Origin of the sequence: Dactylosporangium sp. NPDC051485, assembly GCF_040682015.1 — a bacterium.
Lineage (GTDB): Bacteria > Actinomycetota > Actinomycetes > Mycobacteriales > Micromonosporaceae > Dactylosporangium.
Window position 1 is genome coordinate 1 of record NZ_JBFAZW010000063.1, and the last position, 57671, is coordinate 57671.

Sequence of the window (57671 nt, forward strand, 5' to 3'; positions counted from 1 at the left end):
GGTTTACACCCCTGCGGGCGACGATCAACCCGGATCTCGAACACGGCAACCCCTGATCAAGTCAGGTGTTGCAACGACCCCTTGAAACCGGGGACGGGGGGAATGTCCGTAAGGGCGGTTTTCCGGCTGGGTGCCCCGCACAAACGACGTATCGGAGCGAACCGGGCGCGAGGCTTCTGGCCGCAATATGCCGCTGGTACAACCGATATGCGAGGCAAACGAAGGCAAACATAAGGATTCGGGGGCCAACGTTGACGACGGTGACCGATGCGGTGGTCCTCCGCGTGCCGCCCGCCCTCGATCCGCCCTGGCCCTCGTCCACCCCCGACGACCCGCTTCCCTTCGAGTGGCCGAAGGGCGGGCCGCCGCCCGCGCTGGCCGTGCCGCCGCCCCGCCGTCCACCGCGGCCCGCGCCGCTGCCGCTGGCCCGCTCGACCGCGCACATGGCGGCCCAGCGGTTCGCGAGCCTGTGCGTGGAGATCCTCAACGGCTACCGGCCCCCGAGCCAGCTGCGGCCGATGACGCACCCGCAGCGGTTCACGGACGTGAGCGACCAGATCATGCGGCGTACCGTGCGCATCCGGATGTCGCCGGGGCAGGCCGCACGGCACGGGCGCCTGGTGCGGGCCCGGCGCATGCTGCTGTCCGAGCCGCTCGCCGGCGTGGCCGAGGCCGTCGTCGTGCTGGAGCAGGGCGAGACGGCCTGGGCGATGGCGATCCGCTTCGAGCGCTCCGACCGCCCGGGCTTCGGCGCGTTCGGCTGGGTGTGCACGCTGGTCCAGGTCGTCTGAGCGCCAAACGCTTCCGCCGCAAACGCCGCTAGCCCAGGGCAGGCCGCACGGCACGGACGCCTGGTGCCGGGCCCGGCCCAGATCCGGCCCCGGCCAGCGAAAACGAGAACGGGGCGCAACGCTTGTTGCCGCTCCAGCCGCCGAACGACGGGATCACGTCGCCGCCGCCCGCGTGCCGCCGCAGACGCCGCTGGCCCGGGTCCAACGGACCCGGGCCAGCGAAAAAACGGTCAGGGCTCAGGCGTCGGGGGCGCCGTGGCAGCGCTTGTACTTCTTGCCCGAACCGCAGGGGCAGGGCGCGTTGCGCGACGGCCCGTTGCCGCCCACGGCCTGGCCCGGCGAGGGCTTGCGGGCTCCCGAGTTCGGCGCCGGCGGGCCCGACCGCCGCCCGCTCGGGGAAGGCCGCTGACCGGCGGCCGAGCCGTTGGCGCCCAGCCCGAGGGCGGGAGCCTGCTCCTGCTCGATCACCACGCCGGACTCGCCGGCCGCGCCGTCGATGGTCGGGGCCGAGTACTGCAGCGCCCGCGGCGCCCGGTTGGCACCCAGACCCTTCGCGCGGATCTCGACCTGCGGCTCGGGCAGCGGCACCGAGGGGACGTCGCCGTCGATCTCGTCGTCCGCCAGCGCGGCCACCGGCTCCTCGACCTGGACCTCTTCGACCTGGACCTCAAGGTTGAACAGGAAGCCGACCGCCTCCTCCTTGATGCCCTCCTGCATCTGCTGGAACATGTCGAAGCCCTCGCGCTGGTACTCCACGACCGGGTCGCGCTGCGCGTAGGCCCGCAGGGTGATGCCCTCCTGCAGGTAGTCCATCTCGTACAGGTGCTCGCGCCACTTGCGGTCGATGACGTTGAGCAGCACCTGGCGCTCCAGCTCGCGGACGGGCTCGGAGCCGAGCTCCTCCTCGCGGCGGTCGTAGGCGGCGTGGGCGTCCTCGATGAGCTGCGTCCGCAGGAACTCCGGGTCCAGCTGGCCGCCGGCCTCCTCCTCGAGGTCCTCGATCGTGACGCCGACCGGGTAGAGCTGCTTGAGGTTGGTCCACAGCTGCTCGAGGTCCCAGTCCTCGGAGGTCTCGCCGAGCGAGGTGGCGCCGACCACGTAGGCCCCCACCACGTCGTCGATCATGTTGCGGACCTGGTCGCTGAGGTCCTCGCCGTCCAGCACGCGCTTGCGCTCGGCGTAGATGACCTTGCGCTGCTTGTTGAGCACCTCGTCGTACTTGAGGACGTTCTTGCGGATCTCCGCGTTCTGCGCCTCGATCTGGGTCTGCGCGCTCTTGATCTGGCGCGTGACCATCTTCGACTCGATCGGCACGTCCTCGGGGATGTTGAAGCGGTCCATCACGGCCTCGACCGCGCTGGCCCGGAAGCGGCGCATGAGCTCGTCCTGCAGCGACAGGTAGAAGCGGGACTCGCCCGGGTCGCCCTGCCGGCCGGAGCGGCCGCGCAGCTGGTTGTCGATGCGGCGCGACTCGTGCCGCTCGGTGCCGAGGACGTAGAGGCCGCCGGCCTCGGTGACCTCCTCGGACTCGTCGTCGGCCAGCTTCTCGAACTTGGGCAGGAGGTCCGCGAGGGCCTTCTCGTAGCCCTCCGGGTCCTCCTCCTCGGTGATCCCGCGCTGGCGCAGCTCGGCGCTGGCCAGGAACTCGGCGTTGCCGCCGAGCAGGATGTCGGTGCCGCGGCCGGCCATGTTGGTGGCGACCGTCACCGCGCCCTTGCGGCCGGCCTGCGCGACGATCTCCGCCTCCTTGGCGTGGAACTTCGCGTTGAGCACGGCGTGCGCGACGCCGCGGCGGCGCAGCAGCTGCGACAGCAGCTCCGACTTCTCGACCGAGACGGTGCCGACGAGGATCGGCTGGCCGAGGGCGTGGCGCTCGACGATGTCGTCGACGACGGCGTTGTACTTCGCCTTCTCGGTCTTGTAGATGACGTCGGGGTGGTCGACGCGGATCATGGAGCGGTGCGTCGGGATGGAGACCACGCCCACGTTGTACACCTTGTTGAACTCCGCCGCCTCGGTCTGCGCCGTGCCGGTCATGCCGGAGAGCTTGGCGTAGAGGCGGAAGAAGTTCTGCAGCGTGATCGAGGCGAGGGTCTGGTTCTCCTGCTTGATCTCGACGCCCTCTTTGGCCTCGATGGCCTGGTGCATGCCCTCGTTGTAGCGCCGGCCGTGCAGGATGCGGCCGGTGAACTCGTCGACGATGAGGACCTCGCCGTCGTTGACGACGTAGTCCTTGTCGAGCTTGTAGAGCTCCTTGGCCTTGATCGCGTTGTTGAGGTACCCCACCAGGGGCGTGTTCACCGACTCGTACAGGTTGTCGATGCCCAGCTGGTCCTCGACCTTGGCCACGCCGCGCTCGGTGACGGAGATCGTGCGCTTGGACTCGTCGACGTCGTAGTCGGCCTCGCCCTCCTTGCCCCGCTTCAGGCGGTTCACCACGCGGGCGAACTCCTGATACCACCGGGCGGACTGCTCGGCCGGGCCGGCGATGATCAGCGGGGTGCGGGCCTCGTCGATCAGGATCGAGTCGACCTCGTCGACGATCGCGAAGTTGTGGCCGCGCTGCACGAGCTCGTCCTTCGACCAGGCCATGTTGTCGCGCAGGTAGTCGAAGCCGAACTCGTTGTTGGTGCCGTAGGTGATGTCGCACTGGTAGGCGGCCCGGTGCGCGGCGGAGGGCTCGTTGGGGCCGACCACGCCGACGGTCAGGCCCAGGAAGCGGTGGACCCGGCCCATCCACTCGGCGTCGCGGCGCGCGAGGTAGTCGTTGGTGGTGATGACGTGCACGCCATTGCCGGCCAGCGCGTTGAGGTACGCCGGGAGCACGCAGGTGAGGGTCTTGCCCTCACCGGTCTTCATCTCGGCGATGTTGCCGTAGTGCAGGGCCGCGCCGCCCATGATCTGCACGTCGTAGTGCCGCTGGCCGAGCACCCGCGAAGCCGCCTCGCGGGCGACCGCGAAGGCCTCGGGCAGGATGTCGTCCAGCGTCTGACCGTCGGCGAGCCGCTCCTTGAACTGTTCGGTCATGCCGGCGAGCTCTTCGTCGGTCAGGTCGGCATACTCGTCCTCCAGCGAGTTGACGGCGTCGGCGACGGCCTTCAACTTGCGCACCATGCGGCCCTCGCCGGCGCGGAGGATCTTCTCGAAAATCGACACGGGTCAGCGCTCCCTCAAACGTCTGCGACCCATCGTAGGCGGCGTTTCGAGCAAACCGTCGCCCCCGCCCGCCTACTCTACGGACATTGGGTACCAAATCCGGGCAATTCTCCCGACGTACCGCAGAAATATCCGTCTCCAGACGGGGACCCATGCGGCAGGATCGGCGTTCATGGAGCCGATCGAACTCGCCACCGGCGACGGGCTCGTCCTGCGTGCGTGGCAGCCCGACGACGCCGAGGACGTGTTCCGCGCGTGCCAGGACCCGCTCATCCAGCGCTGGAGCATGGTACCCGCCCCCTACCTGCGCGAACACGCCGAGGACTACACCGGGCCGATGACCCGGGCGGCGTGGGCGGCCGAGACTGCGGCCCCGCTGGGGGTCTTCGACGCCCGCTCGGGTGAACTGCTCGCCTCGGCCGGGCTGGTCGTCCTCGACCTGCCCAACCGCAGCGCGGAGCTGGGCACCTGGGTGGCGCCGCGGGCGCGGGGCCGGCGGGTCGCCGAGCGGGCCGGCCGGGCGGTCGCGCACTGGGCGTTCGAGGTGCTCGGGCTGCGCCGGCTCGTCTGGCGGGCCGCGGTCGGCAACCACGCCTCGAAGCTGAGCGCCGAGCGCATCGGATTCACGTTCGACGGCGTGCTGCGGGCCGGGCTGCCCGGCCGGGACGGCGGCTTCGTCGACTGCTGGTACGGCGTGCTGCTCCCCGGCGAGGTCTGCGACACCCCACCGGCCTGGGTCGCCCCCGGCGGCCCAGGCGCGCGGCGGGCCTACGCGTTCAGCCACCCGCCGGCCCGCCTGCCGGCCGGCCCGTGCACGCTGCGGGCGCTGCGCGAGAGCGACCTCGACGACGTGGTGGCCACCTTCCGCGACCCCGAGACGGTGCAGTGGACCTCGATCCCGCTGGACTACCGGCCGGTCCAGGGCCTGGACTTCATCCGGGTCGGCTACCCAGCCATGTGGCGGCGCGGCACGGGCGCCGGCTTCGCGTTCGCCGACGGCGACGACCGCTTCGCCGGCACGGCCGACGTGCGGATCAACCCGCTCGACCCGGTCACCGGCGAGGTCGGGTACTCCGCCGCCCCCTGGGCCCGCGGCAAGGGCTACACCACCGAGGCGGTGCGCGCGGTGTGCGCGTTCGGCTTCGAGCGCCTGGCGCTGGGCCGTATCGTGTGGCGCGCCCACGTCGGCAACGACGCGTCCCGCCGGGTGGCGGAGAAGGTGGGGTTCGTGGTGGAGGGCGTGCAGCGCGAGAGCTGCCTGCAGCGCGGCCGGCGGCTGGACGGCTGGGCGGCGACCCTGCTGCCGGAGGACCTGACATGAGCGGTCCGCAGCGTTGCGGAGGGGCCGCGAACAATCGGCACAGGGTTGGCTCAGGCCGGCGCCGGAGCGCAGCGGAGGTGACGGCGTGAGCGTGGTTCTCCGCCCGCTGCGCGAGGGCGACGCCGACGCCGTCGTGGACGGCTGCAGCGACTTCCTGACCCAGCGGTACCTCACGTTCCTGCCGCAGCCGTACACCCGCACCGACGCGCTCGAGTTCATCGTCCTCAACGGCAACGACCGGGCGATCGCCGACGGCGGCACGGACGAGTTGCTCGGCGTCGTCGGCTGGACGCCGGGCCGCGACGGCAACGCCGAGGTCGGCTACTGGGTGCGCCCCGCCGCGCGCGGGCGGCGGACGGCCACCACGGCGCTGGAGCTGCTCAGCGCCGAGCTGTTCGAGACCGAGTTCCAGCGGCTGTACCTCCGCACAGCGCCCACCAACACGGCCAGCCAGCGGGTGGCGATCGCGGCGGGGTTCGCCCGCGAGGGCATCGCTCGCGGGGCGGCGCGGCTGCGCGACGGCACCCGCGACGACCTGGTGGTCTGGGCGCGGCTCGCCGGCGATCCGCCCGGGCCGAGCCCCCGGGCGCTGCCGGATCTTCCCGGCGGCGAGCTCACCGACGGCGTCGTGGCCCTCCGGCCGGTGCGGGCCGAGGATGCCGACGTGACGTACCAATTGCGGATCCTGCCGGAGGTGAGCGGCCGATCCGTCGTGGCGACGCCGCCGAGCCCCGCCGGCGTCGCGCGCCAATGCGCCGAGTCGCAGTCCAAATGGCTGGCCGGCCAGCGGGCCGAGATGACCATCCGGCGGGTCCCGGACGGCGCCTATCTCGGCGAGATCGCGGTGTACTACGCCGAGCCGGCGCTGCACGAGGCCATGATCGGGTACAGCCTGGCCCCGACGGCCCGCGGCCACGGGTACGCGGCCCGCGCGGCCCAGCTGGTCACCGACTGGGGCTTCGAGATCGGCATGGCCCGGATGATCGCCGGCACCGCGGTGGACAACGTCGCCTCGCAGCGCGTGCTGGAGGCGGCCGGCTACGCCCGCGAGGCGCTCCAGCTGCGCCGGCTGCCCGGTCCCGACGGCTCGCGGATCGACAACATCGCGTTCGCCAAGGTGCGCCCGTCGGCCACCTGAGCGTCACGTGACGTTGCACTGGGCCAACGAGCGTATGGCCCATGCGCCGTCGTGCAGTGATCTCCGGTATGGGCGTGGCCGCTGGCACCGCCGTTCTGCCCGCCGCCCTCGTCAGCCCCGCGGCCGCCGCCGCACACGACTCCGACCGCAACGGCCACCGCCGGGCCCACCCGCTGGTCATCGGCCACCGCGGGGCAAGCGGCCACCGGCCCGAGCACACGCTGGCCTCCTACACCCTGGCGGTCGAGCTCGGCGCCGACTTCATCGAGCCCGATCTGGTGCCGACCAAGGACGGCCAGCTCGTCGCGCGCCACGAGAACGAGATCGGCGCCACCACCGACGTCTCGACCAAACCGCAGTTCGCCTCGCGCAAGACCACCAAGACCATCGACGGCTTCTCCATCACCGGCTGGTTCACCGAGGACTTCACGCTGGCCGAGCTCAAGACGCTCCGCGCGGTCGAGCGCCTCCCCGCGGTGCGCCCGCACAACACGATCTACAACGGGCTGTTCCAGGTCCCGACGTTCCAGGAGGTCATCGACCTGGCCCGGGAGCTGGGCCGCAAGGTCGGTCGCACCATCGGGGTGTACCCGGAGACCAAGCACCCCACCTACTTCCGCGGCATCGGCCTGGAGCTCGAGCCGCTGGTCGCCCGGGTGCTCAAGCGCAACGGCCTGGCCGGGCGCACCGCGCCGGTGTTCCTGCAGTCGTTCGAGCCGAGCAGCATCAAGAAGCTGCGCGGCCTGGTCGACACCCCGTCCGTCGTGCTGCTGGACCAGGTCGGCCAGCCCTTCGACTTCAAGACCAGCGGCGACCCGCGCACCTGGGCCGACCTCGCCACCCCGGCCGGCCTGGACTACCTCAAGGCGTTCACGGACGGCGTCGGCGCCACCAAGAACCTCGTCGTCGCCCGCGACGCGGCCGGCAACCTGCTGCAGCCGACGGCGCTCATCGCCGACGCGCACGCCCGCGGGCTGAAGGTGCACGCCTGGACGTTCCGCAACGAGAACCAGTTCCTGCCGCTCGACCTGCGCGTCGGCGCCGACCCCAACGCGTGGGGCAACGTCCTGCGGGAGGTCGGGGTCTTCCTCGCGGCGGGCCTCGACGGCCTCTTCGCCGACTACGCGGACACGGCGGTGCTGGCCCGCGAGCTGTACCTCGCGTCCTGATTCGTCGCGTTGTCGTTGTTCGCTGCGCTGTTCCGGCCCGGTTGATGTGCTGTGGGTGGGCCCTGGCACCGGGCCCACCCACGCTCTTGCTGCACATGCTTTACGTGCTTTCCTGTTTTACGCGCCCAGGCTCATCACGCCGTAGTCGTAGGCCCGGCGCCGGTAGACCACGCTCGGGCGCCCGGACTCCTTGTCGTTGAACAGATAAAAATCGTGGCCGAGCAGTTCCATGTGGAACAGGGCGTCGTCCACCGTCATCGGCTCGCCGGGGTGCTCCTTCTCGCGCACGATGTGCCAGGGCTGGTTATCGGCTTCCTCGATGAGGTCGAATCCCTCACCGACGGTCGCGCTTCTTGGCGCCGTGGCGAGCGCCGAGGCGCCAAGGTCCTCGGGCGGCGTGAACGCGAGTGACGCGGTAGCCGCGGCCACTGAGACCGGCGCGTGCCGGCCCCGGTGGACCCGTCTGCGATCGGCAGCCCGGCTGAGCCGGCTGTCCAGCTTGCCGATCGCAACGTCCAAGGCGCTGTAGAAGTCGGCGGCGCAGGCCTCCGCACGGATCACCGGACCCCGCGAGTAACACGTGATCTCGACTCGCTGACAGTGATCGGATTGGCGCGGATTGCGCTCGTGAAACAGCTCGACGTCGACGCGGATGAGCTTGTGGTCGTATCGCTCGACCTTCTGCAGCTTGTCGGCGACATGCTGCCGGTAATGGTCGGGCACCTCGACGTTGCGGCCCTTGACGACGATGTCCACTCCTGACCTCCCCCACGGGTTCTTCCAAGGAAACGGGTTCGGGTTTCGGTATTCGAGACTCGGCCGGAACGCGCCTCCCCAGTGGCTGAGCCCACGCGACACACGACCGAAACGATGGGTGTCAGGTCCTCCCTTCGCGGCCGTCTCGCCTCGGGTCCGTACCACGGGCACCGGGGGCGAGTAGTGGTCGTCCCTCGACGTTAAACCGAGGACAGCCGCTAGTCACCCCTGGTTCAGAAGAACTTCAGTTCCCATGCGCGAAACCCTCCCGAGGGACTACCCAACGCTACGTTTGACGTAACTATCCGTACAAATCGGGGTATATCTCGTGTTGTACCCCTGACGGTCCGTAACGTCCTCCCCCGTTGGGGGGATACCACGTTTGAGATCGTCTGGAAGTTTGTACGGTGCCCACCCACCCTCGGCTCAAACGCCCCGGGCCGCCGACCTTCCTCACGGCCGGCACCGTCACGCCCTCAGCGCCGGCCACCGTCGAGGCCCCCCAGGGGGTCATCCCGGCCGCTCAGGGCAGGGGCCAGGAAAGCCCCACCACCCTCGGGCGATCGGGGGCGTCGTGCCCTCTCAGAGCCGCCCATCGCCACGGCTCAAGGCTGGGCATCGTCACGGGCTTCCGGGGGCCCGTCTCGCCTCCCAGCGCCTGGCCCCACCGCCCCAGGGTCGGGCCGCCGTCGCGCCCCCAGCGCAGGCACCACCGCGGCTCCTGGCCGGGCACCGTCGCCCCCGTCAGCGCCAGGCACTGCCGCGCCCCGGAGTCGGGCACCGCCGCACCCCAGCACAGGCACCACTGCGGCTCCGGGCCGGGCACCGTCACGCCCGTCAGCGCCAGGCACCACCGCGGCCCGAGCCAGGCACCGTCGCACCCGTCAGCTCCGGGCACCGCCGCGCCGCGAGGCCGCTCGGGTGCTGCGAGGGCGCGACCCCGGTCCTTCGTGGCGCTGGGTGGCGGCCAGCACGACGGCCCGGTCCACCGGGATGCCCGCCGAGGCCAAACGCTCACTCGCCGCCGCCAGCGTGGCGCCGGTGGTGACGATGTCGTCGACCAGCACGACCGCGGCCCCGGCCCGCCGTACCCGCTCCCCCAGGTCCGCCGCCCGCCCCCGATGCACCACGAACGCCTGCCGCGCGGCCACCGCCCGCTGCGCCGCCGAGAGCTCGGCCGAGTCCCCGCCCTTGGGCAGCGCCCGCAACGGCCGCGCGATCGCAACCTCCGCGACCGCCTGCCGCCGAAGCACCCGCGCCGCCGCCCGGGCGAGCCGGAGCATGTGGTCGCCGTGCCGCTTGCGCACCGCGGCCGCCGTCGCCGGCACCGCGACCAGTACCACCGGCCCGGCATGCCCGGCCAGCGCCCGCGGGACGACCCGGGCGAGCATGCCCCCGAGCGCCCCGGTCAACTCGTGCCGGTTCTCCTCCTTGTACTGCACGATCGCCCGCCCCAACGCCCCCGCGTACGCCGCCAGCGCGAACGTCGGCGGCATCCCGTCCGGCTCCGGGTCGGGCCGCGTACGCTCCGGCCGCACCCCCGCGAACGCCGCCTGACATCGCTCGCACAGCACCCGAGCCGCCGGCTCATCACACCCCGCACACGTCGCCGGCAACACCAGGTCGAGCAGCCCGTCCAGCAACCCCGCACCGACCCGTCGCACCCGCCCAGCGGCAACCCCCAACGTCATCGGCCGCGCCCCAGGCCGCCGCACAGCCCGCAGGCGCGCGGCTTGCGGATGGGACCCGGACGGACGCACGGCGGACGAACGCGACTCGGGCAAGCGCGCGGCAGGCAGCCGTGACCCCGGCGAACCCGCGCCAGGCAGGCGCGAACCCGCCCGATCCGCGCCAGGCAGGCGCGAACCCGCCCGATCCGCGCCAGGCAGGCGCGAACCTGGCGAACCCGCGGCAGGCAGCCGCGGCCCGGGTGGACGCACGGCCGACGAACGCGACTCGGGCGAGCGCGCGGCAGGCAGCCGGGGCTCGGACGGGCCCGGCTCGGACGGGCGGGCGGCGGGCGGCACGTTCAGTCCGGATAGAAGGGCGAGGTGGGGGTGGCGGGCCCGGCGCTCGGGGACTGGCCCGGGTCCGGGCCGACGACGTTCAGCGGGTCGATGGTGTCCCGGAAGACCTCACGGGCGACGTGGTTGACCTCGACCATCACCGAGATCGGCATGTTCCGCCACGACTGGGTGAGCGTGGACAGCGGGTTGCCGAGCCGGGCCACCACCGCGTTGATCTCCTGCTGCGACGCCTGCCGGTTGTCGCCGAGCGGAAGCGGCGTCTCGTCTGCGCCGTCCAGCGTGATGCCAACGACCGAGTACGGCGGCACCGGCGTGCCTTTGAAGGAGTTCGGCTGGGGCGCGCTCGGCTTGCCACCGACCACCAGCGTCGTCTCGGTCAGCCAGGCCACGCCCTGGGTGTCACCCAGCGTCGTGGTGATCGGCCGCAGCGGCCCCATGCTCAGCTTATTGTCGTTGGTCAACTGCAGGGAGGCGACCATGAGGTTGCCGCCGGCGATGAGCGCGATCCGGTGGCCCTCGGGCGCGACCGCGAAGGCGGTGATCGCCTGGGGCGTCGCCACGCCGCCCTGGAAGACCTTCTCCAGGGTCGTCGAGTTGACGTCGGTCCCGGCCCACAGCTGCTCGCCGTCGGAGACCAGCAGCCGCTGCGACGGGTAGTTGATCCACACCGGCCGGCTCAGGTGCGCCACCCGCTGGAGGTTCGTCTCGCGGTACACCGGCGGGCCGGCGACCGAACCGATCTCCCCGACGACGAGCGACTGCTCCGTCTTCGACACCTGCCGCACGAGCGCCGCCCGGTTGAGCTGCCGGTTGATCGCCGCGGACACCACCTGCGCGTTGGCGCCGCCGGGCGCGAACAGCGGCGTCTCGCCCGCCTGCGGTATGACGACGGCCCGCGCCGAGCCGTTCACCACGCAGAACTTCTCCGGCTTGTCCGCCGAGAGCGGCGTCGTGGCCTGCGTGTAGGCGACATTGTCGTCGGTGAAGCCCGCCTCGGAGTCAGCCGGGACGGTCTGGCCCTCGATCGTCAGCTGGACGCGCGGGTGCTCCCGCAGCGACCAGCGGATCTGCCTCGCCAGCCGGCTCCGGCTAAGGTCATCGACCCCGGCCGCCTTACCGCTGAGGTTGACCTTCACGGTCTGGCTAGCGCTGTCGACGACCGGGCTGTCCTTGCTCTCGACGTTGTCCGGCAGCCCCTTCACGACGCCCCCGAGCCACGGGCCGGCCCCCAGCTTGAGCCAGCGCATCACTTCGATGACCTGCTTGACGGCCGAGAAGGTCGTCGGCATGTACCGCATGTCCGGCACCAGCTTCGCCGACGATCCGTTGGCCTCCCAGAAGTAGATGGGCTGCCACTCGTACCAGTCCTTGAACCCGGACTCGGTCATGAGCAGCTCGGAGGGCGCCTCCCTGAGGCGGAAATCGCCGCTGACGGTGGACTCGACCACGAACCGCGCGGTGAACGGGTCCGGCTTCTGCTGGGCGTCGAACTCTCCCCGCCCGTTCAGCGTCCCGATGGGCGTGATCTTGGCCTCGACCACATACGCCCCGTTGACCACCTGCGTCTGCTCGAGATGCATGTCGCGGACGATGACGAGCCCGTCGGCCGGCGCCGTCCAGGACTGGGCCGCCGCCGGCGTCATGAACATTCTTAGCCTGTCCCGGGTCTCCCGGTTCTGTGACGAGTCGTCGTCGCTGTCGATGTTGCCCTGGACGGACGCCCGCAGGAACTGCTGGACCAGATCGATCGCGCTCGACGCCGGGGTCGGCACCGGTGGCCTGTTGTTGCCCGGCGCCGGTGGCGCCGCGCTGTGGGCAGGCCCGGAGTACTTCGGCTCCGTGCGCGACGGCAGCCCGCAACCCGCGAGCGCGAGCACCGCGGCGAGCCCCGCCATGGCGCCCGGCCCGATCAACCGGCGCCGGCCGGACCAACCGCCAGGAAACGGCGACCGCCGAGCTTGCGTCATGGCGTCTCGCCGATCAGGGCGGCCTCGTCGGCGCGGGCATCGTCCGGAACCAGCCGCAGCGGCGAGGACACCAGCCGGTCGCCGTTGCGGGCCGGGAGCGTCAGCCGGAACTGCGCACCCTTGCCCGGCGCGCCCCACGCCTCCAGCCAGCCGCCGTGCAGGCGGGCGTCCTCCAGGCTGATCGACAGGCCGAGTCCGGTGCCCCCAGTCTGCCGGGCGCGCGACGGGTCGGCGCGCCAGAACCGGTTGAACACCAGTTTCTCCTCCCCTGGCTTGAGGCCCACGCCGTGGTCGCGAACCGTGACGGCGACCGCCGAGCCGTCCGCGGCGAGCGTGACGACCACCGGCTTGGCCTCGCCGTGCTCGACGGCGTTGCCGACCAGGTTACGCAGCACCCGTTCGACCCGGCGCGGGTCAACCTCGGCGATGACCTCCTCGTCGGGCACGACGACCTTGAGCTCGACCTTGCATCGCTCGGCCAGCGACTCGAGCTGGCCGGTGACGCGGCGCACTATCGGAACCAGGTCGGTCGGCTCGGCGTCGAGCGCGGCGAACCCGGCGTCGAACCGGCTGATCTCCAGCAGGTCGGTCAGCAGCCCCTCGAACCGGTCGAGCTCGGCCTGCAGCAGCTCGGCGCTGCGCGCAGCGGCCGGCTCGAACTCGTCACGGGAGGAGAACAGCAGGTCGGCGGCCATCCGCACGGTGGTCAGCGGGGTGCGCAGTTCGTGCGAGACGTCGGAGGTGAAGCGCCGCTGCAGGCGGGACATCTCCTCCAGCCGCACGATCTGGCGCTGCAGGTTGGCGGCCATCTGGTTGAACGCGGCGGCGAGCCGCGCCAGATCGTCCTCCCCGCGCACCACCATGCGCTGGTCGAGCAGGCCGGCGGACAGCCGCTGGGCGGTGCGCGCCGCCACCCGCACCGGCGTCACCACCAGGCGGGTCATCATGGCCGCGATCAGGGCCAGCAGCGCGACGAGCGCGATGCCGGTGCCGGTGACCACGACGCCGGTGAACTGGATGAGTTCGTCCTCGGCCTGCAGAGGGACGATGTAGTACAGCTCCAGCGGCTCGCTGCCGAGAGCGACCGGGGTGCCCATCACGAGGTACTTCTTCGGCCCATCACCGATGTCCAGCGTCGCTATCTGCTGATAGGTGCCCGGCTTGAGCCCGGTGACGAGCGAGCGCATCCGGTTCACCTGCGGGCTGTCCATGATGTCGGCGTTCTTCAGCTTCGGCCAGGAGACATTCAGGTTCCCGGCGCGCCTGAGCATGACGACCTCGGCGGCCACGTTGCTGAGCTTGGCCTGCAGCGTGACCGCGATCTTGTTCGCGGCCGTGGGCAGGCTGGGGTCGTCGAGCTGGGTGAAGCCGGTCAGCTCCTGCGTCGCGTAGGCGGCGCCGGCGCCGACGTTGACCGTGGTCTGGTCGATCCGGTTCTGCAGCACGCCGTTGCTGATCAGCGAGGCAACCGTGTAGCTGAAGGCCAGCACCAGCGCGGCGGACAGCGACAGCGTGATGCCCACGACCCGGAACTGCAGCGAACGGCGCCACTGCCGCCGCAGCACCGCCCAGAGCCGGCGCACGCGCCGGCTCACGGCCTGCGGAACAATCCTCCGGAGCCGCAGGCGGCGGGCCCGGAGGATGAGCGGGTCGATACGCACCATGGCTCGGCCTAACCGGTCCCAGCCTTGTAGCCGACGCCGCGCACCGTGAGGATGATCTCGGGCTTCTCGGGGTCGGGCTCGATCTTGGCGCGCAGACGCTGCACGTGGACGTTGACCAGGCGGGTGTCGGCCGCATGGCGATAGCCCCACACCTGCTCCAGCAGCACCTCGCGGGTGAACACCTGGCGCGGCTTGCGGGCGAGCGCGACCAGCAGGTCGAACTCGAGCGGGGTCAGCTTGACCTCGTCGCCGTCGCGCATGACGGTGTGCGCCGGCACGTCGATGGTGATCTGGTTGCCGGGTGGCCCTATGGTCAGCAACTCCGGGGCCACGTCCTCGCCCCGGCGCAGCCGGGCCCGCATGCGGGCGACGAGCTCCTTGGGCTTGAAGGGCTTCATGACATAGTCGTCGGCCCCCGACTCCAGACCCAGGACCACGTCGACGGTGTCGCTCTTGGCGGTGAGCATCACGATGGGGACGCCCGACTCGGCCCGGATGGACCGGCACACGTCTATCCCGCTCATGCCGGGCAGCATCAGGTCGAGCAGGACGATGTCGGGGCGGGTGTCCCGGAAAGCAGCGAGAGCGCGCTCACCGTCGGCAACGAAGGAAGGAAGGAACCCCTCGCTGCGCAGGACGATGCCGAGCATCTCGGCGAGGGCGGGGTCGTCATCGACCACCAGGACACGGGCTCTCATGCGGTCCAATATTTCACCTCCCTCCCCCTCAGTGGGAACCCGACCGCGGATCTTGGATATTTCGCGCCCTGTCGTGTTCGTTCAACGACACTGCGTGACGGTCCGCGGCGGTGACCCCCCGAAGTCGCCCGAGCCGACTACGGTGTCCCGCGTGGAGACCCGCGCCGTGATTCCGATGCGCCCCCTGACCTTCGGGGAGCTGCTCGACGCCGCCGTCTCCCTGCTGCGCACGCAGGCCCCGCTGCTGCTCCGGGGCCGCGTTGGTGCTGGCCGTCGGCGAGCAGGCGCTCCTCTATCCCCTGCGCGGCTGGGCCGACATGAACCTGCCCTGGTTCGCGCCCCACCCGTCGAAGGCGGGCGAGTCCTGGCTGGCCTTCTGCTTCGGCATGAGCACCGAGGGCATGATCCTCACACTGCTCGGCGGCCTGGCCGGGGCGGCCGCCGGCCCCGGCCTGCTCGGCGTCGCGGCCCGCCCCCGCGACCTGCTCCGCCAGGTGCTGCGCCGCGCCCTGCCGCTGCTCGTCGTCGCCCTCGTGACCGCCGCGCTGATCCTCGTCACCTCGCTGGTCCTGATGCTCCCGTGGCCGCTGGTGTTCGGGCTGCTCGGCCTCGCCTCGCCGGCGCTGGTGGTGGACCGGACTGGCCCGTTCGCGGCGGTCGGCCGCTCGTTCCGGCTGGCCGGGCGCAACCTGCGCGGCGCCGGGATCCGCCTCGGGGGGTACTTCAGCTGGGCCCTCATTCGGATCGTCCTCGGCCTCGGCGGCTCGTATGCGCTGGAGCTCTGGCTCGACCACGGGCAGGCCGCCTACACGCTCGCCATGATCGCGATCTGGGCGGTGGTCGACGCCGTGGCCTATGCGTCGCTCGCGTGCATCGACGCGGTGCTGTACCTGGAGGTACGGATGCGGGTCGAGGGGCTCGACGTGGCCATCGGCCGGCTGCGGCGCCTGGGCCGCCCGGTCGACCTGGCGAGTTCGGTCATCCTCGGGGCGGCCGTCCGATGAGCAGACAGCACCTCGGCACTGCGCGACGGCCCGCCGCGAGCGGGACGGCGGCGGCGCGATGACCAGGTGGTGGGAGGGCGTGCTGCAGTGGATCGACGAGACGGTCGGCGTTGAGCTGGCCGGCGTCATCCTGGTCGGCGTCGCGATCGTGTTCGGCCTGCTGCACTACTTCTACCCCCGCTGGATTCCGAAGCGGTTCCCCCGGCTGCGGTTCGGCCGGCAGCGCGGGGACGAGAACGACGAGCAACTCGACGTCGACCTCGGCCCGGACGCCGAGGAGGAGCCCGACAGCGAGGCCGACGATCCGGAGGTCCCGGAGCTGCCGGCCCACGTGTTCGCGTCGCTGGCCGACCGGATGGCGGCGGAGGGGCGGTACGCGGAGGCGGTCCGGGAGCGGCTCCGGGCGATCGTGCGTGGGCTGGTCGAGCGCGATGTGCTGGAGCACCGGCCGGGCATGACCGTCACCGAGCTGGCCCGGGCGGCCGGGGTGGCGAAGCCGGAGATCGAGACGCCCATACGGGCCGCTACCGGCATTTTCTCGGATATTTGGTACGGGCAACGCCCCGCCACCGCCGAGCACGACGACCGCATGAAGGCGCTCGCCACGGAGGTCGGGCGATGACCGAACCGACGAACGAGCCGCTGACCAGCGCGACCGCGACCGGGCCGGAGACCGCCACACCCGCCGGAGCGGAAACCGCCGAGCCGGGCGGCGCTGGACCACGCCTCACCGCACCCGCCGAAGCAGCCACCACCGGAGCAGCCACCACTGAAGCGGGCATCGTCGGACCGAGCACCGCCAAAGCAGCCACCGCTGGAGCGGGTACCGACGGGCCGGGGACGGACGGGCCGGGCGACGGGGTGTCCGCCGGGCCGACGATCAGGGCCGCGACCGAGCCGGCGCGGCGGGCGACGGGCCGGGCGGTGGGCACCGGGGCGGGCAAGGCACGCGGCCCCCGGAGCCGGCGGTGGCTGCGGCTCGTCGTGCCGGTCGTGGCCGCGATCGTGCTGATTTTGCTCGGGATCGTGGTGTACCAGGTCGGGCAGCCCGGGCTCAGCGACGCCGACTACCTGTCGCCGGGCAGCCGGGCGGACATCGGGGCGGCCGAGCTGGCGGGGCGGGTGCGCGAGGCCGGGGTCACGATCATCCCGGAGCACTCGACCTCCGATGCGCTCGTCGCCGCGTACAACGGCAACGCCACACTGTTGATCACGACGCCGCAGTTGGTGCACCCGCTGTACCTGCGGATGTTGAAGGTGCTGCCGGCCTCGACGCGGGTCGTGATCGTCGAGCCGGACGCGGCGGCCGTGATCGACGGGCGGTTGCCGTTCGAGGCGCTGCATCGCAACTACACGGCGAAGGCGCCCGAGCCCGGGTGCGGGTACGGGCCGGCGGCGCAGGCCGGGGCGGCCGCGGTGGGGCGGTCCTCGTACGGCGAGGTCGACCCCACGCTGGGCCGCGAGACGCAGCGCTGCTACGGCGGGTCGCTGGTGGTGTACCAGCGCGAGTCCACCACCGTCACGGTCGTCGGGGCGGCGGATCCGTTCCGCAACGACCGGATCGGCGAACGCGGGAACGCGCGGCTGGCCACCGGGCTGCTGACCGGCGCGCCGCGGCTCATCTGGCTCGACCTGCACCACCGGGAGCCGCCGCCGATCGTGATCGACGACCCCGCGCTCAACGGGGCACCGGTCGCGCCGGCGTCGCTGCGGCCGGTCCAGCCGAGCGACCCGGACGAGCGGGACTTCCCGCGCGAACGCCGCACGCCGATCCCGCGGCCGCCCGTCGGCGGCGCGTCGATCCCGGCGGGCCAGGACAACGATGGCGGCTCGCCGCCGAACCCGCTCTGGGTCGCGTTTCCGAAGTGGGTGTACCCCACGACGGCCCTTCTCCTCGTCGGCGTGGTGCTGCTCACCGTGGCCGGGGCGCGCCGGCTCGGGGCGCCGGTGGTCGAGCCGCTGCCGGTGGTGGTGCGCTCCAGCGAGACCGCGACCGGACGGGGGCGGCTGTACCAGCGGGCGCGGGCCCGGCCCGAGGCGATACAGATCCTGCGCGAGGCGGCGCTGGGCCGGATGGCCCGGCTGTTGCGGCTCGATCCGGACGGGGACCGTACGGCGCTGGTCGAGACGGTCGCGGCGCGCAGCGGCTGGCCGGCGGCGGCCGTCGGGCACACGCTCTTCGGCCCGGCCCCGGCCAACGACGCGGATCTGGTCGCGGCCGCCGCGACCCTCGACCAGCTGGTCAGCGCCATCGCCACCGAGCAGGCGGCCGCCCCCGGCGAGGGATTGGTCAGCGCCGTCGCCACCCAGCAGGCGGCCAGCCCCGGCGCCGGGCTACCGGGGGCGAACAGCACAGCCAGTAACGATCAGGCCGTAACCGAAGGAGAGTCACGGTGACCGAAACCGCCACGCCGACGATGCATGGGGTGCCGGACGAGGGCGCCCAGGTGGCGCGGGCCGCGCTCGGGCGGCTCCGGGCCGAGGTGGCCAAGGTGGTCGTCGGGCAGGACGCCGTCGTCAGCGGGATGGTCATCGCGCTGCTGGCGCGCGGGCACGTGCTGCTCGAAGGGGTGCCGGGCGTGGCCAAGACGCTGCTCATCCGCACCATCGCGGCGGCTCTCGACCTTGACTCGAAGCGGGTGCAGTTCACGCCCGACCTCATGCCCGGCGATGTCACCGGGTCGCTGATCTTCGACAACCGCAGCGCGGAGTTCGAGTTCCGGGAGGGGCCGGTGTTCACGAACCTGCTGATCGCGGACGAGATCAACCGGACGCCGCCGAAGACGCAGGCCTCGTTGCTGGAGGTCATGGAGGAGCGGCAGGTCTCGGTCGAGGGGCGGGGGCGGGCGCTACCGGATCCGTTCCTGGTGGCGGCGACGCAGAACCCGATCGAGTACGAGGGGACGTATCCGCTGCCGGAGGCCCAGCTCGACCGGTTCCTGCTGAAGCTGACCGTGCCGCTGCCGACCCGGGACGAGGAGCTCGGCGTGCTGCGGGCGCACCATCAGGGATTCGACCCCCGGCGGCTGCGCGAGGCGGGGGTGCAGGCGGTGGCCTCGGCGGCCGACCTGGCGGCGGGGCGGGCGGCGGTACAGCGGGTCGCGGTCGCCGACGGCGTGCTCGCCTACATCGTGGACCTCTGCCGGGCGACCCGGGTCTCGCCGTCGCTGGAGCTGGGGGCGTCTCCGCGCGGCGCCACGGCGCTGCTGGGGGCCTCGAAGGCATGGGCCTGGCTGACCGGGCGGGAGTACGTCACGCCCGACGACGTCAAGGCGCTGGCCCGGCCGGCGCTGCGGCACCGAGTGCGGCTGCGGGCCGAGGCGGAGCTGGAGGGCGTCACGACCGACGCCGTGCTGGACTCGGTGCTGGCCACCGTCCCGACGCCGCGATGACCGGCAACCGGGGACCGCGATGATCACCACACGGGCGGCGGGGCTGGTCGGGGCCGGGGCGGTGCTGCTGGCGGTGGCCGGCCTCGTGCTCGGCGACCGGGTGTCGCCCGCCGCGCTGTGGATCGCGGCCGGGGTGATCCTGCTGCTGGTGGCCGCCGCGTGCGCCGTGGACTACGCGGCCGCGGCGTCGCCGAAGCGGCTGAAGATGAGTCGCACCGGGGACCAGTCGGTGTGGCTGGGCGAGACCGGGCAGGTCACGCTGCTGCTGCAGAACCGCTCCGACCGGGTGCTCACCGGGCGGGTGCGCGACTCCTGGGTGCCCTCGGCCGGGGGCACACCGGCGATGCAGGACGTGCGGATCGAGCCGGGGCGGGCGGTCGCGATCACGACCACGCTCACCCCGACGCGGCGCGGGGACCGGGCGGCGGTGCGGGTCATGGTGCGGTCGTTCGGGCCGTTCCGGCTGACGTATCGGCAGACGAGCCGGGCGGTGGCGGACCGCCTGACGCCGAAGTGGCGGCTTCGGGTGTACCCCAGGTTCAACTCCCGCCGCCTGCTGCCCGAGAAGCTGGCTCGGCTGCGGGTGCTGGACGGCTCGGTGGTGACCCGCGGGCGGGGGCAGGGCACGGAGTTCGACACGCTGCGGGAGTACGTGCTCGGCGACGACGTGCGCTCCATCGACTGGCGCGGTAGCGCGCGGCGCTCCGACGTCGTGGTGCGGACCTGGCGGCCCGAGCGCGACCGGCGGCTGGTGTGTGTGCTCGACACGGGGCGCACGTCGGCCGCCCGCATCGGCGACGAGCCGCGCCTCGACGCCGCCATGGACGCCGCGCTCCTGCTGGCCTCGGTGGCGGCCCGGGCGGACGACCGGGTGGACCTGCTCGCCGTCGACACGGCGGTGCGCGCCTCGGTGACCGACGTGGACAAGAAGACGCTGCTGTTCCGGCTGGTCACGGCGATGGCGCCGCTGGAGCCGGCGCTGGTCGAGACCGACTTCGGGCTGGTCGCCGGGGAGGTGCTGCGGCGGGAGCGCAAGCGGGCGCTGGTGGTGCTGTTCACGGCGCTCGAGCCGGGGGCGCTCGGGGAGGGCCTCCTGCCGGTGCTGCCGCAGCTGGCCGCCCGGCACAAGGTGATCGTGGCGGCCGCGCACGACCCCGAGCTGGCCCGGATGGCGCAGGTGGGTGCGGGGGCGGTGGCGGCGGATGTGTACGCCGCGGCGGCCGCCCAGCGGGCCCTGAGCGAGCGCGACCGGGTTGCCGCCGCGCTGCGCCACCACGGCGTGGAGGTGGTCGACGCCCCGGCCGACGAGTTGGCGTCCCGCCTGACCGACCACTACTTGGCGTTGAAGCACACCGGGCGGCTGTGAACCCGCGCGGGTCACTGCGCGCTGGAGCACACTGGGCGGCTGTGAGCGCGTGCGGGGGTCAAGCGGTCGGGAGGGCGTCCGGGACCTCGCCGGGGGCGGTGGTGGTGTGGCCCTCCTGCTGGGCGCGGCGGCCGAGCACGAAGACGTACGCCAGGAAGGCGGCCCACACCAGGAAGCCGATGAAGTCCTTGACGAGGTAGGGCAGCGGGGACGGCGTCAGGAACCCCTCCAGCACCCCGCTGACCAGCAGCACCGCCACGAGCCCGAGGGCGACCAGCATGCCCTCCAGCGCCGTCTCGGCGAGGGCCCGGCCGCGGGTGCGCAGCGGGCCGGGGGCGACCCAGGCCCAGCCAATGCGCAGGCCTACGCCGGCCCCGATGTACACGGCGGTGAGCTCGAGCAGGCCGTGCGGGATGATCAGGCCGAAGAACACGTCGGAGCGGCCGTAGGCGATCATCACGCCGCCGATGAGGCCGACGTTGAGGGCGTTCTCGAAGAGGACGTAGAGGACCGGGAGGAAGGCCACGCCGGAGGCCAGGCACACGCCGGTGATCAGGGCGTTGTGGGTCCACACGCGCAGGAACGAGTTCTGCGGCAGGTACTCGCTGTAGTAGCCGGCGAAGTCCTGGTTGACCAGCTTGCCGATGTCGGCGTCGCTGATGAAGTACCCCGCGACCTGTGGGTCCGACACGACGTACGCCATCAGGCCGAACGTCAGCGCCGTGAACGCCGTCGCGACGCCGCACCACCACGGCCAGGCCCGGTAGACGGCCAGCGGGAACGTGTGGGTGAAGAAGCGGCCGACCCCGGCCATGGAGAACGCCGGCGAGCCGGTGAGCGCGTTGCGACCGGCCAGCACGAGGCGGGACAGCCGCGCGACCAGGATCGGGTCGGGCGAGCGGCTGCGGATCAGCGACAGGTGCGTGGCCGCGCGCTGGTAGAGGGCCACGAGCTCGTCGGCCTCGGCCGCGGAGAGCTTGCGGCGCCGGGACAGCTCGTCGAGCCGCCGCCACTCGGCGCCGTGCTCGGCGACGTACGCGTCCAGGTCCACGCATGGCAGCGTAGACGGAGCGGGCACGCCCGGGGGTGCCCCGCTGATGCACACTGTCTGCCATGAACGACACGGCGGCCGTGCCCGGCGAGCGCGTGATCAGCGGCGAGGCCGTCGAGCTCGAGGTGCGGGTCGCCCGGGCCGGGTCGCGGGTGCTGGCCCTGGCGCTGGACCTGCTGTGCCAGGCCGTCCTGCTGGTCGCGCTGATCTTCGCCACCGCGCTGGCCGTCTACCTGGTCGCCCAGGCCGGCCTGTTCGACCTGGGCCTGGGCCAGGCGTTCATCGTCATCGACACGGTGATCGTGCTGATCGGCTACCCGGTGTTCTGGGAGACGCTGCTGCGCGGCCGTACTCCGGGCAAGCTCGCGATGGGCCTGCGCGTGGTGCGCGACGACGGCGGCCCGATCCGCTTCCGCCAGGCGCTGACCCGCGCGCTGGTGGGCCTGGCGGTCGAGTGGCCGGGCCTGCTGTTCCCGGTGGCGTCCTGGGCGGTCGGCCTGGGCGTGCTCATGCTCAACCCGAGCGGCAAGCGGATCGGCGACCTGGTGGCCGGCACGATCGTGATCCACGAGCGCACGCCCGCAGCCTGGGGGTGGGTGCCGGCCATGCCGCCGCCGCTGGCCGGCTGGGCCGCGCTGCTCGACCTGACCGGGCTGGACGACAGCCTGGCGCTGGCCGTGCGGCACTTCCTGGCCCGCAACCGGCAGATCACCGAGCCGGCCCGCACGGCGCTGGGCCAGGCGCTGGCCCGCGAGGTGGCCGCCTGCACCACCCCGCCGCCCCCGCCGGGCGTCCCGGGCTGGGCGTACCTGGCCGCGGTGCTGGCCGAGCGGCACCGCCGGGCCAGTCACCGCCTGGCGAGGGCCCGCGCGGCCTCGGCGAGCGTCTGGCCGGGCCTGACCGCAACGCTGAGCCGCCGCGGCTGACCCGCGGCGTGGGGAGGGGCGGCCTGGGCGAGAAACCTGTTAGGAGCCTTGCCGCCGGCCCCACTCCTGGATGTTGTACGTCGGACCCCACACCGACGGGTTGTCGCGGATGTTGGCGTACTCCTGATAGGTGAACGTCAACGTGGGCCGCCGCATCAGCGGGAGGACATAGGCGTCCTTGGTCAGCAGGTCGTCGGCCTGGTTGAGCAGATCGGCGGCGTGCTTGGGGTCGATGTCGATGGCGGCCTGGTGGACCAGCCGATCCAGCTCCGCGTTGGAGTACCCGCCGTAGTTGCCCGGGGCGCCGGTCGCCCAGCGCCGCTCCGGTGCCGCCTGGAAGAGCGGCCCGTTCACCCAGTCGAACAGCACCAGGTCGAAGTCGGCGGCCGTGAGGGTCTGGCCCAGGCCCTCGCTCGTCTCGGCCCGGGCGTCCAGGCCGATCTCCTTGAGCCCGGCGGCGACCTGCTCGGCGATCGCGGCCCGCACCGTGTTGCCCTTGTCGTAGCGCAGCCGGAGGGCCGGCACGACCTCGCCGGCCTTGGTCACCAGGTGGCCATTCTCGATCTTGTAGCCGGCGTCGGTGAGGAGCTTCTTGGCCTTGCCGGCGTCGCCAGAGCCCTGGCCGGTGCCGGTGACCACGTCCTTGTAGCCGGCGTCGCCGGGCATGAGGTTGTGGCTGCCCAGCGGCTTGAGGTCCTTGTTGTAGGCGCCGTACGTCTTATCGATGATCGTCTTGACGTTCACCGCGGTGAAGAGCGCGCGGCGCAGGACCGGGTCGGCGAGGTACTTGTTCTTCGTGTTGAGCGTCAGCTGCTCCCACGTGAAGCTCTCGCCGATCTCGTAGATCACCCCCGGCGTGCCGGCGACCCCGGTGACGAGGGCCTGGCTCGGCTCGAGGGCCATGCCGGTCAGTTCCTTGCTGCGCAGCGCGGGCAGGACGGCCGCCGGGTCCAGCACGAACTTGAAGGTGATCTGGTCCAGCGAGGGCTTCGTCCTGCCGTACCACTTGTCGTTCTTCTTGAGCACCAGCGTCTGGTCCTTCGCGAACGACTCGATCTGGTACGGCCCGCCGGACCAGGTCGGCACGGTGTGGGCGAACCAGTCGGCGGCGCCGGCCACGCCTTCGGGCTTGGCCAGGTCGTAGCCCTGCTTGGTGGCCAGGTGCGACGGGTACAGCCCGTCGTTGGAGAAGTCGCCCTTCCAGTCGCCGAAGGTCTTGCCGTCGGTGAAGGTCATGGTGACCGTCTTGCCGCCGTCGGAGCCCACGATGCTCTTGATCAGGTCGTAGCCGGCGGCGCTGGCCGGGACGCAGGTGGTGCAGTGCGCGGGGTTCCCGGAGTTCTGCTTCCAGGTGAGGATGAAGTCGTCGGCGGTGATCGGCACGCCGTCGCTCCAGACCGCGTCCGGACGGATCTTGTAGACGATCGTCTCGGGGGTCTGGTTCGTGATGTCGGCGGAGCTCACGAGGTCGGCGTTGAGCTGCAGGCGGCCCTGCGGGTCGACCTTGAACACCTGGGGCAGCAGCCCGGACAGCGCCTGCCTGGTCGCCGGGGTGTTCCCGTCTTTCGTGTTCACGTTCCAGTTGGTGACGGGCTCGTCCAGGCCGTACGTGTACGCGCCGCCCAGCTTGATGTCGCCACCGTTGCACGTGGTCGGGTTCTTCTGGCAGTCGGCGAACCCGATGGTGGCCGTGGGCGACGGCTTGGCCCCGTTGTCCCCGGTGCACGCGCCGAGCAGCAGCCCGGCCGCCCCGAGGACGGTGATCGAAGCCCGCATCTGCCTTCCAGTTACAAACGCCACCCGGCAACCATAGGGGGCCCGCCTAGGCGAAGAGGGCACGACCCCAGGAGTCCTCGGTGCCGGAGATGCCCGCCGGGCAGGCGAACAAGCCGCTGGATACGTGGCGGATGTACTCGTTGAGCGCGTCCTGGCGCGAGAGGCGGGTCTGGATCGGCACGAACTGCTTGCGGGGGTCGCGCTGGTAGGCGATGAAGAACAGCCCGGCGTCGAGGCGGCCGAGGCCGTCGGAGCCGTCGACGAAGTTGTACCCGCGGCGCAGCAGCCGGGCACCGTCGTTCACCTCGGGGTGGGCCAGCCGCACGTGGGAGTTGGCGGGGATGAGCGGCCGGCCGTCGGACCCGTTGGTCGAGAAGACCGGCTCGTCGAACTCCTTGGCGCCGGACAGCGGCGCGCCCTCGCCCTTGTTGCGCCCGATGATCGCCTCCTGCTCGCCCAGCGAGGTGCGGTCCCAGGTCTCGATCACCATCCGGATCTTGCGGGTGACCATGTAGGAGCCGCCAGCCATCCAGTCCGCGCCGTCGCCGGCCCGCGCCCAGAGGTGCTCGTCGAGCAGCGCGGTGTCCTCGGCCTTGAGGTTGGCGGTGCCGTCCTTGAAGCCGAAGAGGTTGCGCGCGGTCTGCTGGTTGCGCGAGGTCGAGGAGGTGCGCCCGAAGCCCAGCTGCGACCAGCGCACGCTGACCACGCCGAAGCCGATCCGGGCCAGGTTGCGCACCGCGTGCACGGCCACTTGCGGGTCGTGCGCGCAGGCCTGCACGCAGATGTCGCCGCCGGAGATCTCGGGCTTGAGCGCGTCCTTGGCGAACTTCGGCAGGTCGGCCAGGGCGTCGGGGCGCCTGCTCGCGATGCCGAAGCGGTCCTTGCCCTCCGCGGTGCGGAAGAGGGAGGGCCCGAAGCCGATGGTGAGGGTGAGGCCGGACGGCGGCAGGCCGAGCGCCTCGCCGGTGTCGTCGGGCGCGGCCTCGGCGACGCCGTTGACCGCGCCGATGGAGCCGGCGTCCTTCCCGGCCGTCATCCGGGCCGCCGCCGCGGTCCATTTCTGCAGCAGCGCGACCAGCTCGTCGCGCTTGTCGGTGATGACGTCGAAGGCGACGAAGTGCAGCCGGTCCTGGGCGGGCGTGACGATCCCGGCCTGGTGCGCGCCGTAGAAGGGCACGGCCGCGCCAGGGTCGGACGCCCGGGCGGGTTCGGCGCGATCGAAGAGCTGCGAGCCCACGACGCCCGCGGCCGCGGCCCCGACGGCACCCGCACCCGCGAGCCCGATCATCTTCCGGCGGTCCATGCCAAACCCCTTCAAGTCAAACCCCTTCAAAGATCCGACTTCGGTACGCCACGTCCGCGCGCCCGGCGGACCGGGCGCGCCTGGCGGCGACTTACTTGCTGCCGACGAGCGGCGCGACCTTGCTGATCGGCTCGGCGAGCGCGTTGATCGCGTTGGCCAGCGACTTGAGCTGGGCCTCGGACAGCTCGTTGTGCAGCTTCCAGCCGTCGCCGTTGCGGTACTTGTCCAGCTCGGCCTGGGCGGCGGCGAACTTCTCGTCGAGGGTCTTGGCCAGGGCGGCGTCCTTCTCCTCGATCACCGGCCGCAGCGCGGCGATCGCGGCCCGGGAGCCCTCCAGGTTGGCCTGGAAGTCCCACAGGTCGGTGTGCGAGAAGATGTCCTCCTCACCGGTGATCTTGCCGGTGGCCACCTCGTCGAGCAGCTCCTTGGCCCCGTTGGCGAGCTCCAGCGGGGACAGCTGGACGTTCTGCGCCTTGTCCACGATGGTCTTCACGTCGGCCAGCAGCTTGTCGGCGATCGGGCCGGACTTGCTGATGTCCTTGGTGACCCACAGGTCCTTCTCGATCTTGTGGAAGCCGGTCCACTCCTGGCCCGCCTCGAGGTCGGCCTCGCGGGCGTCGATCGCCGGGTCGAGGTCGCCGAAGCTCTCGGCCACGGGCTCGATGCGCTCCCAGTAGGTGCGGGCGATCGGGTAGAGCTGCTTGGCCTTCTCCACGTCGCCGGCCTTGACCGCGTTGACGAACTCGGTGGTCTTGTCGATCAGGGCGCTGGCGTTGTTCTTGACGTACGTCTGGTAGTCCTTCGTCGCCTGCGCGAGCTTGGCGTCGTCGGTGAGCGGCTTGCTCTCGCCGGTGGCCTTGAACGTGCCGCGGATGCCGTTGCCGACCATGCCCGGCTTGCAGGCGGTCTCGTAGGTGCCGGCCGGCAGCTCGACGATGAGTTCCCGGGTCAGGCCCGGCGCCACGTTCTCAACCTCGCCGACGATCCGGTCGCCGGTGGCGAAGATGTAGAACTCGGTGACCTTGCCGCCCTTGTTGCTGACGGCGAAGGTGACCGGACCCGCGTTCGTCTCGGTGCGCTCCACCTTGCACTCGGTGTCGGTCGCGGTGACGGCGATCTTGCCGTTGCCGCCGGCCCCCGAGCCGGCCTTGTCGCCGGACTTGTCGTCGCCGCAGGCGGCCAGGCCCAGCGCGAGAGCCGGGACCGCGCCGAAGACGAGCAGGCGTGTATTGCGCATGGTGCTCCTACGAAATGGGGGAGGAATGAGGCGGCGTCAGGCGTTGGCCGGCTTGGTTCCGGCGGGCTGGGCGGCCGGAACCGGGGCGGGCGCGCCCGGCTTGCGAAGCAGCGGCAGCAGGAAGAGGACCAGGACCGGCACGCCGTACGCGACCCAGGCGATGGTCTCCAGGACGGACGGCTGGGGCGTGAAGTTGAACATGCCGCGCAGCAGCTCCGCGTACCAGGAGGTGGGCGGCAGCGCACCGGACACGTCGAACGCGTGGTTGTTCAGGCCCGGCAGGACGTTGGCCTCCTGCAGGTCGTGCACCCCGTACTTGAAGATGCCGGCGGCGACGAGCACGAGCAGCGCACCGGTCCACGTGAAGAACTTGGTCAGGTTGATCCGGATGGCGCTGGCGTAGAGCAGGTAGCCCAGCACGATCGAGGTGGCCAGGCCGAGCGTGATGCCGATCAGCGGCTGCATGGTGTCGGCGCCCTGCGCGGCGGCGAAGAAGAGGATCGAGGTCTCCAGGCCCTCGCGGGCAACGGCCAGGAAGGCCATGGCGGCCACCGCGAAGCTGCCGACCTGGATCGCGTCCTCGAGCTTGCCGCGCAGCTCCTTGGCCATCTGGCGGGCCATGCGGCGCATCCAGAAGATCATGAACGTGACGAACACGACGGCGACCAGCGAGGCGATCGCGTCGAGCAGCTCCTGGCGCGGCCCGGAGAGGTACGTCGTGCCGGCCTGCAGCACCGCGGCCACGCCGATCGACAGCAGCGCGGCGGCCGCGACCCCGGCCCACACGAACTTCAGCAGGTGCCTACGGTCGCTCTTGACCAGGAACGCAACGAGAATCGAGACCACGAGCGTGATCTCGAGTCCTTCGCGAAGGCCGATCAGGTAGATAGCGGTCATGCCGTGCTCCGCAGGTTAGCCGTACCTTACTTAGGTCAGCTTTACCTTAGACCTCACCGCTACACCCTTCAAGCACCGCAGAGTCGAGTGAAAATCCTCATGGTCCCGTCAGAGGGGTGAACGGCGAGGGGCCCCGCCGGTGCACTCCGGCGGGGCCCCTCGCATCGGTACAGCTCAGTAGCGGTAGTGGTCCGCCTTGAACGGCCCCTCGACCGGCACGCCCAGGTACTCGGCCTGCTTCTTGGTCAGCTCGGTGAGCCTGACCCCGAGGGCGTCCAGGTGCAGCCGGGCGACCTTCTCGTCGAGGTGCTTGGGCAGCGTGTAGACCCCGATCGGGTACTGCTCGGTCTTGGTGAACAGCTCGATCTGCGCGATCGACTGGTTGGCGAAGCTGTTGGACATCACGAACGACGGGTGACCGGTCGCGTTGCCCAGGTTCAGCAGGCGCCCCTCGGACAGCACGATGATCGAGTGGCCGTCGTCGAACTTCCACTCGTCGACCTGCGGCTTGATGTTGATCCGGGTGACGTCGGAGCGGCGGGCCAGGCCGGCCATGTCGATCTCGTTGTCGAAGTGCCCGATGTTGCCGACGATCGCCTGGTGCTTCATCCGCGCCATGTGCTCGGCGGTGATCACGTCGAGGCAGCCGGTCGCGGTGACGAAGATGTCGGCGGTCTCGACGACGTCGTCGATTGTGGCGACCTGGTAGCCGTCCATCGCCGCCTGCAGCGCGCAGATCGGGTCGACCTCGGTCACGATGACCCGGGCGCCCTGGCCGCGCAGCGACTCGGCGCAGCCCTTGCCCACGTCGCCGTAGCCGAACACGACCGCCACCTTGCCGCCGATGAGCACGTCGGTGGCCCGGTTGATGCCGTCGATGAGCGAGTGCCGGCAGCCGTACTTGTTGTCGAACTTCGACTTCGTCACCGAGTCGTTGACGTTGATCGCCGGGAAGAGCAGCGTGCCGGCCTGCTGCATCTCGTACAGCCGGTGCACGCCGGTGGTGGTCTCCTCGGTGACGCCCTTGATGCCGGCCGCCACGCGGGTCCAGCGGCGGTTGTCCTCGCCCAGCGAGCGCTGCAGCACCGCGAGGATGACCGCGTACTCCTCGGAGTCGGCGGTGTCGGGCGATGGCACCGCGCCGGCCCCCTCGAACTCGGCGCCCTTGTGCACCAGCAGCGTGGCGTCGCCGCCATCGTCGAGGATCATGTTGGGGCCCTGCCCGTCGGGCCAGAGCAGCACCTGCTCGGTGCACCACCAGTACTCCTCGAGGGTCTCCCCCTTCCAGGCGTACACCGGGACACCGGCCGGCTTCTCGGGCGTCCCCTCGGGCCCGACCGCGATGGCCGCGGCCGCGTGGTCCTGGGTCGAGAAGATGTTGCAGCTGGCCCACCGCACCTGCGCCCCGAGCGCGACGAGCGTCTCGATCAGCACGGCCGTCTGGATCGTCATGTGCAGCGAGCCGGTGATCCGCGCGCCCTTCAGCGGCTGCGTGGCGGCGAACTCACGCCGGATGGCCATCAGGCCCGGCATCTCGTGCTCGGCGAGCTGGATCTCCTTGCGCCCGAACGCGGCGAGGGACAGATCGGCCACCTTGAAGTCACCGTCGGCGACGGTCCGCGGCGGCAGCGTGCTGGTCAATGCGGTCTCCTGGGTCTGCATAGGCGAACGGCGACCCTTCACGGTACGCGTCGGCGCCGCGACGCTTCAAACGCCTCGTCGGCGGGTCGGACCGCCTAGTTCCGGACAGCGCGCGGGGCGGTGAGAGTGATCTCACCGCCCCGCGCTTCCCCCCGGTTTGGTTCCCCCGCATGGGGCTCGGACTCGGTCACGAACCCTGCGTAGCTAGAAGACTACCCTCAGCAACCTAGATGTCAAGCAAATCCACTGAATCCGGACACCGTCGTGGTGATACGCGCGCCGCGGGCCGTTGTCGGCCCTACGGGGTGGCGGCCTGGAAAACCTCGCCGTCGCCGCTCACCGACAGCTCCCCCCGCACGGCCGGCGCGAAGGCGGCCTGGCCCTGCGTCAGCGTCACGGGCACCACGCCGTCGTCGACCCGCACCGAGCCGCGCGTGCACAGCACGATCCGCGGGCCCCCGCCCGGCAGGCGAACCGCCTGGGTGTCCGCCGACAGCACCGCGTGGTGGAGCGTGAAGTCCGGGATCGGGATCGGATACGCGAACAGGCCCGGCGACGCGGCGGCCGGCCGGGTGATCGGGTCGTCCAGCACCTCGAAGCGCAGGACGTGCAGGAGTTCCTCCACGTCCACGTGCTTCGGGGTCAGGCCGCCGCGCAGGACGTTGTCCGAGGCGGCCATGATCTCCACGCCCACGCCGCGCAGGTAGGCGTGCAGGTTGCCGGCCGGCATCCAGACCGCCTCGGTGGGGCGGAGGCGGACCCGGTTGAGCAGCGTGGCGACGATGACGCCGGTGTCGCCCGGGTACTGCTCGGCGAGCGTCACCATCAGGGCGTAGGCGTCGCGCTCGGCGGCTCGGGGGCGGGCGGCGGCGACCACCTCGGCCACCAGGTCGGCGTCCGGGGTGGACAGCAGGCCGCGGACGGCGTCGTGCAGCGCGGTGGCCACGTCCGGCTGGGACAGGGCGTCGATCGTGGGCTTGAGGCGCTCGACGCCGAGGGCGGTCAGGTCGGCGGCGGCGGCCGACGGGGCGCGGAAGCCGCACAGGGCGTCGAAGTCAGTCAGGGCGACCAGCATCTCCGGCTTGTGCCAGGCGTCGACGTACGACGGGTGGCCGGCGGCGTGCGCGGCCCTCGCCCGGTCCAGCGTCGGGTGGGCCTGCAGGGAGAGCGGCTGGGCGGCGGCCAGGACCTTCAGCAGGAACGGCAGGCGGGTGCCGAAGCGCTCCACGTTTGCGGCGCCGAGCAGGGTCACGGGGTCGGCGGCGATCGCGTCGGCCAGGGACGCGCCGCTCACCCCCAGGCGGGACGGGCCGGTCGGGTGGGCGCCCATCCACAGCTCGGCCTCGGGGTCCGGAGTCGGTGCGGGGCGGCCCTGCAGCGTGGCGATCGCGGTGTGCGACCCCCAGGCGTAGTTGCGAATCGGGCTCTCCAGCATTTCCACGGTGGTGCGCCTCCGGGTCGAAACGATCAAGAAGTAAGAGGGCCGGCCCGAAGGCCGGCCCCGGAAATCAATGCGCCTCGGTGGTCAAGGCCGAATCGGCCGCGGCCCTGTTCGCGCGATAGATGTCGGGTTCCAGATAGATCACCCGGGCGATGGGCACCGCGGCCCGGATGCGGGCCTCGGCGGCGTCGATGCCGCGGGCGATCTCGTCGGCGGTCTCATTGTGCCGTACCGCGATCTTGGCCGCGACCAGCAGCTCGTCGGGGCCGAGGTGCACGGTGCGCATGTGGATCACGCGCTCGACCTCGGGGCCGGCGACGATGGCCTGCTCGATGGCATCGACCTGCTCCGGGCGGGCGGACTCGCCGACGAGCAGGCTCTTCATCTCCACGGCCAGGATGCCGGCCACACTGATCAGCAGGGCGCCGATCGCGGCCGTGCCGATGCCGTCCCAGATGCCGTTGCCGGTGATCAGGGTCAGGCCGACGCCGAAGAGCGCGAACACGAGGCCGACCAGGGCGGCGGCGTCCTCGAGCAGGATGACCGGCAGCTCCGGCTCCTTGGCCCGGCGGATGAACTGGACCCACGTCGCCTTGCCCTTGATCTTGCGGGTCTCGCTGATCGCGGTACGGAAGGAAAGCCCCTCCATCACGATCGCGGCCACCAGCACCACCACCGGCACCCACTGCCACGACGTGATCGGCTCCGGGTGCGCGATCTTGTGCCAGGCCTCGTAGATGGCGAAGACGCCGCCGACGAAGAACAGCACGACGGCGACGATGAACGCGTAGATGTAGCGCTCGCGCCCGTAGCCGAAGGGGTGCCGGTCGGTGGGCCGCTTCTCCGCCTGCCGGCCGCCGAGCAGCAGCAGGCCCTGGTTGCCGGAGTCGGCGACCGAGTGGATCGCCTCGGCGAGCATCGACGACGAGCCGGTCAGGATGAACGCGACGAACTTGGTGACGGCGATGCCGAGGTTGGCGGCAAGGGCCGCCAAGATCGCCTTGGTGCCACCTTCGGTGCTCACGGGTTAGCCAGCTCCTTCATCTCGCTCACGGCCGGAACGGCCATCGGGTCGAAGCCGTGGGCGAGACCAAGGTAGATCGAGGCGAAGTCCGGCACGGCGACGAGCGAGGCCAATCGTTCCAGAGGAGATCCACCCTCGGCGGTGATCAGGCTCACTCTCACGCCCCGCCGCTCGGCCAGCTCCTGCACGGCCTCGGCGCGGCGCTCCTCCACCGCGATCGGCTCGCCGTCGGTCTCCTCCTCGTCGGAGGCGAGACCGCCGTCGCGCAGCAGCACCAGGCGCAGCCGGGTCGCCGGGCTGTCGATCTCCCCCGGGTCGGCGAAGATGTCGCGGTCGGCCTCGGCCAGGCCGCCGTACACCCCGTCGAGCAGGCCGACCCGGCCGCGGCCGGCCTCGCCGAGCGCGCCGACCACTGCGGGGTAGCGGGCGTTGGCCGACAGCGTGTCGCCGAAACGCCGGGCGGCGACGGTGGCCAGCGGCGAGGAGCCCCAGACGATCGGCACCGAGTGGGCGAGGTCGAGGGCGAGGCTCTTGCCTGGGTTGACGAACGACTCGAGCGCGGTGCGGCACCGCTCGGCGTCGGCGTCGAGCCGGGAGGCGGTCTCGGCGAAGTCGGCCTCGTTGACCTTGACCAGGCCGAGCTGGCGGCCGGCCAGCAGGACCGGCACGGCCAGGCCCCACAGGCTGGCCCGGGCCGGCGCGCGGCGCGGCACGGGGATGAACGGCGCGCGGAAGCGGTCGGCCAGCGCGTGCAACTGGGTGTCGGGCGCGCCGATAGCGACCAGCCGGGCCCCGCGGCGGCCGGCGGCCTCGGCGGCGGCCAGCGCCTCCGGGGAGCGGCCGGACGCGGAGACGGCGATGACCACGTCGGCCGCGCCGACCCAGCCGGGGATGCCGGCGCTGCGGTGGGCCAGGACCGGCACCGGGCAGCGCGGCCCGGCCACGGTCTCCAGGATGTCGCCGGTGCGCGCGGCGGTGCCGACGCCGGCGATGACGACGGCCCGGGGCCGCCCCTCGTCGCCCAGCGAGCTCAGGTCGGTCTCGGCGGCCAGCGCCGCCGACTCCCGCACCTGGGCGCCGGCGGACGCGGTGGCCCGCAGCATGCCGCCCGGGTCGTTCTTCTCCAGCGCCTCGGCGTTGTCCAGCAGCGCGTGGTCGACCTCGCGGTGCCCGCGGACGCCCGCGGTGCCCTCAAGCGGGTTCACTCGGCCCCCTCCTCGTCCGTGGCGTCCTTACCCGGAACAGGCTGACGCGCCTCGTCGAGCAGCAGCACCGGGATGCCGTCGCGGATCTCGAAGATGCGCCGGCATTCGGTGCAGGTGAGCGTCTGCTCCTGCTCGTCGAGGGTGAGCTCGGCGTGGTGCTCGTCGGGGCAGCGCAGGATCGAAAGCAGGGCGGGGTCCACGGACACGCGTTCCAACTCCTTCTCAGCGGCCGACCGTCAGCGGCGGATCACGGCCAGCATCTCATCGCGCAGGGCGGCCATCCGCTCCGCGGTCGGCGCCTCAACGTTAAGCCGCAGCAGCGGCTCGGTGTTGGACGGGCGGACGTTGGCCCAGCTGCCGTCGTGGAAGCTCAGCGTGATGCCGTCCAGCCGGTCGACCTCGGCGTCGAATGCCTGCTCGATCTCTGCCATCTTCGCCGCTTGATCGGCCACCGTCGAGTTGATCTCACCGGAGGCGGCGTACCGCTCGTAGTCCTTGGCCAGCGTCGACAGCGGCGCGGCCTGCCCGCCGAGCAGGGCCAGCGTGTGCAGGGCGGCCAGCATGCCGGTGTCGGCGCCCCAGAAGTCGCGGAAGTAGTAGTGCGCCGAGTGCTCGCCGCCGAAGACCGCGCCGGTGCGGGCCATCTCGGCCTTGATGAACGAGTGCCCGACCCGGGTGCGCACCGGCACCCCGCCGTGCTCCTCGACGATCTCGGGCACCACCCGGGAGGTGATGAGGTTGTGGATGATCGTGGCGCCGGGCTCCTTGGCCAGCTCCCGGACCGCGACCATGGCGGTGATCACCGACGGGGAGACGGCCTCGCCGCGCTCGTCGACGACGAAGCAGCGGTCGGCGTCGCCGTCGAAGGCCAGCCCGAGGTCGGCGCCAGTCTCGCGGACGCGGGCCTGCAGGTCGACGAGGTTCTTCGGCTCCAGCGGGTTGGCCTCGTGGTTAGGGAAGGTGCCGTCGAGCTCGAAGTACATCGGGATGATCGTCAGCGGCAGCCCGGAGCCGAGCACGGCCGGCACGGTGTAGCCGCCCATGCCGTTGCCGGCGTCGACGACCACGGTCAGCGGCCGGATGGCGGAGAGGTCGACCAGCTTCAGCAGGTGGGTCGCGTAGCGCTCCAGGAGGCTGTACCGCTCCAGCCCGCCCTTGAGCTCGGCCTCGCTCACCCGCGGCGCCCCGGCGTCGAGCATCCGCTGGGCGCGCTCGCGGATCTCGGTCAGCCCGGTGTCCTGCCCGACCGGCTTGGCGCCCTGCTTGCAGAGCTTGATCCCGTTGTACTGCGCCGGATTGTGACTCGCCGTGAACATCGCCCCGGGCAGGTCGAGCGCGCCCGAGGCGTAGTAGAGCAGGTCGGTCGAGCCGAGGCCGGCGTCGATGATGTCGGCCCCCTCGGCGCGCGCACCGGCGGCGAAGGCGCTCGCCAGCGCCGGCCCGGAGGCCCGCATGTCGTGCGCGATCACGATCTTGTCGGCGAACTCGCCGCGGGCGCGCAGCGTCTGCACGAAGGCCCGCCCGAGCGCTTCGGCTACCGGCTCGTCGAGCTGGTCGGGCACGGTGCCCCGCACGTCGTACGCCTTGACGATCCGGCTCAGGTCGATCACAGTTCGCACCCCTGTCGTGGTCGCTGTTCCTACGACGGAAGCCTAGTGTGGTCGCGTTCCGTGCACGTGTCAGTCCGCAGTTGCCGATGTGAGTTCGCGTCAAGCGTGTGGTACAGGATGAGGCATGGCCGAGGAAGGTAACTCCCTGCGGGCGATCGTCGCGGCTCTGGCTGCCAACCTCGGCATCGCGCTCAGCAAGTTCGTGGCGTTCGTGTTCACCGGCTCGTCGGCGCTGCTCGCGGAGGCCGTGCACTCCGTGGCCGACACCGCCAACCAGGTGCTGCTGCTCGTCGGCGGGCGCCAGGCCCGGCAACGGGCCAGCCAGCTGCACCCGTTCGGCTACGCCCGCTTCCGGTACTTCTACGGCTTCCTCGTCACCCTCGTGATCTTCCTGGTCGGCGGCGTGTTCGCGCTCTACGAGGGCTACGAGAAGCTGCGCGACCCGAGCCCGGTCGAGTCCCCGGCCTGGGCCTTCGCGGTGCTCGGCGTCTCGGTCGCGCTGGAGTCGTTCTCGCTGCGCACCGCCGTGCACGAGGCCGAGCCCTCCCGCCGCGGCGCGCCCTGGCTGCGCTTCATCCGCACCACCCGCTCCCCCGAGCTGCCGGTCGTGCTGGCCGAGGACTTCGGCGCGTTGACCGGCCTGAGCTTCGCCCTGATCGGGATCACCCTCGCCGTCATCACCGGCGACGGGCGATGGGACGCCGCCGGCACGCTCGCGATCGGGGCGCTGCTGGTGGTCATCTCGATCACGCTGTCGCAGCGGATGCGCAGCCTGCTGATCGGCGAGTCGGCCGACAACGGCACGCTGATGCTGATCGAGGCGGCCATCGAGCGGGAGCCGCTGATCGAGCGGATGATCCACCTGCGCACCATGCACCTCGGCCCCGACCAGCTGCTGATCGCGGCCAAGGTGGCGGTGCGGGGCAACGAGACGATGGCCCACGTGGCGGCCGCCATCAACCGGGCCGAGGCGCAGGTGCGGGAGGCGGTGACGTACGAGTGCTTCATCTTCTTGGAGCCCGACGTCTTCGACCAGGGCCTCTTCGACTCGGCCGAGCAGCCGCCGGGCTCCTCGTCGAGGGAGCCGCGCCCAGCGTGGGAGTGACTACAGCTGGAGCCCGGTCAGCACCATGACCCGCTCCTCGGTGTAGTCGGCCATGGCGCTGGCCAGCCCTTCGCGGCCCACGCCGCTGGCCTTCCCGCCGCCGTAGGGCATCTGGTCGGCCCGGAAGCTCGGCACGTCGCCCACGATCACGCCGCCCACATCGAGGACGCGGTGCGCCTCGAAGGCCCGGTCGAGGCGGCGGGTGAAGACGCCGGCCTGCAGCCCGTACTGCGACGCGTTGACGGCGGCGAACCCGTCCTCGTCGCTGGCGACCCGGGCCAGCACGAGCACCGGCCCGAAGACCTCCTCGGCGACGACCTTCGACTCCTCCGGCGCGCCGGCGAGGACGGTCGGGGCGTAGGAGGCGCCGTCGCGCGCGCCCCCGGTGAGCAGCTTGGCCCCGGCCGCCACCGCCTCGCCCACCCATGCCTCGACCCGCTTGGCGGCGTCCTCGCTGATGAGCGGGCCGACGTCGGTGGCCTCGTCGCCGGGGTCGCCGGTGCGCTGGGTCTCCACGGCGGCCACGAGCCGGTCGGCCAGGGCGTCGTAGTGGCGCTCGTGGACGTACACCCGCTGGACCGCGATGCAGCTCTGCCCGGCCTGGTAGTTGGCGAACGTGGCGATGCGCGACGCGGCCCAGTCCAGGTCGTCCCAGTCCTCGCAGACCACCACGGCGGCGTTGCCGCCGAGCTCCAGGGTGACGTGCTTGCGCGGCACGGCGTCGCGGATCTGCCAGCCGACCGGGCCCGAGCCGGTGAACGACACCACCGGCAGCCGCGGGTCGGCGACCAGGGCGGGCGCGCGGTCGTTCGGGATGGGCACGATCGACCACATCCCGGCCGGCAGCTCGGTCTCGGCGAGGATCTCGCCCAGCAGCAAAGCGCTGAGCGGGGTGGCCGGGGCCGGCTTGAGCACGATCGGGGCGCCGACCGCGATGGCCGGGGCGACCTTGTGCGCGACCAGGTTGAGCGGGAAGTTGAACGGCGCGATGCCCAGCACCGGCCCCCGCGGCACCCGCTTGATCAGCCCGATGCGGCCGGTCGCGGCCGGGTCGGTGTCCAGGCGCTGCACGGTGCCGGAGAAGCGGCGGGCCTCCTCGGCGGCCCAGCGGAAGGTGGACACCGCCCTGGAGACCTCGCCGCGGGCCCACTTCAGCGGCTTGCCGTTCTCCGCGGTGATGAGCCGGGCCACCTCGTCGGCCCGCTCCTTGAGCCGGGCGCTGACGTGGTCGAGGGCGGCGGCCCGGGTGCTCGCCGGCAGCGCCGCGGCCTCGGCGGCGACGGCGGCGGCCGCCGCGACCGCCTCCTCTACCTGCTCCGGAGTGGCATTGGACGTCGCACCGACCGGACGCCCATCGTAGGGGTGGCGGATCTCGACGGCGTCGTCGCTGGAGGCCGGGCGCCCGGCGATGTAGAACGGGGTCACGATTCCACACTAACCCCCACGGAAACAGTTGCTCGAGGGCTTGTGCGCCACGGATTCGATGGAAAAATGTCCCTGCCGGCCCCAAGGGAGTGGACATGACCAAACAGCTGCAGAACTTCATCGACGGCGCCTACACCGACCCCACCGACGGCCGTTACTCCGACCTCGTCGACCCCTCGACCGGTGAGGTGTTCGCCGCGGCGCCGGTGTCGGGCGCGCAGGACGTTGACCGGGCCGTGCGGGCCGCGGCCAAGGCGTTCGAGACCTGGCGCGACGCCACGCCCGCGGAGCGGCAGAAGGCGCTGCTCAAGCTGGCCGACGCGATGGAAGACCGGGCCGCGGACATCATCGACGCCGAGGTGCGCAACACGGGCAAGCCGCGCGCGCTCACGGCGAGCGAGGAGCTGCCGCCGTCGGTGGACCAGATCCGGTTCTTCGCCGGCGCCGCCCGGGTGCTGGAGGGCAGGTCCGCCGGCGAGTACATGAAGGGGCACACCAGCTACGTGCGGCGCGAGCCGATCGGCGTCTGCGCGCAGGTCACGCCCTGGAACTACCCGCTCATGATGGCCATCTGGAAGATCGGCCCGGCCCTGGCCGCGGGCAACACCGTGGTGCTCAAGCCGTCCGACACCACGCCGCTGTCCACGCTGCTGCTCGCCGAGCTGGCCGCCGAGTTCCTCCCGCCGGGCGTGCTCAACGTGGTCACCGGCGACCGGGAGACCGGCCGCGCGCTGGTCGCCCACCCGACGCCGCAGTTCGTGTCCATCACCGGCTCGGTGCGGGCCGGCCGCGAGGTGGCCGGTGCGGCCGCGCCGTCGCTCAAGCGCACCCACCTGGAGCTCGGCGGCAAGGCGCCGGTCGTGGTGTTCGACGACGCCGACCTGGCCGCCGCGGCCGAGGCGATCGCCGTGGCCGGGTACTTCAACGCCGGCCAGGACTGCACCGCGGCCACCCGGGTGCTCGCCGGCCCCGGCATCTACGACGACTTCGTGGCCGCGCTGTCCGAGCAGGCCGCGGCGACGAAGACCGGCGCCCCGGACGACGAGGACATCCTCTACGGCCCGCTCAACAACGCCAACCAGCTGTCCCGGGTCGCCGGCTTCATCGACCGGCTGCCCGACCACGCGAAGCTCGACACCGGCGGCGCCCGGGTCGGCGAGCGCGGCTTCTTCTACGCCCCGACCGTGGTCTCCGGCCTGCGCCAGGACGACGAGATCATCCAGGACGAGGTCTTCGGGCCGGTCATCACCGTGCAGCGCTTCACCGACGAGGACGAGGCGGTGCGCTGGGCCAACGGCGTGGAGTACGGCCTGTCCTCCTCGGTCTGGACCCGCGACCACGGCCGCGCGATGCGGATGACCCGCCGGCTGGACTTCGGCTGCGTGTGGGTCAACGCGCACATCCCGATCGTCGCCGAGATGCCGCACGGCGGGTTTAAGCAGTCCGGATACGGCAAGGACCTCTCGATGTACGGCCTCGAGGACTACACCCGGATCAAGCACGTCATGCACAACATCGAGCTCTGATGTCGCACAGCGAGGATCTCCGCAAGCGGCGGACCGCCGCCGTCGCGCGGGGCGTGTCGAGCATGATCCAGTCGTACGTCGACCACGCCGCCGGCGGCACGCTGACCGACGTGGACGGCCGGGAGTGGGTCGACATGGCCGCCGGGATCGCGGTCACGAGCGTGGGCAACGCGAGCCCCAAGGTCGTGGCGGCGGTCCAGCGACAGGTCGAGCGGTTCACCCACACCTGCTTCATGATCGCGCCGTACGAGTCCTACGTCGCGGTCTGCGAGCAGCTCAACGCGCTCACCCCGGGCGCCTTCGAGAAGCGCTCGGCCCTGTTCAACTCCGGCGCCGAGGCGGTCGAGAACGCGGTGAAGATCGCCCGGCACGCCACCGGCCGCCGGGCCGTCGTCGTGTTCGACCACGCCTACCACGGCCGCACCAATCTCACGATGGCGCTGACGGCGAAGAACATGCCGTACAAGCAGGGCTTCGGCCCCTTCGCCGGCGAGATCTACCGGGTGCCGATGTCCTACCCGTTCCGCGACGGCCTGGGCGGACCGGACGCCGCGGCGCTGGCCATCAGCACGATCGAGAAGCAGGTCGGCGCCGACCAGGTGGCCGCGGTGCTGATCGAGCCGATCCAGGGCGAGGGCGGCTTCGTCGTCCCGGCCCCCGGCTTCCTCTCGTCCCTGGCCACCTGGTCGAAGGCGAACGGCGCCCTGTTCGTCGCCGACGAGATCCAGACCGGCTTCTGCCGCACCGGCGACTGGTTCGCCTCGCCGCACGAGTCGGTCGAGCCCGACATCATCACCACGGCGAAGGGCATCGCTGGCGGCCTGCCCCTGGCCGGGGTGACCGGCCGGGCCGACGTCATGGACGCGGTGCACCCGAGCGGGCTGGGCGGCACGTACGGCGGCAACCCGATCGCCTGCGCCGCCGCCCTGGCCACCATCGACACGATGCGCGAGCTGGACCTGAGCGCCGCGGCCCGGCGGATCGAGTCGGTGATGGTGCCGCGGCTGCGCGAGCTGCAGCAGTCGCACCCGTTCATCGGCGACGTGCGGGGCCGCGGCGCGATGCTGGCCATCGAGATCGTGGTGCCGGAGTCGGCCTCGCCGGGAACCGTGACGGCGGAGCGCGGCTACGGCCGGGGCGCCCCGCTGGGCGCGACCCCGGACCCGGCCAGGACGGCGGAGATCCAGCGGCGGGCCCACGAGGCGGGGCTGCTGCTACTCACCTGCGGGACCTACGGCAACGTGATCCGCTTCCTGCCCCCGCTCGTCATGGACGACCCGACCCTGCAGCGCGCCCTGACGCTGCTGGAGTCCGCGCTCTGAGCACCCGGGGCGCGCCCTGCCGGACCCGGCGCGCCCCGGCACGCGTCCTGTCGACGACCGAGCCGATGCGGCGGGTGTACTCGGCGCGCCCTGCCGGACATGGCGCGCCCCGGCACGCGGGTCGTCGGTCAGCGACGCGCAGGGTGGCACGCCGAGGAAGGTGACGGCGACGCGGGCCCGCACCAGGTCAAGCAGGGCGGCGGCCGCCGCGGGCGCGCCCAGGAGCTCGGCCGCGAGGTGGCGTCGGGGCCGAACATCGGGCCGTACCTGGTCATAGCTCCTGCATGCCCCAGGGCGAGCCGTACGCGGTGAGCAGATCGAGGAACGGGCGGGGCGGCAGGGCCTCCGGGCCGAGCACGCCGGCGCCCGACCAGGTGCCGGCGGCCAGCAGCTCCAGCGCCACCACGGGGTTGACGGCGGTCTGCCAGACAACGGCCTGGCTGCCGTACTCGCGCATGGTCCAGGCGTTGTCGACCACGTGGTAGAGGTACGTGGCCCGGGGACGGCCGTCGCGGCCCAGGCCGGTGACGAACGTGCCGGCGCAGGTGCGCCCGTGCATCCGGTCGCCGAGCGTGGCCGGGTCGGGCAGGACGGCGGCCACCACGTCGCGCGGAGAGACGTCGACGCCGCCGACGCGGAACTTCCTGGTGGAGTCCAGGCCCAGCTTGTGGATGGTCTTGAGGACCTCGATGAACTCGTTGCCCAGGCCGTACTTGAAGGTGACCCGCCGCGCGTCGATCCAGCGCGGGATGAGCAGGACCTCCTCGTGCTCCACGTTGACGCACTCGACCGGGCCGATGCCGGCCGGGAAGTCGAAGGTCTCGGGCTCGGAGAACGGCTGGGTGACGTACCAACCCCGGTTCTTCTCGTAGACGACCGGCGGGTTGAGGCACTCCTCGATGGTGGTCCAGATGGAGAAGGACGGCGCGAACTCGTAGCCCTCCACCACCAGGTCGGAGCCGTCGCGGACGCCGACGTCGTGCACCTCGGCGAACAGGGCGTCGGCGGCGTAGCGGGCGAAGACGTCGGACAGGCCGGGCTCCACCCCTATGCCGCACAGGGCCAGGCGGCCGGCCGCCCGCCAGCGGTCCTCGGCTTCGAACTGCTCGTCGCCGAGCTTCACGCCGGTCTTCTCGTAGGGCCGCTCGGGGTGCGGCTTGGACAGCGACATCGCCATGTCGAGGTAGTGCGCGCCGGCCGCGAAGGTGCCGTTGAAGACCGGCATGACGAAGCGCGGGTCGACGGCGTTGAGCACGTGCGTGATCCGCAGCTCGCGGCACAGCGTCTCGACCGCGCCCGCGTCGGACGCGTCGAGGGCGGCCGCCGCGAACCGGGGATCGTCCACTGAGGACACTGCGGCCTCGGCGCGGTCCGGATCATGATCGGCCACGACGCAATGGTCGAAGAACGAGCGGCGTACGGCGATGCGTACGGCGGCGGTGCCGACGCCACCGGCGCCGACAATGAGCAAACGCATGGGAATCAGGCCTTCCGGCGCAGGCGCGGCAACTGTCCGATGAGGACGATCAGGAACGAGATGGCGAACATCGCCGTGCCGATGACGTTGATTTGAGCCGGGATCCCGCGCTGCGACGCGCCCCAGACGAACATGGGGAACGTGACCACGGTACCGGAATTGAAGTTCGTCACGATGAAGTCGTCGAAGGAGAGCGAGAACGACAGCAGGGCGGCGGCCACGATGCCCGGCATCACCAGCGGGAGGGTCACCCGCATGAAGGTCTGCCGCTCGTCGGCGTAGAGGTCCATGGCCGCCTCCTGCAGCCGCGGGTCCAGCCCGGCCAGGCGCGCCTTCACCGTCACCACCACGAACGACAGGCAGAACATGACGTGCGCGATGACGACGGTCCAGAAGCCCAGCGGCACCCCGGAGGCGACGAACAGCGCCAGCAGGGAGGAGCCCATGACGATCTCGGGCGTGGCCATCGGCAGGAAGATGAGCGTGTTGGTGGCGCCCCGTCCGCGGAAGGACTGCCGGGCCAGGGCGAAGGACATGAGCGTGCCGAGGATCGTGGCGACCACGGTGGCGACCAGCGCGATGGTGATGCTGAGGAGGAACGCGTCCTGGATGCCGGCGACGCCGAACGGGTGCTTCCAGTTGTCCAGGGTGAACTTGTAGTTGTTCAGCGTGTAGGGGGCGTTGTGGCCGGCCTCGCGGAAGGACATCGCGGCGACGACGCCGATCGGCACGAAGAGGTACAGCAGGACGATGAGCCCGATCGCGAGGACCCAGTGATCGGCGGCGAACCGGCGCAGGCGGTGAACCATCAGAGCACCTCGTCCGTTCCGGCCCGCTTGACGTAGATGAAGACCAGCACGAGGATCGCCGCCATCAGGGTGAACGACAGCGCGGCCGCGGCGGGGTAGTCGCCGACCTTGAGGAACTTCGACTGGATGACGTTGCCGATCATGTACTGCCGGCTCGTGCCCAGCAGCTCGGCGTTGATGTAGTCGCCCGCCGCCGGGATGAACGTGAGCAGCGTGCCGGCCACCACGCCCGGCATCGACAGCGGCAGCACCACGCGGGTGAACCGCGCGACCGGCCGCGCGTAGAGGTCGCCGGCCGCCTCGATCAGCCGGGGGTCGAGCTTCTCCAGGCTGGCGTAGAGCGGCAGGACCATGAAGGGCAGGAAGTTGTACACCAGGCCGGCGATCACCGCGGGGGTGGTGGCCAGCAGGCGGCCGTCGGGCAGCGGGACGTGCAGCGCGTTGAGCACCGACACGACCGTGCCGTTGTCGGACAGGATGACCTTCCAGGCCAGGGTGCGGATCAGGAAGCTGGTGAAGAACGGCGCGATGACGCAGATGAGCAGGACGTTCTTCCAGCGACCGGCCTTCTGCGCGATGGCGTAGGCCAGCGGGTAGCCCAGCAGCAGCGAGAAGGCGGTGGTCAGGGCGGCGTAGCCGATGGAGCGGCCGAACTGGGGCAGGTAGGCCGACATGGCGTCGCTGTAGTTGCTGAACTGCCAGGTCATCGCGTAGCCGTCCTCCAGCGACCCCGACGGGTCGTAGAGGCTCGTGGCGAGCAGCTGCACGCACGGCACGGCGAAGAACAGGATCAGCCAGAGGCCGCCGGGGAGCAGCAGGAGGTACGGCAGCCACTTCTTCTTCGGCTTCTCGAGCTTGACCGGGCCCTGCGCCCCCGCCGCCCCCACATGCCCCAGCGCGCTCATGCCGCCACTTCCTCCGGCTCGGCGACCGGGGCGTGGGTCTCCCCCGCGGGCCGGGGCAGCAGGAAGGCGTGCTCGGGGCGCCAGTAGACGGTGACCTCGGCGGCCACCGAGAGCGGCGCGGCCACCCCGGAGTTGGGCACGAACACGGTCAGCTCCTCGCCCCAGGGCGCGCGGACCAGGTACTGCGTGCTGACCCCCATGTAGGAGGAGTCGGTCACGAGTCCGGTGACGCTCTGGTGGCCCGAGGGCACCTCCCCGGTGGCGAGGTGCAGCTTCTCCGGCCGCACGCCCAGCCAGACGGTGCCCTCGGCGGCGCGGGCTCGGGCGGCGGGCACGGTGTAGCGCGTGCCGTAGGCCTCGACGAGGAGGTCGTCGCCGCTGCGCCCGCGCACGTCGGCGGCGAGCAGGTTGGACTGGCCGAGGAAGTTGGCCACGAAGGCGGTGCCGGGGAAGTCGTACATCTCCACCGGCGCGCCGAGCTGCTCGATGCGCCCGGCGTTCATCACCGCGACCGTGTCGGCCATGGTCATGGCCTCCTCCTGGTCGTGCGTGACGTGCACGAAGGTGATGCCGACCTCGGTCTGGATGCGCTTGAGCTCGACCTGCATCTGCCGGCGCAGCTTGAGGTCGAGCGCGCCGAGCGGCTCGTCGAGCAGCAGCACCCGGGGCCGGTTGATCAGCGCGCGGGCCAGCGCGACCCGCTGCTGCTGGCCGCCGGAGAGCTGGGACGGCTTGCGCTTGCCGAAGCCGTCCATCTCGACCAGGTGGAGCATCTGCTCCACCTGGTCGGCGTACTGCTTCACGCCCCGCCGGCGCAGGCCGAACGCGACGTTGTCGGAGATGGACAGGTGCGGGAAGAGCGCGTAGCTCTGGAACACCGTGTTCACCGGCCGCTTGTACGGGCGCAGGTTGGTCACGTCCCGATCGCCGAGCAGCACCCGGCCGGCCGTCGGCTCCTCGAGGCCGGCGATCATCCGCAGGGTGGTCGTCTTGCCGCACCCGGACGCGCCGAGCAGGGCGAAGAACGACCCCCGCGGCACGGTGAGGGTCAGGTCGTCGACCGCGGTGAAGGCCCCGAACCGCTTCGTCACGCCGACCAGCTCCAGGTCGGCGCCGCTGACTCCCTCGTGGCCGGCTCCGTCGTGCTGCCCGGTCATGTATCAGGCCCCCCGCACCGACTCGAACTTGGCGGCGTACTTCTTGTCCTCTTCCTCGGTCAGCGCGCGGAACGCGTGCGCCTTGCCGAGGGTTGCGGCGTCCGGGAAGATCAGCGGGTTGTCGGCCAGGTCCGGGTCGATCTTCTGCATCGCCTCCTGGGCACCCTGCACCGGACAGATGTAGTTCACGGTCGCGGCCACCTGGGCGGCCACCGTGGGGTCGTAGAAGTAGTCGATGAGCTGCTCGGCGTTGGCCCGGTGGGTCGCCGGGGCCGGGATCAGCATGTTGTCGGACCAGAGGATGAGGCCCTCTTCCGGCGTGACGAACTTGACCTGCGAGCCCTCCTCGGCGGCGAGCTGGATGACGTCGCCGGACCACGCAATGCAGGCCGCGAGGTCGCCCTTGGCGAGGTCCTCCTTGTAGTCGTTGCCGGTGAACTTGCGGATCTGGCCCGAGCTGACCGCCTTCTTGATCTTCTCCAGGGCCGCGTCGTAGTCGGCGTCGCTGACCGTCGCCGGGTCCTTGCCCATGGACAGCAGCACCAGGCCGACCGTGTCGCGCATCTCGCTGAGGACGGCGATCTTGCCCTTGAGGTCGGGGCGGGTCAGCAGCTCGTCGATCGTGCGGACCTCCTTGGTCACCTTGCCGTTGTAGGCGATGCCGGTGAGGCCGGACTGCCACGGCGCGGCGTGGGTCATGTCCTTGTCCCACGGCCGGTTGCGCAGGGTGGCCAGCACGTTCTTGGTGAAGTTGGGGGTCTTGGCGGTGTCGAAGGGCTGCACCCAGCCGAGGCCGACGACCCGCGAGGCCATCCAGTCGGTCAGGACCATGACGTCGCGGTCGATCGGCTGGCACGCCTGCAGCTGGTTGCGGACCTTGCCGAAGAACTCGTTGTTGTCGTTGATGTCCTCGGTGTAGGTCACCGCGATGCCGGTCTTGGTCGTGAAGCCGTCCAGCGACGGGTGCTTCTTGTCGTCCTTGGCGTCGACGTCGATGTACAGCGGCCAGTTCGAGAAGTTGAGCTTCTTCTCGGTCGCCGAGGCGTCCGCGCCGACGCAGGCGGCCTTCTCGGACTCGGTCTTCTTCGCGGGCTTCGTGCCGCAGGCCGCGAGGGCCCCGCCGGTCGCGGCGAAGGCGCCGCCGGCCAGCAGGCCGCGCATGAGGGTCCGGCGCGACAGGCCGGTGACGTTGAGCACCGCCTGCGCTTCTGGCGAGAGCGGCGGGCGAGAGGGGATTCGCACGGGGGCTCCTACGGATCTTGGTGCCGGCCTGGGGGTAACCGACGACTGATCCTGACACGCAGTCCCATCGCTCACAAGGGATTCCGTTGCCGCGATCAAGCCGCACAACGAAAAGCGCTATGTAGTCAAGCCGGGGTTACGGTCGTCACCTTGGCGAAACAGGGAGCGACAGTCTGTCACGGTTTCACGGCCGACGGCAGCCCTCACGATTCCGCAGATCTCTCGTTTCCCGGCCATGGAATTAGTTGCCAACGGCGGGGTCCTGGGTAAGAATCCACACGTGACCGAGCCTGTCCTCGACGACGTCAACAAGCGCATCATCGAGCAACTGCAGCGCGATGGCCGTATGTCCTATGCCGCCCTGGCGAAGGTCGTGGGCCTGTCCGAAGCGGCGGTGCGCCAGCGGGTGCAACGCCTGCTGGACACCGGCGTCATGCAGATCGTGGCGGTCACCGATCCCCTCACGCTGGGCTTCGCCCGGCAGGTGATGATCGGGATCAAGGTGGAGGGGGACATCCGGCCGGTCGCGAAGGCCCTGGCCGCGGTGCCCGAGATCGACTACGTGGTCATCTGCGCCGGGGGGTACGACCTGCTCGCCGAGCTCGTCTGCACCGACGACGAGCACCTCCTCGACCTCATCAACGACACGGTGCGCAGCGTCCCGGGCGTGACCGCCACGGAGACCTTCGTCTACCTCAAGCTCGCCAAGCAGACCTATGCGTGGGGGACCCGATGACCATCGACCAGCAACCCGACGCCGCCACGCTCGACGCGGCGGCGCGCGAGCACCTCTGGATGCACTTCACCCGCCTGTCGGCGTACGCGGAGTCCCCGGTGCCGGTGATCGTGCGCGGCGACGGGCCGTACATCTACGACAGCAACGGCCGCCGCTACCTCGACGGCCTGTCCGGCCTGTTCGTCGTGCAGACCGGCCACGGCCGCCAGGAGCTCGCCGACGCCGCCGCCAAGCAGGCGGCCGAGCTCGCCTACTTCCCGCTGTGGTCCTACGCCCACCCGAAGGCGATCGAGCTGGCCGACCGGCTGGCCGAGATCGCCCCCGGCGACCTCAACCGGGTCTTCTTCACCACCGGCGGCTCCGAGGCGGTGGAGAGCGCCTGGAAGCTCGCCCGCTCCTACTTCAAGCGCACCGGCAAGCCGCTCAAGACCAAGGTGCTGTCCCGCTCGATCGCCTACCACGGCACGTCGATGGGCGCCCTGTCGATCACCGGCATCCCCTTGCTCAAGCAGGACTTCGAGCCGCTGGTGCCGGGCGCCTTCCGGGTGCCCAACACCAACTACTACCGCCGCCCGGACCAGTCGATGACGCCGGAGCAGTTCGGCCGGTGGGCCGCCGACCGCATCGGCGAGGCGATCGAGTTCGAGGGCCCGGACACGGTGGCCGCGGTGTACCTCGAGCCGGTGCAGAACGCCGGCGGCTGCTTCCCGCCCCCGCCCGGGTACTTCGAGCGGGTCCGCGAGATCTGCGACCGCTACGACGTGCTGCTCGTCTCCGACGAGGTGATCTGCGCGTTCGGGCGCCTCGGCGAGTATTTCGGGGCCCAGCGGTACGGCTTCCAGCCCGACATCATCACCTGCGCCAAGGGCCTGACCAGCGGTTACGTCCCCCTCGGGGCGATGCTCGCGTCCGAGCGGCTGGCCGAGCCGTTCCTGGAGGGCAGGAACTGGTTCGCGCACGGCATCACCTACGGCGGGCATCCGGTCGGCTCCGCGGTGGCCCTGGCCAACCTCGACATCTTCGAGCGCGAGGGCCTCAACGCGCACGTGCGCGACAACTCGGCGCTGTTCCGGTCGTACCTCGAGCGCCTCTACGACCTGCCGATCGTCGGCGACGTGCGGGGCGACGGCTACTTCTTCGGCATCGAGCTGGTCAAGGACAAGGCGACGAAGGAGACCTTCAACGAGGCCGAGTCCGAGGCGCTGCTGCGCGGGTTCCTGTCCAAGGCGCTCTTCGACGCCGGCCTGTACTGCCGGGCCGACGATCGCGGCGACCCGGTGATCCAGCTGGCCCCGCCGCTGATCTGCGACGAGAGCCACTTCATCGAGATGGAGCAGATCCTGCGCTCTGTGCTGACCGAGGCATGGGCGCGCCTGTAGAGCGCACGCGGGTGCGCCGCCTGCCCGACAAGCAGGTCCGCGACCGCGCCGCGCTGCACGGCGTGCTCGACGCGGGCATGGTCGCCCACGTCGCGTTCGTCCACGATGGACAGCCGTTCGCGATCCCGGTCGCCTACGGCCGCGACGCCGACACGGTGCTCTTCCACGGCTCGACGGGCAGCCGCCTCTTCCGGCTGCTCGCCGAGGGCGCCCCGTGCTGCCTGACGGTGACGCTGCTCGACGGGCTGATCCTGGCCCGCAGCGCCTTCGAGGCCTCGATGCGGTACCGCTCGGCCATGGTCCTCGGCGCCTGCTCGGTGGTCGAGGACCAGGTGCCGGCGCTGCGCACGATCAGCGAGCGGCTCACGCCGGGCCGGTGGGCGCAGATCCGCCCGCCGTCGAGGAAGGAGCTCGCCGCCACCCTCGTCCTGGCGCTGCCGCTCGAGGAGTGGTCAGTCAAGGTCAACGACGGCTGGCCGGAGACGTCCGACGAGGACGCCGGCTGGTCCCCGCCCACCGGCGTCATTCCCATCCGCACGGTGCGCGACGAGTTCATCGAGGGCGAGTCCTCATGAGCTTCTGGATGTCGGTACTGCCGGAAGCGCCCGCCCGGCCCGCGCTGCCCGGCGACGCCGAGGCCGACGTGTGCATCGTGGGCGCGGGCTACACGGGCCTGTGGACGGCGTACTACCTGGCGGTCGCCGACCCGTCGCTGCGCATCACCGTGCTGGAGGCCCGCAGCGCCGGCTTCGGGGCCAGCGGCCGCAACGGCGGCTGGTGCTCGGCGCTGTTCCCCAAGTCCGTGGCCGCGCTGGAGCGCTCCTACGGCCGCGAGCGCGCGCTCGCCCTCAACGCCGCCATGGAGGCGAGCGTCGACGAGGTCGGCCGGGTCGCCGCCGCCGAGGGCATCGACTGCGACTACGCCAAGGGCGGCACCGTCGTGCTGGCCCGCACCCCGGTGCAGCTGGAGCGGGCCCGGCACGAGGCCGAGGAGGCCGCCGGCTACGGCATCGACCTGCGCCTGCTCACCGCGGCCGAGGCGGCCGAGCGGGTGGGCGCCACCGGCGTCCTCGGCGCCACGTTCACCCCGCACTGCGCGGCCATTCAGCCGGCCAAGCTGGTCCGCGGCCTGGCCGCTGCCTGCGAGCGCCGCGGCGTGCGCATCTTCGAGCGGACCCCGGTCACCCGCATCGCCCGCCGCCGCGCCGAGACGCCGCACGGCACCGTGCGGGCGCCGATCGTCGTGCGCGCGACCGAGGGTTTCACCCCGCGGCTGCCGGGCCTGCGCCGGGCCATCGCCCCGGTGTACTCCCTGATGATCGCCACCGACCCCCTGCCCGCCTCCTTCTGGTCCGCCGCGGGGCTGGCCGGCCGCGAGACGTTCTCCGACCACCGGCACCTGATCATCTACGGCCAGCGCACGGCCGACGACCGGCTGGCCTTCGGCGGGCGCGGGGCGCCGTACCACTACGGCTCGGCCATCGACCCCGCCTTCGACCTGGAGCCGCGGGTCTTCGCCGGGCTGCGGCGGGTCCTGGGCGAGCTCTTCCCCGCGCTGGGCGACGTGCCGGTGGCGCACGCGTGGGGCGGGCCGCTCGGCATCGCCCGCGACTGGATGGCGTCCGTGGGGCTGGACACGGCCACCGGGCTGGCCTGGGCGGGCGGCTACGTGGGCGACGGCGTCGGCACGGCCAACCTCGCCGGGCGGACGCTGGCCGACCTGATCCGCCGGATCGACAGCGACCTGGTCGGCCTGCCGTGGGTCGGGCACCGGTCGCCCCTCTGGGAGCCGGAGCCGCTTCGCTGGCTGGGCGTGAACACGAGCCTGCGGGTGATGACGGCGGCGGACGCCTCCGAGGCGCGGACCGGCCGGCCCTCGAAGCGCGCGGCCCTCATGTCCCGGGTGCTCGGCGCCTGACCGCTTGGGGCCGCAGGTGCGGCCGCGCAGCCCTGGGGCTCGTCCGGGACACGCCCAGCAGGTTTCGGGCGCGGTCGCTCAGCCCTCGAGTTCCTCCGGGGACACGCCCAGCAGGTTGGCGACCTGCTCGATGATCACGTCGTGGACGAGGTCGGCCAGGTCGTCGTGGTCGGCCGCGCGGAACTCCAGCGGCCGCCGGTAGAGCACGATCCGCGGCGGCACGCCGTGCCGGCCCGGGCGGCCGGGCAGGAGCCGGGCAAGGGGCACCTCGCCGTCCTCGAGCACGTCGGAGTCATACACGTTGAGGTCCGGCGGGACGTCCTCGACCGCGAACTCCACCCCCGCCAGCTCCTGGGAGAAGCGCTGCTCCAACTGTTCGACGGAGTCGAGGACCAGGTCGTCGAACATCTCGGCGCGCGTGCGGGACATCGGCAGCGACGCGGGGACCAGCCGGCCACGCAGGCCTCGGCCGTGCCGGTCACGGCCGCGCCTTCCCGGTCCACTGCGTCGTCGGTCTGGGCTCGCCACGGTGCCAGCGTAGCGCCAGACCACCCTATCGCCCGCGCGAGCGTGTCGCCGTAGTCACCCCGGCGTGTCGCGGGGCTTTCTGAAGGGCGTTGGGGCCTGCGAGAGATACGGTTCCGCCGTGAGGACCCCACGTCGATGCTCGCGCAACGGTTGCCCCCGACCCCCCGTTGCGACGTTGACGTACGTTTATGCCGAATCGACCGCAGTTGTCGGTCCGCTGGCCGCATTCGCCGAGCCGCACTCCTACGACCTGTGCGAATCACACGCCCGCGGGCTCACCGCGCCGCGGGGTTGGGACCTGGTACGGCACGAGGGCGAGTACGGCCCGCCCCCGCCGACGAACGACGATCTGGTCGCGCTCGCCGAGGCCGTGCGCGAGGCGGCCCGGCCCGCCCCGCATCGCGATGAGCCCGACCAGCAACATCCGCTCGGGCGGCGGGGCCATCTGCGCGTCATTCCCCCCGACGCATAATTATCGAAGGGCCGCGCATAATTATCGAAGAAATGCCAACACAAAGGGCGCCGACCCCATTTCGGGTGTCGGCGCCCAAATTCGGAAATCCGATCTGCTAAGCGGCCCGTCGTTTGAGCTTGCGACGCTCGCGTTCCGAGAGCCCGCCCCAAATCCCGAAGCGCTCGTCGTGCCCCAGCGCATACTCCAGGCAGTCCGCCCGCACCTCGCAGCGCGAGCAGATGCGCTTGGCCTCGCGCGTCGACCCGCCCTTCTCCGGGAAGAAAGCCTCCGGGTCGGTCTGAGAACACAAAGCGCGCTCTTGCCACTCCGGAGCGTTACCCAGCAGGTCGGCCACGACTGGTCGGCCGTCCATCAGCGTGCCTCCTTCTTGCGCACCGGCGTCAATGCCGGCGCAACCCCCCACGCGGAAGGCGCATGTCCTACAAGGTTGCTGTACCTCGGCGCGGTGTTCCTAATGCCCACTTGGTGGTGTCGTCTTACCCCACCCGGCGAACATCCCCCGGTGAAATTACACGCGTGTTATACGTGCGTCGTCAAGCCGAACCTGCTAAATAGGCCCGCTCGGGCGACCCCCTCGCACCCCGTGCCTTACCCATACCGACGATGCCCCGCCGAAGGTAACGGGCGACACGCCGGACGCGCCGGAAAGTCTTCGCGACTTTGCTCAACCGGCCCCCGACCCGGCCGAACTGCGCCGATGTGCGGCAGAAGCTGAGACCCGACCTCACGGCCCCCTTATGATCAACCGTCTGCTCTTGGGCGCCGCCGTCTCCGTGATCATGTTCACCGTCGGCGTCGCCGGCCTGGGCTGGAAGCCCTACGTCGTGATGTCCGAGTCCATGGCGCCGTCGATGCACGCCGGTGACCTCATCTTCGTCGATCCCCATGCCACCTCTGTGTCGGTCTACGAGATCGTGACGTACACCGATCCGCGCGGCCCGATCACCCACAGGGTGATTTCCCAGGCCGCCGACGACACCCTGATGGTGCAGGGTGATGCCAACGTGCAGCCGGACCCGGCGGCCGTCGACCGCAAGCACGTCGTCGGCCCGGTCCGCCTGGTCCTGCCCCACGCGGGCTGGCCGGTGCTGCAGGTCCGCACCCACCCGGTCCGTATCGCCGGCGGTGCCCTGCTCCTGGCACTGCTCTTCCCGGGCCGGCGGATCCTGGGCCTGCTCCTGCTGGGCGGCCTGGTCGCCGCCGTGGCGATGGTGCCGACGACGGGCGCGACGCTGCTGTCGGCCTACACGACAATGCGGCCCTGAGGCGCACCCCAACGGCCGACGCCACGGCGATGCCGCCAAGGGCACGGCGCGGCCCTAAGGCGCGGCCCCAACGATCGCCGCCGCGCCGATGGCGCCGACGACGGGCACGACGCGGCCCTGAGGCGCGCCCCGACGGTCGCCGCCGCGGCGATGGCGCCGACGACGGACTCGACGCCGCAGAGGCGCGCCCGCGGTTCAGGCGCCGGCCGGGACCGAGCCGTAGACCGTGGTCCGCTGGCGGACCGGCCGCCCGGCGGCGCGACCGATGGACTCCAGCTCCTCGCGCGTGCGGGCCGAGCCGTGCTCCGAGCCGGCCATGCGCGAGATGGTCTCCTCCATCAGCGTCCCGCCGAGGTCGTTGGCCCCGCCGCGCAGCATCGCCACCGTGCCCTCGTCGCCCAGCTTCACCCACGAGCACTGGATGTTGGCAATCCGGCCGTGCAGCAGCACGCGGGCCATCGCGTGCACGGCCCGGTTGTCGCGCCAAGTCGGGCCCGGGCGGGCGATGCCGGCCAGGTAGATGGGCGCGCTGTGGTGGACGAAGGGCAGGGCCACGAACTCCGTGAAGCCGCCCGTGCGGTCCTGGATGCCGGCGAGCACCCGGAAGTGGCCGAGCCAGTGGCCGGGGTGGTCCACGTGGCCGTACATCATCGTCGAGCTCGACCGGATGCCCAGCTCGTGCGCGGTCGTCACCACCTCGACCCACGCCGACGTCGGGAGCTTGCCCTTGGTCAGCACCCAGCGGACCTCGTCGTCGAGGATCTCGGCGGCGGTGCCGGGGATGGTGTCCAGCCCGGCCTCCTTGAGCTGGGTCAGCCAGTCCCGGATGGAGACGCCGGCCTTGGAGGCGGCGGTGACGACCTCCATCGGGCTGAAGGCGTGCACGTGCATCCCCGGGACGCGGGCCTTGACCGCGCGGACCAGCTCCGCGTAGGCGCCGACCGGGAGCTTCGGGTCGATGCCGCCCTGCATGCAGACCTCGGTGGCGCCGACCCGCCAGGCGTCCTCGGCCCGGTCGGCGACCTCCTCATAGGACAGTCGGTAGGCGTCGGCGTCGCGCTCGCGCTGGGCGAAGGCGCAGAAGCGGCAGCCCACGTAGCAGACGTTGGAGAAGTTGATGTTGCGGTTGATCACGTAGGTGATGTCGTCGCCGGCGGCCTCGCGGCGCAGGTCGTCGGCGATGCGGACGAGCTCCTCGAGGGCCGGGCCGTCGGCGTTGAACAGGGCCAGGGCGGCGGCCTCGTGGGCCGGGTCCAGCAGGCTCGCCGGGTCGCTCGCGGCCAGCGCAAGTCCACTGTGGACGTCACCGTCCAGGCGCTCGGGCGCGGACTGCGGGACCCTCGTGGCGACCTCGCTCCAGTCGCCGTAGACCGTGTCGAAGTCCCCGCGCCGGTCCGCGCTGCGCCCCTCGGTGTCGATCGCGGCGAAGAGGTCGGTGCGGCCGCTGTCCTCCAGGCCGCCGTCCGGCTCCTGCCAGGGCCGGCCCACCGGGCGGGCGGCCTCGTCGGCCAGGCCGGAGCCGTGCTCCATGAGCGCCTCGACGTGCGGGGTCAGCCGGGCGTCGAGCCACGGCACGCCGCGGCGGGCGTACTCCGGGTAGATGGTCAGGCGCTCCCGCAGTACGAAACCCGCGGCCTTCGTCTGTTCCGCGAGCTCGTCGAGGGCGGGCCAGGGACGCTCCGGGTTCACGTGATCCGGCGTCACCGGGCTCACGCCGCCCCAGTCGTCGATGCCGGCCCGGATGAGCAGCGCGTACTCCTCGTCGATGAGGTTCGGCGGGGCCTGGATGCGCGCCTTCGGGCCCAGCACCAGCCGGGCCACGGCGATGGTGGCCGCGAGGTCGTGCAGTTCGGCGTCGGGCATGCCGCGCATGGCGGTGTCGGGCTTGGCGCGGAAGTTCTGGACGATGACCTCTTGGATGTGGCCGTACTCCTTCATCGCCCGGCGAATCGCGAAGAGGGACTCGGCCCGCTCGTCGAGGGTCTCGCCGATGCCGATGAGGATGCCGGTGGTGAACGGCACGCCGACCCGGCCGGCGTCCTCGAGCACCCGCAGGCGCACGGCCGGCTCCTTGTCCGGCGAGCCGAAGTGCGGGCCGCCCGGCTCCGACCACAGGCGGGTGGCGGTGGTCTCCAGCATCATGCCCATGCTGGGCGCGACCGGCTTGAGCCGCTGCAGCTCGGCCCAGGACAGCACGCCCGGGTTGAGGTGGGGCAGCAGGCCGGTCTCCTCGAGCACGGCGATCGCGCAGGCCCGCAGGTACGACAGCGTGGAGTCGTAGCCGCGCTCGTCCAGCCAGCGCCGGGCCTGGGGCCAGCGCTCCTCCGGCCGGTCGCCCAGCGTGAACAGGGCCTCCTTGCAGCCCTGGCGGGCGCCCTCGCGGGCGATCTGCAGCACCTCTTCGATCTCGAGGTACTCGGCGGGCAGCCGGTGCGGGACGGTGGCGAAGGTGCAGTAGTGGCAGCGGTCCCGGCACAGCCGGGTGAGCGGGATGAACACCTTCTTCGAGAAGGTGATGACGCCCGGGCGGCCGGCGTCGGCCAGGCCCGCGTCGCGCACCGCGGCCGCGGTGGTGAGCAGGTCGTCGAGCGCGCTGGGCTGACCGATGGGCCCGCGGGCGGTCAGGAGCACGGCCGCCTCGGTCACGTCGAGCGCACGGCCGTCGGCCGCCCGGCGCAGCGCCCGCCGCATGGCGTTGTTTTCGGTACCTCTGCCTTCAGACGTCACGGTCTGAAGCCTAGGCCGCCGCCGAGCGGATCCACGCGAGCCGGACGTGTGACTTGTCCCGTGGCCGCGACCGGCGGCCGCGGCCACGGGAAAGCCGGAGGTATCTCAGTTGCTCGGCGGAATCGCCTGGGTGCTCTGCGTCGCCTCGCCGTCGTCGCCCTTCTCCTGCGGCTTCAGCACCGAGGTGGCGTCGGCGTCCACGACCGGCGCCTGCTGGGTGGCGTCGGGGTCGGCGACGGGCGCCGGGGAGAGGACCGCCGTGCCCTCCTCGCCGGACCCGGGGTGCGTCGAGGTGCCACCCGGCCAGCCGGCCGAGGCGAACCCGCCGCCCTGGACCGGCTCCGAGGACGCCGGCTGCGCGGAGACCGGCTGCGCGGCAAACGGCTGCGCCGAGACCGGCTCGTCGGCCACCGGGGTCGGGGCCGGCGCGGTGTACGCGGCGAACGGCGAGCTCAGCGGCGATGCGGAGACGGGCTGGGCCGCCTCGGCGGCCGCCGCCGGCGGGGTGGCCGGTGCGCCGAAGCTGGGCGCGGCCACGGCCGGTGCGGTGTACCCGGGGGTCGCACCGGGAGCCGCGTAGCCGGGCGCGGCATACCCGCCGGAGGTCGGCGCGGCCGCCGGAGCGCCCGTGGTCGGGGCGGCCGGGGTCGCGTAGCCGGGGGCCGCCGGCGCGGCGCCGGTCTGCTGCGCGGCGGGGTAACCCGCGGCCGCGCCGGCGATGACGCCCGGGGTCACGACCGGCTGGGTCCCGGTCTGCTGGGACCAGCCGGTGGTGGCCGGCTGCTGCTGGCCGTACGCGGCCGGGTACCCGGCGGCCGCAGCCGGCTGCGCGCCGGTCACGTAGCCGGTCTGCGGCTGGGCGTACTGCTGCTGCGGGTACCCGTAGGCCTGCGGGTACTGCCCGTAGCCCGGCTGCCCGTACTGCGGCGCGACCGGCTTCGGCGCGCTGTAGGCGCCCAGGAAGACCCGCGAGGTGAGGAACAGCCCGAGGGCGATCAGGCCCAGGCCGGCGAGGTGCTCGAGGAAGTTGGCGAAGGCGTAGCCGAGTGCGAGGTACTCACTCTGCATGTCGCCGATGAGCCCGGCCAGCAGCAGGACCAGGCCGAGGACGGCGGCCACCGCGTACTCGATCAGGGCCCCGAGGACGATCGTCTTGGACCGCGGCGTGACCGTGTCGATCTGCGTGACCAGCACGACCGCGAGGATCGGCATGAGGATGACCTGGAAGCCCACCACGTTGCCGAACGACGTCGTGGCCATGGTCAGGAACGAGTTGGCCACGCCGGTGAACAGCTCGAGCAGGCCGGCCAGCAGGAAGATGCCGGCCGCGCCGATCAGCGCGAAGGCGGCCAGCTCGCGGTAGGGGTCGAGCAGGCCCCGCACCTTCTTGGCGTCCGGCAGCGGCAGGGCCGGCGCCTGGAGCTGGGGCTGGGGCTGGGGCTGGGGCTGGTGGAACGCACCGGGCAGCGCCTGGGCAGCCGGGGTGGCGGCGGGGGTCTGGTACTGGGCCGCGGCCGGAGTCGGCGAGTACGCCCCGGTGGGGGTCGGATCGGGTGGCTGGGTGCTCACTGGCTCTCCCGAAGTGAACGGTCCGAGTTGCTGTCCGGTTCGGTGCATTCGATGGAGTGGAAACGGTCGCCAGCAGCGTAGCTCCCGCGGGCGATTCCCGCGTGTGCGGAAGACCCCGCATACCGGCGTAACACGGGTGGGGCAGGATTGGACCCATGCGGATCGTGGTGCTGGCCGGCGGGATCGGTGGCGCGCGCTTCCTTCTCGGAGTGCGCGCGGTGGGCAGGGAACTCGGTGCGGACGTGACGGCGGTGGTCAACGTCGGCGACGACGTGACCTTGCACGGCCTGCGCATCTGCCCCGACCTCGACAGCGTGATGTACACGCTCGGCGGCGGCGCCGACCCGGAGCGCGGCTGGGGCCGCGTCGGGGAGAGCTGGACGGTCAAGGAGGAGCTGGCCGCGTACGGCGCCGAGCCCACCTGGTTCGGCCTGGGCGACAAGGACGTGGCGACCCACCTGGTGCGCACCCGGATGCTGGACGCGGGCTACCCGCTCTCCGCGGTCACCGAGGCGCTGTGCGACCGCTGGAAGCCCGGCATCCGCCTGCTGCCTGCCAGCGACGACCGGGTGGAGACGCACGCCGTGGTGGAGGCGGACGGGGCGACCCGGGCGATCCACTTCCAGGAGTGGTGGATCCGCCACCGCGCCGGCATCCCGACCCAGCGCTTCGTCTTCGTGGGGGCCGAGACGGCCAAGCCTGCGGCGGGGGTGCTGGACGCGATTTCCGAGGCCGATGTCGTACTGCTGGCGCCGAGCAACCCCGTGGTCTCCATCGCCCCGATCCTCGCCGTGCCGGCCATCCGCGACGCGGTGGCCACGGGCCGGGCGCCGGTCGTCGGCGTGTCCCCGATCATCGGCAGCGCGCCGGTGCGCGGCATGGCCGACAAGTGCCTGGCGGTCATAGGCGTGCCGTGCACCCCGGCCGGCGTCGGCGGCCTGCTGGGCGCCCGCGCGAGCGGCGGCGTGCTCGACGCCTGGCTGGTCGACGAGACCGACGCCGGCGTCGAGGTGCCGGGCCTGACCGTCCGCGCCGTGCCGCTGTGGATGACCGACGAGGCCGCGACCGCCACGATGGTCCGCGACGCCCTGTCCGCGGTGGGGATCTCGTGACCGGCCTGGAGATCCTGCCGGTCACCGGGATCGGCGACGTGCGGCCCGGCGACGACCTGGCCGCGCTGATCACGGCCGCGGCGCCGTGGCTGGCCGACGGCGACGTCCTCGTGGTGACCAGCAAGGTCGTGAGCAAGTCCGAGGGGCGGCTGGTCGAGATCCCGTCCGACGAGCCGGCCCGGGAGGCCGCCCGCGAGGCCGCGCTGCGCGCCGAGACGGCCCGCGTGGTCGCCCGCCGCGGCGCGACCCAGATCGTGCAGACCCACCACGGCTTCGTGCTCGCCGCCGCCGGCATCGACGCGTCCAACGTCGACCCCACGCACCTCGTGCTGCTGCCCAAGGACCCCGACGCGTCGGCCCGGTGGCTGCGCGAGGAGCTGCGCGAGCGCTTCGGCCTGGACGTGGCCGTGGTCGTCACCGACACCATGGGCCGC

General features: G+C 71.9%; 48 protein-coding genes (1 of these 48 running past the window's edge). 21 read left to right on the top strand and 27 right to left on the bottom strand.

What is annotated here, in order from left to right; all coding sequences use genetic code 11:
* Window positions 1-260 precede the first annotated feature (260 nt).
* Window positions 261-791 (top strand): Rv3235 family protein, encoded by a 531-nt coding sequence (locus AB0M46_RS30735; RefSeq protein WP_363341626.1) that lies wholly within the window; start codon window positions 261-263, stop codon window positions 789-791.
* A gap of 237 nt (window positions 792-1028) precedes the next feature.
* On the opposite strand, the gene secA is transcribed toward AB0M46_RS30735, so the two are convergent.
* The gene (secA, locus tag AB0M46_RS30740) at window positions 1029-3947 is read right to left on the bottom strand and encodes a preprotein translocase subunit SecA (RefSeq protein WP_363341628.1); all 2919 of its coding nucleotides are present in this window, start codon (window positions 3945-3947) and stop codon (window positions 1029-1031) included.
* Window positions 3948-4119: 172 nt separating this feature from the next.
* On the opposite strand from secA, the gene AB0M46_RS30745 reads away from it, so the two are divergent.
* The 3 genes from AB0M46_RS30745 to AB0M46_RS30755 all read left to right on the top strand — a co-directional run bounded on the left by AB0M46_RS30745 (window position 4120) and on the right by AB0M46_RS30755 (window position 7575).
* Window positions 4120-5268, top strand: a complete 1149-nt coding sequence (locus AB0M46_RS30745) for a GNAT family N-acetyltransferase (protein ID WP_363341630.1) — start codon at window positions 4120-4122, stop codon at window positions 5266-5268.
* Between the two features lie 85 nt (window positions 5269-5353).
* Window positions 5354-6406, top strand: coding sequence for a GNAT family N-acetyltransferase (locus tag AB0M46_RS30750; protein ID WP_363341632.1), 1053 nt, complete (start codon window positions 5354-5356; stop codon window positions 6404-6406).
* A gap of 41 nt (window positions 6407-6447) precedes the next feature.
* Entirely contained in the window at window positions 6448-7575 is a 1128-nt protein-coding gene (locus AB0M46_RS30755) for a glycerophosphodiester phosphodiesterase (protein WP_363341634.1), read from the top strand.
* Between the two features lie 117 nt (window positions 7576-7692).
* Here AB0M46_RS30755 and raiA read toward each other — a convergent pair whose 3' ends face one another.
* The 5 genes from raiA to mtrA form a co-directional block, all read right to left on the bottom strand.
* Window positions 7693-8331, bottom strand: coding sequence for a ribosome-associated translation inhibitor RaiA (gene raiA, locus AB0M46_RS30760; RefSeq protein ID WP_363341636.1), 639 nt, complete (start codon window positions 8329-8331; stop codon window positions 7693-7695).
* A gap of 884 nt (window positions 8332-9215) precedes the next feature.
* Window positions 9216-10022, bottom strand: a complete 807-nt coding sequence (locus tag AB0M46_RS30765; protein WP_363341638.1) for a ComF family protein — start codon at window positions 10020-10022, stop codon at window positions 9216-9218.
* A gap of 338 nt (window positions 10023-10360) precedes the next feature.
* The gene (locus tag AB0M46_RS30770) at window positions 10361-12253 is read right to left on the bottom strand and encodes an LpqB family beta-propeller domain-containing protein (protein ID WP_363341640.1); all 1893 of its coding nucleotides are present in this window, start codon (window positions 12251-12253) and stop codon (window positions 10361-10363) included.
* Between the two features lie 68 nt (window positions 12254-12321).
* The gene (gene mtrB, locus AB0M46_RS30775) at window positions 12322-13920 is read right to left on the bottom strand and encodes an MtrAB system histidine kinase MtrB (RefSeq protein WP_363341642.1); all 1599 of its coding nucleotides are present in this window, start codon (window positions 13918-13920) and stop codon (window positions 12322-12324) included.
* 77 nt (window positions 13921-13997) lie between these two features.
* Window positions 13998-14687: an MtrAB system response regulator MtrA gene (gene mtrA, locus AB0M46_RS30780; RefSeq protein ID WP_190251405.1), complete on the bottom strand. Its 690-nt coding sequence runs from the start codon at window positions 14685-14687 to the stop codon at window positions 13998-14000.
* Window positions 14688-14947: 260 nt separating this feature from the next.
* On the opposite strand from mtrA, the gene AB0M46_RS30785 reads away from it, so the two are divergent.
* From AB0M46_RS30785 to AB0M46_RS30805, 5 genes are read left to right on the top strand one after another with little or no spacing between them, the layout of a single operon-like run.
* Complete coding sequence (locus AB0M46_RS30785; protein ID WP_363341644.1) at window positions 14948-15691, top strand: hypothetical protein; 744 nt, start codon at window positions 14948-14950, stop codon at window positions 15689-15691.
* Between the two features lie 58 nt (window positions 15692-15749).
* On the top strand, window positions 15750-16313 hold the full coding sequence (locus AB0M46_RS30790) for a DUF4129 domain-containing protein (RefSeq protein WP_363341646.1): 564 nt from the start codon (window positions 15750-15752) through the stop codon (window positions 16311-16313).
* Window positions 16310-18088: a DUF4350 domain-containing protein gene (locus AB0M46_RS30795; protein WP_363341648.1), complete on the top strand. Its 1779-nt coding sequence runs from the start codon at window positions 16310-16312 to the stop codon at window positions 18086-18088. The genes AB0M46_RS30790 and AB0M46_RS30795 overlap by 4 nt, the downstream gene beginning before the upstream one ends.
* Before the next feature lie 20 nt (window positions 18089-18108).
* A complete protein-coding gene (locus AB0M46_RS30800) occupies window positions 18109-19083 on the top strand; it encodes a MoxR family ATPase (RefSeq protein WP_363341726.1) in 975 nt (324 codons plus the stop codon).
* 19 nt (window positions 19084-19102) lie between these two features.
* Window positions 19103-20449 carry a DUF58 domain-containing protein gene (locus AB0M46_RS30805; protein WP_363341650.1) on the top strand — a complete coding sequence of 449 codons (1347 nt, stop codon included), beginning with the start codon at window positions 19103-19105 and terminating at the stop codon, window positions 20447-20449.
* Window positions 20450-20507: 58 nt separating this feature from the next.
* On the opposite strand, the gene AB0M46_RS30810 is transcribed toward AB0M46_RS30805, so the two are convergent.
* Entirely contained in the window at window positions 20508-21500 is a 993-nt protein-coding gene (locus tag AB0M46_RS30810; RefSeq protein WP_363341652.1) for a stage II sporulation protein M, read from the bottom strand.
* A gap of 62 nt (window positions 21501-21562) precedes the next feature.
* Here AB0M46_RS30810 and AB0M46_RS30815 point away from each other — a divergent pair, with 62 nt between their 5' ends.
* Complete coding sequence (locus tag AB0M46_RS30815; RefSeq protein ID WP_363341654.1) at window positions 21563-22426, top strand: RDD family protein; 864 nt, start codon at window positions 21563-21565, stop codon at window positions 22424-22426.
* Window positions 22427-22465: 39 nt separating this feature from the next.
* On the opposite strand, the gene AB0M46_RS30820 is transcribed toward AB0M46_RS30815, so the two are convergent.
* From AB0M46_RS30820 to AB0M46_RS30865, 10 genes are all read right to left on the bottom strand, one after another.
* Window positions 22466-24202: an ABC transporter family substrate-binding protein gene (locus AB0M46_RS30820; protein WP_363341656.1), complete on the bottom strand. Its 1737-nt coding sequence runs from the start codon at window positions 24200-24202 to the stop codon at window positions 22466-22468.
* 46 nt (window positions 24203-24248) lie between these two features.
* Entirely contained in the window at window positions 24249-25505 is a 1257-nt protein-coding gene (efeB, locus tag AB0M46_RS30825) for an iron uptake transporter deferrochelatase/peroxidase subunit (RefSeq protein WP_363341658.1), read from the bottom strand.
* A 91-nt stretch (window positions 25506-25596) separates the two neighbouring features.
* Window positions 25597-26742, bottom strand: a complete 1146-nt coding sequence (efeO, locus tag AB0M46_RS30830) for an iron uptake system protein EfeO (RefSeq protein ID WP_363341660.1) — start codon at window positions 26740-26742, stop codon at window positions 25597-25599.
* A 36-nt stretch (window positions 26743-26778) separates the two neighbouring features.
* Window positions 26779-27639, bottom strand: a complete 861-nt coding sequence (gene efeU / locus AB0M46_RS30835; RefSeq protein ID WP_363341662.1) for an iron uptake transporter permease EfeU — start codon at window positions 27637-27639, stop codon at window positions 26779-26781.
* 174 nt (window positions 27640-27813) lie between these two features.
* Entirely contained in the window at window positions 27814-29301 is a 1488-nt protein-coding gene (gene ahcY, locus AB0M46_RS30840) for an adenosylhomocysteinase (protein ID WP_363341664.1), read from the bottom strand.
* Window positions 29302-29578: 277 nt separating this feature from the next.
* Window positions 29579-30721: a mannose-6-phosphate isomerase, class I gene (gene manA, locus AB0M46_RS30845; RefSeq protein WP_363341666.1), complete on the bottom strand. Its 1143-nt coding sequence runs from the start codon at window positions 30719-30721 to the stop codon at window positions 29579-29581.
* Between the two features lie 67 nt (window positions 30722-30788).
* Entirely contained in the window at window positions 30789-31745 is a 957-nt protein-coding gene (locus AB0M46_RS30850) for a cation diffusion facilitator family transporter (RefSeq protein ID WP_363341668.1), read from the bottom strand.
* Window positions 31742-32950 (bottom strand): SIS domain-containing protein, encoded by a 1209-nt coding sequence (locus tag AB0M46_RS30855; RefSeq protein WP_363341670.1) that lies wholly within the window; start codon window positions 32948-32950, stop codon window positions 31742-31744. The genes AB0M46_RS30850 and AB0M46_RS30855 overlap by 4 nt, the downstream gene beginning before the upstream one ends.
* On the bottom strand, window positions 32947-33156 hold the full coding sequence (locus tag AB0M46_RS30860) for a Trm112 family protein (protein WP_363341671.1): 210 nt from the start codon (window positions 33154-33156) through the stop codon (window positions 32947-32949). The genes AB0M46_RS30855 and AB0M46_RS30860 overlap by 4 nt, the downstream gene beginning before the upstream one ends.
* Before the next feature lie 30 nt (window positions 33157-33186).
* Window positions 33187-34560, bottom strand: coding sequence for a phosphomannomutase/phosphoglucomutase (locus tag AB0M46_RS30865; protein WP_363341728.1), 1374 nt, complete (start codon window positions 34558-34560; stop codon window positions 33187-33189).
* A 124-nt stretch (window positions 34561-34684) separates the two neighbouring features.
* Here AB0M46_RS30865 and AB0M46_RS30870 point away from each other — a divergent pair, with 124 nt between their 5' ends.
* Window positions 34685-35665, top strand: a complete 981-nt coding sequence (locus AB0M46_RS30870) for a cation diffusion facilitator family transporter (RefSeq protein WP_363341673.1) — start codon at window positions 34685-34687, stop codon at window positions 35663-35665.
* Here the strand turns inward: AB0M46_RS30870 and AB0M46_RS30875 are convergent, their stop codons facing one another.
* Entirely contained in the window at window positions 35666-37090 is a 1425-nt protein-coding gene (locus AB0M46_RS30875) for an aldehyde dehydrogenase family protein (RefSeq protein ID WP_363341675.1), read from the bottom strand.
* An 89-nt stretch (window positions 37091-37179) separates the two neighbouring features.
* On the opposite strand from AB0M46_RS30875, the gene AB0M46_RS30880 reads away from it, so the two are divergent.
* Together AB0M46_RS30880 and gabT are read left to right on the top strand one after the other, a co-directional pair.
* On the top strand, window positions 37180-38616 hold the full coding sequence (locus tag AB0M46_RS30880) for a gamma-aminobutyraldehyde dehydrogenase (RefSeq protein ID WP_363341677.1): 1437 nt from the start codon (window positions 37180-37182) through the stop codon (window positions 38614-38616).
* Complete coding sequence (gabT, locus tag AB0M46_RS30885) at window positions 38616-39938, top strand: 4-aminobutyrate--2-oxoglutarate transaminase (RefSeq protein ID WP_363341679.1); 1323 nt, start codon at window positions 38616-38618, stop codon at window positions 39936-39938. Before AB0M46_RS30880 ends, gabT begins: the two co-directional genes overlap by 1 nt.
* A gap of 271 nt (window positions 39939-40209) precedes the next feature.
* Here the strand turns inward: gabT and AB0M46_RS30890 are convergent, their stop codons facing one another.
* Genes AB0M46_RS30890 through AB0M46_RS30910 form a run of 5 tightly spaced genes read right to left on the bottom strand, consistent with a single transcriptional unit; the run spans window position 40210 to window position 45528 of the window.
* Window positions 40210-41415, bottom strand: a complete 1206-nt coding sequence (locus tag AB0M46_RS30890) for a saccharopine dehydrogenase C-terminal domain-containing protein (protein ID WP_363341681.1) — start codon at window positions 41413-41415, stop codon at window positions 40210-40212.
* A 5-nt stretch (window positions 41416-41420) separates the two neighbouring features.
* On the bottom strand, window positions 41421-42224 hold the full coding sequence (locus tag AB0M46_RS30895) for an ABC transporter permease (RefSeq protein WP_363341683.1): 804 nt from the start codon (window positions 42222-42224) through the stop codon (window positions 41421-41423).
* Complete coding sequence (locus AB0M46_RS30900; RefSeq protein ID WP_363341685.1) at window positions 42224-43129, bottom strand: ABC transporter permease; 906 nt, start codon at window positions 43127-43129, stop codon at window positions 42224-42226. The genes AB0M46_RS30895 and AB0M46_RS30900 overlap by 1 nt, the downstream gene beginning before the upstream one ends.
* Window positions 43126-44286 carry an ABC transporter ATP-binding protein gene (locus AB0M46_RS30905; protein ID WP_363341688.1) on the bottom strand — a complete coding sequence of 387 codons (1161 nt, stop codon included), beginning with the start codon at window positions 44284-44286 and terminating at the stop codon, window positions 43126-43128. Before AB0M46_RS30905 ends, AB0M46_RS30900 begins: the two co-directional genes overlap by 4 nt.
* A 3-nt stretch (window positions 44287-44289) precedes the next feature.
* The gene (locus AB0M46_RS30910) at window positions 44290-45528 is read right to left on the bottom strand and encodes a spermidine/putrescine ABC transporter substrate-binding protein (protein ID WP_363341690.1); all 1239 of its coding nucleotides are present in this window, start codon (window positions 45526-45528) and stop codon (window positions 44290-44292) included.
* Window positions 45529-45763: 235 nt separating this feature from the next.
* Between AB0M46_RS30910 and AB0M46_RS30915 the strand changes: the two genes are divergently transcribed.
* The 4 genes from AB0M46_RS30915 to AB0M46_RS30930 are packed head-to-tail and all read left to right on the top strand — an operon-like array spanning window position 45764 to window position 49561.
* Complete coding sequence (locus tag AB0M46_RS30915; protein WP_363341692.1) at window positions 45764-46264, top strand: Lrp/AsnC family transcriptional regulator; 501 nt, start codon at window positions 45764-45766, stop codon at window positions 46262-46264.
* A complete protein-coding gene (locus tag AB0M46_RS30920; protein WP_363341694.1) occupies window positions 46261-47643 on the top strand; it encodes an aspartate aminotransferase family protein in 1383 nt (460 codons plus the stop codon). Before AB0M46_RS30915 ends, AB0M46_RS30920 begins: the two co-directional genes overlap by 4 nt.
* Window positions 47628-48218, top strand: coding sequence for a pyridoxamine 5'-phosphate oxidase family protein (locus AB0M46_RS30925; RefSeq protein ID WP_363341696.1), 591 nt, complete (start codon window positions 47628-47630; stop codon window positions 48216-48218). The genes AB0M46_RS30920 and AB0M46_RS30925 overlap by 16 nt, the downstream gene beginning before the upstream one ends.
* Window positions 48215-49561: an FAD-dependent oxidoreductase gene (locus tag AB0M46_RS30930; protein WP_363341698.1), complete on the top strand. Its 1347-nt coding sequence runs from the start codon at window positions 48215-48217 to the stop codon at window positions 49559-49561. Before AB0M46_RS30925 ends, AB0M46_RS30930 begins: the two co-directional genes overlap by 4 nt.
* Before the next feature lie 78 nt (window positions 49562-49639).
* Here the strand turns inward: AB0M46_RS30930 and AB0M46_RS30935 are convergent, their stop codons facing one another.
* Window positions 49640-50089, bottom strand: coding sequence for a metallopeptidase family protein (locus AB0M46_RS30935; protein ID WP_363341700.1), 450 nt, complete (start codon window positions 50087-50089; stop codon window positions 49640-49642).
* Window positions 50090-50207: 118 nt separating this feature from the next.
* Between AB0M46_RS30935 and AB0M46_RS30940 the strand changes: the two genes are divergently transcribed.
* The gene (locus AB0M46_RS30940; protein WP_344619560.1) at window positions 50208-50561 is read left to right on the top strand and encodes a DUF3499 domain-containing protein; all 354 of its coding nucleotides are present in this window, start codon (window positions 50208-50210) and stop codon (window positions 50559-50561) included.
* Between the two features lie 97 nt (window positions 50562-50658).
* Here the strand turns inward: AB0M46_RS30940 and AB0M46_RS30945 are convergent, their stop codons facing one another.
* Entirely contained in the window at window positions 50659-50916 is a 258-nt protein-coding gene (locus AB0M46_RS30945) for a WhiB family transcriptional regulator (RefSeq protein ID WP_033364663.1), read from the bottom strand.
* A 385-nt stretch (window positions 50917-51301) separates the two neighbouring features.
* Here AB0M46_RS30945 and AB0M46_RS30950 point away from each other — a divergent pair, with 385 nt between their 5' ends.
* A complete protein-coding gene (locus AB0M46_RS30950) occupies window positions 51302-51829 on the top strand; it encodes a signal peptidase I (protein WP_363341702.1) in 528 nt (175 codons plus the stop codon).
* Between the two features lie 195 nt (window positions 51830-52024).
* Here the strand turns inward: AB0M46_RS30950 and AB0M46_RS30955 are convergent, their stop codons facing one another.
* On the bottom strand, window positions 52025-54556 hold the full coding sequence (locus AB0M46_RS30955) for a bifunctional FO biosynthesis protein CofGH (protein ID WP_363341704.1): 2532 nt from the start codon (window positions 54554-54556) through the stop codon (window positions 52025-52027).
* Window positions 54557-54661: 105 nt separating this feature from the next.
* Window positions 54662-56125, bottom strand: a complete 1464-nt coding sequence (locus AB0M46_RS30960) for a hypothetical protein (protein WP_363341706.1) — start codon at window positions 56123-56125, stop codon at window positions 54662-54664.
* Window positions 56126-56280: 155 nt separating this feature from the next.
* Between AB0M46_RS30960 and cofD the strand changes: the two genes are divergently transcribed.
* Together cofD and AB0M46_RS30970 are read left to right on the top strand one after the other, a co-directional pair.
* Window positions 56281-57237 (top strand): 2-phospho-L-lactate transferase, encoded by a 957-nt coding sequence (cofD, locus tag AB0M46_RS30965; protein ID WP_363341707.1) that lies wholly within the window; start codon window positions 56281-56283, stop codon window positions 57235-57237.
* Window positions 57234-57671 carry the 5' portion of a coenzyme F420-0:L-glutamate ligase gene (locus AB0M46_RS30970; protein WP_363341709.1) on the top strand. It continues 639 nt past the right edge of the window, so the window shows 438 of its 1077 coding nt (coding positions 1-438); the start codon lies at window positions 57234-57236; its stop codon lies beyond the right edge, outside the window. The genes cofD and AB0M46_RS30970 overlap by 4 nt, the downstream gene beginning before the upstream one ends.

Bases quoted from the DNA above. Each gene is read 5' to 3' on its own strand.
- AB0M46_RS30745 (WP_363341630.1), top strand. From the start codon at position 4,120: ATGGAGCCGATCGAACTCGCCACCGGCGACGGGCTCGTCCTGCGTGCG.
- cofD (WP_363341707.1), top strand. From the start codon at position 56,281: ATGCGGATCGTGGTGCTGGCCGGCGGGATCGGTGGCGCGCGCTTCCTT.
- AB0M46_RS30790 (WP_363341646.1), top strand. From the start codon at position 15,750: ATGACCAGGTGGTGGGAGGGCGTGCTGCAGTGGATCGACGAGACGGTC.
- gabT (WP_363341679.1), top strand. From the start codon at position 38,616: ATGTCGCACAGCGAGGATCTCCGCAAGCGGCGGACCGCCGCCGTCGCG.
- AB0M46_RS30950 (WP_363341702.1), top strand. From the start codon at position 51,302: ATGATCAACCGTCTGCTCTTGGGCGCCGCCGTCTCCGTGATCATGTTC.
- mtrA (WP_190251405.1), bottom strand. From the start codon at position 14,687: ATGAGAGCCCGTGTCCTGGTGGTCGATGACGACCCCGCCCTCGCCGAG.
- AB0M46_RS30765 (WP_363341638.1), bottom strand. From the start codon at position 10,022: ATGACGTTGGGGGTTGCCGCTGGGCGGGTGCGACGGGTCGGTGCGGGG.
- AB0M46_RS30900 (WP_363341685.1), bottom strand. From the start codon at position 43,129: ATGAGCGCGCTGGGGCATGTGGGGGCGGCGGGGGCGCAGGGCCCGGTC.
- efeU (WP_363341662.1), bottom strand. From the start codon at position 27,639: ATGACCGCTATCTACCTGATCGGCCTTCGCGAAGGACTCGAGATCACG.
- AB0M46_RS30905 (WP_363341688.1), bottom strand. From the start codon at position 44,286: ATGACCGGGCAGCACGACGGAGCCGGCCACGAGGGAGTCAGCGGCGCC.
- AB0M46_RS30895 (WP_363341683.1), bottom strand. From the start codon at position 42,224: ATGGTTCACCGCCTGCGCCGGTTCGCCGCCGATCACTGGGTCCTCGCG.
- efeB (WP_363341658.1), bottom strand. From the start codon at position 25,505: ATGGACCGCCGGAAGATGATCGGGCTCGCGGGTGCGGGTGCCGTCGGG.
- efeO (WP_363341660.1), bottom strand. From the start codon at position 26,742: ATGCGCAATACACGCCTGCTCGTCTTCGGCGCGGTCCCGGCTCTCGCG.
- AB0M46_RS30805 (WP_363341650.1), top strand. From the start codon at position 19,103: ATGATCACCACACGGGCGGCGGGGCTGGTCGGGGCCGGGGCGGTGCTG.
- AB0M46_RS30930 (WP_363341698.1), top strand. From the start codon at position 48,215: ATGAGCTTCTGGATGTCGGTACTGCCGGAAGCGCCCGCCCGGCCCGCG.
- AB0M46_RS30870 (WP_363341673.1), top strand. From the start codon at position 34,685: ATGGCCGAGGAAGGTAACTCCCTGCGGGCGATCGTCGCGGCTCTGGCT.
- AB0M46_RS30915 (WP_363341692.1), top strand. From the start codon at position 45,764: ATGGAATTAGTTGCCAACGGCGGGGTCCTGGGTAAGAATCCACACGTG.
- AB0M46_RS30755 (WP_363341634.1), top strand. From the start codon at position 6,448: ATGCGCCGTCGTGCAGTGATCTCCGGTATGGGCGTGGCCGCTGGCACC.
- AB0M46_RS30920 (WP_363341694.1), top strand. From the start codon at position 46,261: ATGACCATCGACCAGCAACCCGACGCCGCCACGCTCGACGCGGCGGCG.
- AB0M46_RS30925 (WP_363341696.1), top strand. From the start codon at position 47,628: ATGGGCGCGCCTGTAGAGCGCACGCGGGTGCGCCGCCTGCCCGACAAG.
- AB0M46_RS30815 (WP_363341654.1), top strand. From the start codon at position 21,563: ATGAACGACACGGCGGCCGTGCCCGGCGAGCGCGTGATCAGCGGCGAG.
- AB0M46_RS30770 (WP_363341640.1), bottom strand. From the start codon at position 12,253: ATGGCGGGGCTCGCCGCGGTGCTCGCGCTCGCGGGTTGCGGGCTGCCG.
- AB0M46_RS30890 (WP_363341681.1), bottom strand. From the start codon at position 41,415: ATGCGTTTGCTCATTGTCGGCGCCGGTGGCGTCGGCACCGCCGCCGTA.
- AB0M46_RS30820 (WP_363341656.1), bottom strand. From the start codon at position 24,202: ATGCGGGCTTCGATCACCGTCCTCGGGGCGGCCGGGCTGCTGCTCGGC.
- AB0M46_RS30800 (WP_363341726.1), top strand. From the start codon at position 18,109: ATGCATGGGGTGCCGGACGAGGGCGCCCAGGTGGCGCGGGCCGCGCTC.
- AB0M46_RS30795 (WP_363341648.1), top strand. From the start codon at position 16,310: ATGACCGAACCGACGAACGAGCCGCTGACCAGCGCGACCGCGACCGGG.
- AB0M46_RS30945 (WP_033364663.1), bottom strand. From the start codon at position 50,916: ATGGACGGCCGACCAGTCGTGGCCGACCTGCTGGGTAACGCTCCGGAG.
- ahcY (WP_363341664.1), bottom strand. From the start codon at position 29,301: ATGCAGACCCAGGAGACCGCATTGACCAGCACGCTGCCGCCGCGGACC.